This is a genomic window from Streptomyces sp. NPDC001617 (genome assembly GCF_053596855.1).
On the sequence record NZ_JBSFHA010000056.1, the window covers coordinates 1 to 55,377 of the forward strand.

General features: G+C 70.2%; 53 protein-coding genes, 2 pseudogenes and 2 riboswitches (1 of these 57 only partly in view). Of the genes and pseudogenes, 13 read left to right on the forward strand and 42 right to left on the reverse strand.

Annotated features, from left to right (window positions below):
* Positions 1–117 precede the first annotated feature (117 nt).
* The 3 genes from ACWC09_RS33840 to ACWC09_RS33850 all read right to left on the reverse strand — a co-directional run bounded on the left by ACWC09_RS33840 (position 118) and on the right by ACWC09_RS33850 (position 1,947).
* Positions 118–1,287: a cysteine desulfurase family protein gene (locus ACWC09_RS33840; protein WP_450854748.1), complete on the reverse strand. Its 1,170-nt coding sequence runs from the start codon at positions 1,285–1,287 to the stop codon at positions 118–120.
* Between the two features lie 178 nt (positions 1,288–1,465).
* Positions 1,466–1,747 carry a DUF4190 domain-containing protein gene (locus ACWC09_RS33845; RefSeq protein ID WP_450854749.1) on the reverse strand — a complete coding sequence of 94 codons (282 nt, stop codon included), beginning with the start codon at positions 1,745–1,747 and terminating at the stop codon, positions 1,466–1,468.
* 44 nt (positions 1,748–1,791) lie between these two features.
* Positions 1,792–1,947 carry a hypothetical protein gene (locus tag ACWC09_RS33850; RefSeq protein WP_450854750.1) on the reverse strand — a complete coding sequence of 52 codons (156 nt, stop codon included), beginning with the start codon at positions 1,945–1,947 and terminating at the stop codon, positions 1,792–1,794.
* Positions 1,948–2,092: 145 nt separating this feature from the next.
* Between ACWC09_RS33850 and ACWC09_RS33855 the strand changes: the two genes are divergently transcribed.
* Complete coding sequence (locus ACWC09_RS33855) at positions 2,093–2,719, forward strand: TetR family transcriptional regulator (protein ID WP_450854751.1); 627 nt, start codon at positions 2,093–2,095, stop codon at positions 2,717–2,719.
* Between the two features lie 69 nt (positions 2,720–2,788).
* Here the strand turns inward: ACWC09_RS33855 and ACWC09_RS33860 are convergent, their stop codons facing one another.
* Both ACWC09_RS33860 and ACWC09_RS33865 read right to left on the reverse strand, forming a co-directional pair.
* Positions 2,789–3,175, reverse strand: a complete 387-nt coding sequence (locus tag ACWC09_RS33860) for a hypothetical protein (RefSeq protein ID WP_450854752.1) — start codon at positions 3,173–3,175, stop codon at positions 2,789–2,791.
* Between the two features lie 139 nt (positions 3,176–3,314).
* Entirely contained in the window at positions 3,315–4,292 is a 978-nt protein-coding gene (locus tag ACWC09_RS33865) for a helix-turn-helix transcriptional regulator (protein WP_450854753.1), read from the reverse strand.
* A gap of 99 nt (positions 4,293–4,391) precedes the next feature.
* Here ACWC09_RS33865 and ACWC09_RS33870 point away from each other — a divergent pair, with 99 nt between their 5' ends.
* Positions 4,392–4,979: a TIGR03086 family metal-binding protein gene (locus tag ACWC09_RS33870; protein ID WP_450854754.1), complete on the forward strand. Its 588-nt coding sequence runs from the start codon at positions 4,392–4,394 to the stop codon at positions 4,977–4,979.
* Here the strand turns inward: ACWC09_RS33870 and ACWC09_RS33875 are convergent.
* Positions 4,966–5,829 carry a thioesterase family protein gene (locus ACWC09_RS33875; protein WP_450854755.1) on the reverse strand — a complete coding sequence of 288 codons (864 nt, stop codon included), beginning with the start codon at positions 5,827–5,829 and terminating at the stop codon, positions 4,966–4,968. The two genes, ACWC09_RS33870 and ACWC09_RS33875, sit on opposite strands and share 14 nt — an antisense overlap.
* Before the next feature lie 163 nt (positions 5,830–5,992).
* Here ACWC09_RS33875 and ACWC09_RS33880 point away from each other — a divergent pair, with 163 nt between their 5' ends.
* A complete protein-coding gene (locus tag ACWC09_RS33880; protein WP_450854756.1) occupies positions 5,993–7,216 on the forward strand; it encodes an alpha/beta hydrolase in 1,224 nt (407 codons plus the stop codon).
* Here ACWC09_RS33880 and ACWC09_RS33885 read toward each other — a convergent pair.
* The 10 genes from ACWC09_RS33885 to ACWC09_RS33930 form a co-directional block, all read right to left on the reverse strand.
* On the reverse strand, positions 7,125–7,781 hold the full coding sequence (locus ACWC09_RS33885) for a trimeric intracellular cation channel family protein (RefSeq protein WP_450854757.1): 657 nt from the start codon (positions 7,779–7,781) through the stop codon (positions 7,125–7,127). The genes ACWC09_RS33880 and ACWC09_RS33885 overlap by 92 nt on opposite strands.
* A 22-nt stretch (positions 7,782–7,803) precedes the next feature.
* Positions 7,804–9,195: a M1 family metallopeptidase gene (locus tag ACWC09_RS33890; protein ID WP_450854758.1), complete on the reverse strand. Its 1,392-nt coding sequence runs from the start codon at positions 9,193–9,195 to the stop codon at positions 7,804–7,806.
* Between the two features lie 97 nt (positions 9,196–9,292).
* Positions 9,293–10,513, reverse strand: a complete 1,221-nt coding sequence (locus ACWC09_RS33895; RefSeq protein WP_450854759.1) for an ABC transporter ATP-binding protein — start codon at positions 10,511–10,513, stop codon at positions 9,293–9,295.
* 20 nt (positions 10,514–10,533) lie between these two features.
* Positions 10,534–11,619 (reverse strand): ABC transporter ATP-binding protein, encoded by a 1,086-nt coding sequence (locus tag ACWC09_RS33900; protein ID WP_450854760.1) that lies wholly within the window; start codon positions 11,617–11,619, stop codon positions 10,534–10,536.
* Positions 11,616–12,626 carry an ABC transporter permease gene (locus ACWC09_RS33905; RefSeq protein ID WP_450854761.1) on the reverse strand — a complete coding sequence of 337 codons (1,011 nt, stop codon included), beginning with the start codon at positions 12,624–12,626 and terminating at the stop codon, positions 11,616–11,618. Before ACWC09_RS33905 ends, ACWC09_RS33900 begins: the two co-directional genes overlap by 4 nt.
* A gap of 89 nt (positions 12,627–12,715) precedes the next feature.
* On the reverse strand, positions 12,716–14,467 hold the full coding sequence (locus ACWC09_RS33910) for an ABC transporter substrate-binding protein (protein WP_450854762.1): 1,752 nt from the start codon (positions 14,465–14,467) through the stop codon (positions 12,716–12,718).
* 27 nt (positions 14,468–14,494) lie between these two features.
* On the reverse strand, positions 14,495–15,493 hold the full coding sequence (locus ACWC09_RS33915) for an ABC transporter permease (protein ID WP_450854763.1): 999 nt from the start codon (positions 15,491–15,493) through the stop codon (positions 14,495–14,497).
* A gap of 385 nt (positions 15,494–15,878) precedes the next feature.
* Positions 15,879–16,673, reverse strand: coding sequence for an enhanced serine sensitivity protein SseB C-terminal domain-containing protein (locus ACWC09_RS33920; protein ID WP_450854764.1), 795 nt, complete (start codon positions 16,671–16,673; stop codon positions 15,879–15,881).
* Between the two features lie 176 nt (positions 16,674–16,849).
* Positions 16,850–17,644: an enhanced serine sensitivity protein SseB gene (locus tag ACWC09_RS33925; protein WP_450854765.1), complete on the reverse strand. Its 795-nt coding sequence runs from the start codon at positions 17,642–17,644 to the stop codon at positions 16,850–16,852.
* 45 nt (positions 17,645–17,689) lie between these two features.
* Positions 17,690–18,382, reverse strand: coding sequence for an AAA family ATPase (locus tag ACWC09_RS33930; RefSeq protein ID WP_450854766.1), 693 nt, complete (start codon positions 18,380–18,382; stop codon positions 17,690–17,692).
* Between the two features lie 178 nt (positions 18,383–18,560).
* Positions 18,561–18,661, forward strand: a riboswitch (glycine riboswitch).
* Positions 18,662–18,771, forward strand: a riboswitch (glycine riboswitch). It abuts the riboswitch before it with no gap.
* 38 nt (positions 18,772–18,809) lie between these two features.
* On the opposite strand from ACWC09_RS33930, the gene gcvT reads away from it, so the two are divergent.
* The 6 genes and pseudogenes from gcvT to ACWC09_RS33960 all read left to right on the forward strand — a co-directional run bounded on the left by gcvT (position 18,810) and on the right by ACWC09_RS33960 (position 25,649).
* On the forward strand, positions 18,810–19,928 hold the full coding sequence (gcvT, locus tag ACWC09_RS33935; RefSeq protein ID WP_450854767.1) for a glycine cleavage system aminomethyltransferase GcvT: 1,119 nt from the start codon (positions 18,810–18,812) through the stop codon (positions 19,926–19,928).
* A 123-nt stretch (positions 19,929–20,051) separates the two neighbouring features.
* A complete protein-coding gene (gcvH, locus tag ACWC09_RS33940) occupies positions 20,052–20,429 on the forward strand; it encodes a glycine cleavage system protein GcvH (protein ID WP_450854768.1) in 378 nt (125 codons plus the stop codon).
* A 16-nt stretch (positions 20,430–20,445) separates the two neighbouring features.
* On the forward strand, positions 20,446–21,711 hold the full coding sequence (gene glyA / locus ACWC09_RS33945) for a serine hydroxymethyltransferase (protein WP_450854769.1): 1,266 nt from the start codon (positions 20,446–20,448) through the stop codon (positions 21,709–21,711).
* Positions 21,712–21,768: 57 nt separating this feature from the next.
* The gene (locus tag ACWC09_RS33950) at positions 21,769–23,151 is read left to right on the forward strand and encodes an L-serine ammonia-lyase (RefSeq protein ID WP_450854770.1); all 1,383 of its coding nucleotides are present in this window, start codon (positions 21,769–21,771) and stop codon (positions 23,149–23,151) included.
* A 320-nt stretch (positions 23,152–23,471) separates the two neighbouring features.
* Positions 23,472–23,708: pseudogene (locus ACWC09_RS33955) on the forward strand (helix-turn-helix domain-containing protein); the annotation flags it as partial.
* A gap of 18 nt (positions 23,709–23,726) precedes the next feature.
* Positions 23,727–25,649: a BTAD domain-containing putative transcriptional regulator gene (locus ACWC09_RS33960; protein ID WP_450854811.1), complete on the forward strand. Its 1,923-nt coding sequence runs from the start codon at positions 23,727–23,729 to the stop codon at positions 25,647–25,649.
* Between the two features lie 29 nt (positions 25,650–25,678).
* Here the strand turns inward: ACWC09_RS33960 and ACWC09_RS33965 are convergent, their stop codons facing one another.
* From ACWC09_RS33965 to ACWC09_RS34020, 12 genes are all read right to left on the reverse strand, one after another.
* Positions 25,679–26,311 carry a LysE family translocator gene (locus tag ACWC09_RS33965; protein ID WP_450854771.1) on the reverse strand — a complete coding sequence of 211 codons (633 nt, stop codon included), beginning with the start codon at positions 26,309–26,311 and terminating at the stop codon, positions 25,679–25,681.
* On the reverse strand, positions 26,308–27,582 hold the full coding sequence (locus ACWC09_RS33970; RefSeq protein WP_450854772.1) for an ATP-grasp domain-containing protein: 1,275 nt from the start codon (positions 27,580–27,582) through the stop codon (positions 26,308–26,310). The genes ACWC09_RS33965 and ACWC09_RS33970 overlap by 4 nt, the downstream gene beginning before the upstream one ends.
* Complete coding sequence (locus tag ACWC09_RS33975) at positions 27,569–28,525, reverse strand: alpha/beta hydrolase (protein ID WP_450854773.1); 957 nt, start codon at positions 28,523–28,525, stop codon at positions 27,569–27,571. The genes ACWC09_RS33970 and ACWC09_RS33975 overlap by 14 nt, the downstream gene beginning before the upstream one ends.
* Positions 28,526–28,593: 68 nt before the next feature.
* Positions 28,594–29,892 carry an MDR family MFS transporter gene (locus ACWC09_RS33980; RefSeq protein WP_450854774.1) on the reverse strand — a complete coding sequence of 433 codons (1,299 nt, stop codon included), beginning with the start codon at positions 29,890–29,892 and terminating at the stop codon, positions 28,594–28,596.
* Positions 29,889–31,139 (reverse strand): ATP-grasp domain-containing protein, encoded by a 1,251-nt coding sequence (locus ACWC09_RS33985; protein ID WP_450854775.1) that lies wholly within the window; start codon positions 31,137–31,139, stop codon positions 29,889–29,891. Before ACWC09_RS33985 ends, ACWC09_RS33980 begins: the two co-directional genes overlap by 4 nt.
* A gap of 132 nt (positions 31,140–31,271) precedes the next feature.
* Positions 31,272–31,646: a Rieske 2Fe-2S domain-containing protein gene (locus ACWC09_RS33990; RefSeq protein WP_450854776.1), complete on the reverse strand. Its 375-nt coding sequence runs from the start codon at positions 31,644–31,646 to the stop codon at positions 31,272–31,274.
* On the reverse strand, positions 31,634–33,052 hold the full coding sequence (locus tag ACWC09_RS33995; protein ID WP_450854777.1) for an iron-containing redox enzyme family protein: 1,419 nt from the start codon (positions 33,050–33,052) through the stop codon (positions 31,634–31,636). The genes ACWC09_RS33990 and ACWC09_RS33995 overlap by 13 nt, the downstream gene beginning before the upstream one ends.
* A 47-nt stretch (positions 33,053–33,099) precedes the next feature.
* A complete protein-coding gene (locus ACWC09_RS34000; RefSeq protein WP_450854778.1) occupies positions 33,100–34,185 on the reverse strand; it encodes a 50S ribosomal protein L11 methyltransferase in 1,086 nt (361 codons plus the stop codon).
* A gap of 432 nt (positions 34,186–34,617) precedes the next feature.
* Positions 34,618–35,394, reverse strand: coding sequence for a 2OG-Fe(II) oxygenase (locus ACWC09_RS34005; RefSeq protein ID WP_450854779.1), 777 nt, complete (start codon positions 35,392–35,394; stop codon positions 34,618–34,620).
* Between the two features lie 91 nt (positions 35,395–35,485).
* Entirely contained in the window at positions 35,486–36,043 is a 558-nt protein-coding gene (locus ACWC09_RS34010) for a methylated-DNA--[protein]-cysteine S-methyltransferase (RefSeq protein ID WP_450854780.1), read from the reverse strand.
* Between the two features lie 44 nt (positions 36,044–36,087).
* Positions 36,088–36,897 (reverse strand): MGMT family protein, encoded by an 810-nt coding sequence (locus ACWC09_RS34015; RefSeq protein ID WP_450854781.1) that lies wholly within the window; start codon positions 36,895–36,897, stop codon positions 36,088–36,090.
* Positions 36,894–37,487: an RNA polymerase sigma factor gene (locus ACWC09_RS34020; RefSeq protein ID WP_450854782.1), complete on the reverse strand. Its 594-nt coding sequence runs from the start codon at positions 37,485–37,487 to the stop codon at positions 36,894–36,896. Before ACWC09_RS34020 ends, ACWC09_RS34015 begins: the two co-directional genes overlap by 4 nt.
* A 216-nt stretch (positions 37,488–37,703) precedes the next feature.
* Between ACWC09_RS34020 and ACWC09_RS34025 the strand changes: the two genes are divergently transcribed.
* The gene (locus tag ACWC09_RS34025; RefSeq protein ID WP_450854783.1) at positions 37,704–38,261 is read left to right on the forward strand and encodes a GH25 family lysozyme; all 558 of its coding nucleotides are present in this window, start codon (positions 37,704–37,706) and stop codon (positions 38,259–38,261) included.
* 115 nt (positions 38,262–38,376) lie between these two features.
* Here the strand turns inward: ACWC09_RS34025 and ACWC09_RS34030 are convergent.
* Together ACWC09_RS34030 and ACWC09_RS34035 are read right to left on the reverse strand one after the other, a co-directional pair.
* Positions 38,377–39,038 (reverse strand): annotated as a pseudogene (locus tag ACWC09_RS34030) (NADPH-dependent F420 reductase).
* A gap of 165 nt (positions 39,039–39,203) precedes the next feature.
* Positions 39,204–40,205, reverse strand: coding sequence for a zinc-dependent alcohol dehydrogenase family protein (locus ACWC09_RS34035; RefSeq protein WP_450854784.1), 1,002 nt, complete (start codon positions 40,203–40,205; stop codon positions 39,204–39,206).
* A 101-nt stretch (positions 40,206–40,306) separates the two neighbouring features.
* Here ACWC09_RS34035 and ACWC09_RS34040 point away from each other — a divergent pair, with 101 nt between their 5' ends.
* A complete protein-coding gene (locus ACWC09_RS34040) occupies positions 40,307–41,215 on the forward strand; it encodes an AraC family transcriptional regulator (protein WP_450854785.1) in 909 nt (302 codons plus the stop codon).
* On the opposite strand, the gene ACWC09_RS34045 is transcribed toward ACWC09_RS34040, so the two are convergent.
* From ACWC09_RS34045 to ACWC09_RS34055, 3 genes are read right to left on the reverse strand one after another with little or no spacing between them, the layout of a single operon-like run.
* Positions 41,163–41,750, reverse strand: a complete 588-nt coding sequence (locus ACWC09_RS34045) for an FCD domain-containing protein (RefSeq protein WP_450854786.1) — start codon at positions 41,748–41,750, stop codon at positions 41,163–41,165. The genes ACWC09_RS34040 and ACWC09_RS34045 overlap by 53 nt on opposite strands.
* Positions 41,751–41,772: 22 nt before the next feature.
* Positions 41,773–41,985, reverse strand: coding sequence for an EF-hand domain-containing protein (locus ACWC09_RS34050; protein ID WP_450854787.1), 213 nt, complete (start codon positions 41,983–41,985; stop codon positions 41,773–41,775).
* Between the two features lie 57 nt (positions 41,986–42,042).
* On the reverse strand, positions 42,043–42,954 hold the full coding sequence (locus tag ACWC09_RS34055; RefSeq protein WP_450854788.1) for a helix-turn-helix domain-containing protein: 912 nt from the start codon (positions 42,952–42,954) through the stop codon (positions 42,043–42,045).
* A 49-nt stretch (positions 42,955–43,003) separates the two neighbouring features.
* Here ACWC09_RS34055 and ACWC09_RS34060 point away from each other — a divergent pair, with 49 nt between their 5' ends.
* Positions 43,004–43,666: a GNAT family N-acetyltransferase gene (locus ACWC09_RS34060; RefSeq protein WP_450854789.1), complete on the forward strand. Its 663-nt coding sequence runs from the start codon at positions 43,004–43,006 to the stop codon at positions 43,664–43,666.
* Here the strand turns inward: ACWC09_RS34060 and ACWC09_RS34065 are convergent.
* From ACWC09_RS34065 to ACWC09_RS34090, 6 genes are all read right to left on the reverse strand, one after another.
* A complete protein-coding gene (locus tag ACWC09_RS34065) occupies positions 43,633–44,811 on the reverse strand; it encodes a YncE family protein (RefSeq protein WP_450854790.1) in 1,179 nt (392 codons plus the stop codon). The genes ACWC09_RS34060 and ACWC09_RS34065 overlap by 34 nt on opposite strands.
* Positions 44,811–45,608 carry a polysaccharide deacetylase family protein gene (locus ACWC09_RS34070; RefSeq protein ID WP_450854791.1) on the reverse strand — a complete coding sequence of 266 codons (798 nt, stop codon included), beginning with the start codon at positions 45,606–45,608 and terminating at the stop codon, positions 44,811–44,813. Before ACWC09_RS34070 ends, ACWC09_RS34065 begins: the two co-directional genes overlap by 1 nt.
* A 68-nt stretch (positions 45,609–45,676) precedes the next feature.
* Complete coding sequence (locus ACWC09_RS34075; protein ID WP_450854792.1) at positions 45,677–46,180, reverse strand: ATP-binding protein; 504 nt, start codon at positions 46,178–46,180, stop codon at positions 45,677–45,679.
* Positions 46,181–46,442: 262 nt separating this feature from the next.
* Positions 46,443–47,210: an enoyl-CoA hydratase/isomerase family protein gene (locus ACWC09_RS34080; protein WP_450854793.1), complete on the reverse strand. Its 768-nt coding sequence runs from the start codon at positions 47,208–47,210 to the stop codon at positions 46,443–46,445.
* Between the two features lie 457 nt (positions 47,211–47,667).
* On the reverse strand, positions 47,668–48,915 hold the full coding sequence (locus ACWC09_RS34085; protein WP_450854794.1) for a L,D-transpeptidase: 1,248 nt from the start codon (positions 48,913–48,915) through the stop codon (positions 47,668–47,670).
* A 123-nt stretch (positions 48,916–49,038) separates the two neighbouring features.
* Positions 49,039–50,244 carry an Ig-like domain-containing protein gene (locus tag ACWC09_RS34090; RefSeq protein WP_450854795.1) on the reverse strand — a complete coding sequence of 402 codons (1,206 nt, stop codon included), beginning with the start codon at positions 50,242–50,244 and terminating at the stop codon, positions 49,039–49,041.
* Positions 50,245–50,497: 253 nt separating this feature from the next.
* Between ACWC09_RS34090 and glgX the strand changes: the two genes are divergently transcribed.
* Positions 50,498–52,753 carry a glycogen debranching protein GlgX gene (gene glgX, locus ACWC09_RS34095; RefSeq protein ID WP_450854796.1) on the forward strand — a complete coding sequence of 752 codons (2,256 nt, stop codon included), beginning with the start codon at positions 50,498–50,500 and terminating at the stop codon, positions 52,751–52,753.
* A 27-nt stretch (positions 52,754–52,780) separates the two neighbouring features.
* Here the strand turns inward: glgX and ACWC09_RS34100 are convergent, their stop codons facing one another.
* The 3 genes in view from ACWC09_RS34100 to ACWC09_RS34110 are tightly spaced (each overlapping or abutting the next) and all read right to left on the reverse strand, a layout consistent with a single transcriptional unit that may run on beyond the window.
* Positions 52,781–53,698, reverse strand: a complete 918-nt coding sequence (locus ACWC09_RS34100) for a dihydropteroate synthase (protein WP_450854797.1) — start codon at positions 53,696–53,698, stop codon at positions 52,781–52,783.
* On the reverse strand, positions 53,695–54,342 hold the full coding sequence (locus tag ACWC09_RS34105; protein WP_450854798.1) for a response regulator: 648 nt from the start codon (positions 54,340–54,342) through the stop codon (positions 53,695–53,697). Before ACWC09_RS34105 ends, ACWC09_RS34100 begins: the two co-directional genes overlap by 4 nt.
* Positions 54,335–55,377: the 3' portion of a sensor histidine kinase gene (locus ACWC09_RS34110; RefSeq protein WP_450854799.1), read on the reverse strand. 223 nt of this gene lie beyond the right edge of the window; 1,043 of the gene's 1,266 nt are visible here — the last part of the coding sequence; its start codon lies off the right edge, out of view — the gene reads right to left on this strand; the stop codon is at positions 54,335–54,337. Before ACWC09_RS34110 ends, ACWC09_RS34105 begins: the two co-directional genes overlap by 8 nt.

Sequence of the window (55,377 nt, forward strand, 5' to 3'; positions counted from 1 at the left end):
CAACGCGGCTGGGGGTCCCCCCACGCCATCAAGGCAGTGGGGGAGCGCGTGCCAGGCCCCCCGAGACGCCGAGCTGATCCGCCGGACACCCCCTAACGCCCGTCAGACCGGCACTTCTCAGGTCAGCCCGGCGGCTCGAGCACGCTCGACCGCCGGGCCGATCGCCTTCGCGACGGCCTCCACGTCGGTCTCCGTGGAGGTGTGGCCGAGGGAGAAGCGGAGGGTGCCGCGGGCCAGGTCCGGTTCGGTGCCGATCGCCAGCAGGACATGGCTGGGCTGGGCGACGCCCGCGGTGCAGGCGGAGCCCGTCGAGCACTCGATGCCCTGGGCGTCGAGAAGCAGGAGCAGGGAGTCGCCCTCGCAGCCGGGGAAGGTGAAGTGGGCGTTGGCCGGCAGACGCCCGCCCGGTGCCGGGTCGCCGCCGAGGATCGCGTCGGGGACGGCCGTACGCACCGACTCGACCAGGGCGTCGCGCAGGGTGCCGATCTCGCCCGCGAACCACTCGCGTTGTTCGGCCGCGAGCCGGCCGGCGACGGCGAAGGAGACGATCGCGGGGACGTCGAGGGTGCCGGAGCGGACATGGCGCTCCTGGCCGCCGCCGTGCAGGACCGGTACGGGGGTGTACTCGCGGCCGAGGAGCAGGGCGCCGATGCCGTACGGACCGCCGACCTTGTGGCCGGAGACCGTCATCGCGGCGAGGCCGGAGGCGGCGAAGTCGACGGGGACCTGGCCGAAGGCCTGCACCGCGTCGGCATGCAGCGGGACGCCGAACTCCTTCGCCACGTCGGCCAGTTCACGGACCGGCATGATGGTGCCGATCTCGTTGTTGGCCCACATCACGGTGGCCAGAGCGACGTCCTCGGGGTCGCGGGCGAGGGCCTCGCGCAGGGCGTCGGGGTGGACCCGGCCGTAGGAGTCGACGGGGAGGTACTCGACGGTCGCTCCCTCGTGTTCGCCCAGCCAGTGCACGGCGTCGAGGACGGCGTGGTGCTCGACGGGGCTGGCCAGGACGCGGGTGCGGCGGGGGTCGGCGTCGCGGCGGGACCAGTACAGGCCCTTCACCGCGAGGTTGTCGGCCTCGGTGCCGCCGGAGGTGAAGACGACCTCGCTGGGGCGGGCGCCGAGGGCTTCCGCGAGGGTCTCGCGGGATTCCTCGACCGTACGGCGGGCCTTGCGGCCGGATGCGTGGAGGGAGGAGGCGTTGCCCGTGATGCTCAGCTGGGCCGTCATCGCTTCGACTGCCTCGGGGAGCATCGGGGTGGTCGCGGCGTGGTCGAGGTATGCCATGGTGCGACGATTCTACGGGCCGACTCGAGAAGCCTCGCCGTGAGGTTGCCCGGAGCCGCGGCTCGGTTGCGCCTTGCCCGCGTTGCCGTTGGCGTCGGTGGCGCTGTGCCCGGCGGTCTCGGCCGCGCCCTGTCGTCCTCAGGGCCCACAGCCGTCGGTCACGGTGCGTTCCTCAGGGTCACAGGCTCCAGGAAACCGTGTTGGACATCTGCATCACGATCGCCAGGACCGCGAGGTCGGCCACGCCCAGGGTCAGGCCGAGGAACGCGCGGCCGCGGCGCTTGGTGCCGCGCCACAGGGCCACGCCGGCGAGGGCGATGGCGATCGGGCCGAGGAAGACGTTCAGGACGAGGAGGCCAAGGAGGCCGAGGATGAAGGACGCGACGGCCATGCCGTCGGCGTCACGGCGGGCGCGGGTGGGAGCGGTGGTGCCGGTGGCGGCAGGGGCGGTGAGTTGCATGGCGGGTCAGCTCCAGACTGACGGAGGGACGGTGGGGCGGCGGGTCAGTTGGTGCGGCGGCCGTGGCGCTCGCGGAGCGCGAAGATGCCGAGCCAGGCGGCGATGAAGGCGGCCGCGACGAGCGTGAAGGCGAACGGCGCGTGGGCCACGGTGCCCAGCACGGCGCCGAAGAGCAGAAGAGCGGCGACAAGGAACAGCATGGGATGGATCCCCCTCCGGGACGCCTCGTAGGACGACTCTCGTTACAGTTCGGTGAACAGTTGTAGTAACACTTGTTCACTGACTCCAGAGTCTAGCGCGCTTCCCGGCTTTCCAAATCCAGAGAACAGTTGTTAACTGGATGACATGAGTCACACCCTCGGCATCCGGCAGGCCCAGAAGCAGAAGACCAGGCAGGCGCTCCTCGACGCGGCGCTCGGTCTGCTGGAGGAGCAGAGCCTGAGCAGCCTGGGCCTGCGCGAGGTCACCCGAGCCGTCGGCGTCGCCCCGACCGCCTTCTACCGGCACTTCCGCTCCACCGCGGATCTCGGCGTGGCCCTGGTCGAGGAGGCGCTGGGCAGTCTGCATCCGATGATCCGTACGACGGTGACCGCGGCGGACAGCAGCGACGAACGCATAGCGCGCGCCATCCAGTTGATCGCCGGCCATGTGGACGCGTACCCCGCCCATGTCCGGTTCATCGCCCGTGAGCGACACGGCGGAGTCCAGCCGGTGCGCGAGGCCATCCGGGACCAACTCGTCCGGTTCGCCGAGGAGGTGAGCGCCGAACTCGCCAAGGACCCCGCGTCCGACGGCTGGAGCGAGGACGACCTGCTGATGCTGGCCCATCTGTATGTCGACCAGATGCTGATCACCGCTTCCCTGTTCCTGGAGACCCTGGAGGGCACCGAGGAGGACCGGGAGCACGTCACCCAGGTCGCGACCCGGCAGATGCGGCTGATCAGCATCGGACGGCATCACTGGCTGGGCTAGCCAGGACGTACGAGAGGGGCGGCACCCCCGTCCACCGGGAGTGCCGCCCCTCTCGTACGACGTACCAGGTCAGCTCTTCTTCGTGGCCGCCTGGCTCGGCGCACCGCTGGGCGCGCCACTGGGCGCCGCCCCGCCCTGGCCTCCACCGCCACCACAGCCGCCGCCCGGACCGCCCTGGCCGCCGCCCTGCCCGCCGCCGGGGCCACCACTGGGCGCACCGCTGGGCATGCCCGACGGCTTACCGGTCGGCTTGGTGCCCGCCTTGCCGGTCGGCGCTCCCGACGGGGCACCGCTCGGCATGCCCGAGGCGTTGCCGGAGGGCGCCGAACAGGCCTGCTGCTGGCCGGAGTTGCCGCTGTTCGAGGACGACGACGAGCCGCTTGAACCGCAGGCCGCCAGGACCAGGGGCGAGAGCGCCAGCAGGGCCACCGCGGGAACGAGACGCACACGCTTCATGAGAAACAACTCCAGGGAAGATGAGAGTTCTTGAGGCGGGCACTCAATCAACGGCGCTTAGGGCTTCCTTGAGCCCCCACTGTCCCCGGCCTGTGATTCAGGTAAAGCGCGACCCAAGAAACCCATCTGACCTGCTGCTTCACATCTCCGCGTCGCCTACCCGCTGGTACAAGTCCGTGACAGAAGCGGCCGCCGCCGCCAGCTCGGCGCGCACTTCGGGCGGCGAGAGCACCTCCACGTGGTCGACGAACTGAAGGAGTTGGCGGGCCTCGCGGACGACGGTGTACGACAGCCGTGCGGTCGCCCACTCGTCCTCGCCCTCGGCGTCGGGGAGTTCGGCGAGGTACGCGGCGTTCAGGCGCAGGAACATGTCGAGGCGGCTGCGCCGGACCCGCACCACCACGTCCAGCCCGCCGGGCCGTTCCTCGACCTGGCGGCGCAACAGCTCCCAGACGTCGGCGAGTTCGACCCCGGCGCGGCGGCGCACCGCGTCCTCCAGGACCGTGGCCGACCGCACCCGGTCGGCGCGGAAGAGCCGCGGTTTCGCACGGCGGTCGGCGACCAGATACCAGACACCGGCCTTCGAGACGAGCCCGTACGGGTCCACGGTGTACGTCCGCGCCTCCTGCTCCCCGCCGTGCCGGTACCGCAGCCGCAGCCTCCGGTCGGCGAACACGGCGTCCTGCAGCACCTCCAGGTCGACCGCCTTCTGCGGGCCGCCCTTCCAGCGTGTGGCGTCGACGAGGATGCGTCGGCTGGTCACCTCGGCGGCGGGGCGGTACGGCGCCGGCAGCGCGGCCATCACCTTGCGCAGCGCCGAGCCGAGGGCCGCGTCCAGGCCGAGCGCGGCGTGCGCCCCCTGTGCGGCCAGGATGAACAGCGCGCGGGACTCGTCGGCGGTCAGACCGGTCACGTCCGTACGGAACCCGGCGAGCAGCTCGATGCCGCCGTGCCGCCCGCGCTCCGCGTAGACGGGGACCCCGGAGGCCGACAGCGCCTCGACGTCCCGGTAGATGGTCCGCACCGACACCTCGAGCCGCTCGGCGAGTTCATGCGCGGGGACGCGCCCGCGGGTCTGCAGGAGCAGCAGGATCGAGAGCAGACGGTCGGACTTCACGGCACCAGAATCCCCGCTGCGGAAGCCCACGGCAAATGTTGACGGAAACTGTCAAGTTATGCGGCGATCCTCGGCGTACCGACTCACGAAGGAGCGACGATGAACGCCATCGACCCCCGCCCCCTGTACACCCGCGCCACCGAGCAGGCGGCCGCACTCATCGCGACGGTACGGCCCGAGCAGCTCGACGGCCCCACGCCCTGTACCGAGTTCGACGTCCGCACGCTCCTCGGTCACATGGTCGGCGGCACCCGGCGGATCGCGGTCGTCGGCGAGGGCGGCGACGGCATGGCCGTACACCCCTTCGCCGAGGGGGTGCGGGACGAGGAGTGGACGGCGGCCTACGACGAGGTCCGCATCCGCGTCCTCAAGGCCTGGGAGAGCGACGCGCGCATGGAGGCGCCGGTGCGGGTGCCGTGGGGCGAGGTGCCCGGGCGGGCGGCCCTGTCGGGGTATGTGATGGAGCTGGTGACCCACACCTGGGACCTGTCCGAGTCGCTGGGGCACCCGGTCCACCTCGACCCGGAACTCGCCGAGTTCGCGCTCGCCACGGCCCGCCGCGTGCTGCCCGACCGGCAGCGGGACGCCGACACCCCGTTCGCCGCCGCCCTGCCGGCCCCCGAAGGAGCCGACGGCTACGGGCAGTTGGCGGCCTGGCTGGGCCGGGAGTCGCTCAGCCGAGCCTGACCCGCGCGAGCTGGCGGGACTGGGCGACCAGGCGGTCTTCGCTGTCCCACACCTCGGCGTCCTCCTCCAGGAAGCCGCCGGCGAGGTTGCGGGTGGTGATGGAGACGCGCAGCGGGCCCGGGGCCGGGCGGCAGCGGATGTGGACCGTGAGTTCGACCGTCGGAACCCAGCCCTTCAGGCCGAGTTCGAAGGCGGTGGGCGGAAGGGCGTCCACGGCCAGGAGCAGGGAGAGCGGGTCCGCGTCACGGCCGTCGGCCAGACCGAACCAGGCCCGCATCTCGCCCTTGCCGGAGGGGGCGCCGAGCGCCCAGCCCAGGGTCGCCGGGTCCAGTTTGATCATCAGACGGTCGGCGATGGCCGAGCTGCCGGGCATGGGCGTGGGGCTGTCCTGTGGACCGAAGCAGTGGTCCGGCGGCGGGAACTCGGGCGGCGTGGCCGTCGTACGGATGTCGTCCGGGAGGGCGTCCAGGTCGCCGTAGGAGGCGAGGACGCGGATGCGTTCCACCTCGCGGCCCTGCTCGTCGTGCTGGAAGAGGGAGGCCTGGCCGGTGGAGAGGGTGCGGCCGGTGCGGACGACGTCGGTGCGGACGACCGCCGGGCCCGGCTGGGACGCGGTCAGGTAGTGCGCCGAGATGGTGAAGGGGTCCGTGTGCGGCAGCGCGTCCGCGAGGGCGCGGCCCAGGACGGCCAGGAGGTAGCCGCCATTGACGGCGTTGATGATGGTCCAGCCGGCGGACAGGTCGATGTCGTAGACGCCGGGGGCGCGCACGGTGAGCGCGGTGTCGCGGTCGAACTCGCTGTCGCCGATCGTGGCCCGCTCGGGGGCCGGCGCGGAGGCTGCTTCTGGCATGGATGAACGGTACAACAGGAAATTACTAAGCGGTAGCTTTGAACATGACGGCTGTGTGACACGTGTTCGCCGAAAGCCGCTCCTGGGTGAGATCCCGGCAATTTCTTGGTAAGTGTCCGCACTCGTCCTCAACCTGAAGCCGTGCCACCCCCTCTATGGGGACATGAGCCTCACCGGGACTCCGTTCCTCTACACACTGATCGTGCTGTTCGCGATCGCCCTGATACTGCCGCTCGTGCTGTGGTCGCGGGTGCGCGGGCCACAAGCCCTGCGCACGGCGGCCCGGATGCTGATGCTGTTCTTCGCCCAGGGGACCGCGGTCGCGCTGGTCTTCGTCATGGTCAACAACGCCAACAGCCTCTACGACAACTGGGCCGACCTCCTCGGCACGGGCAACCACGTCCAGCAGGCGGCCAACCTGGGTGCGGACGGCACCGGTGGAATCGCGCTGAAGCGGTTGCCCAGGGTGAAGCAGGCCTTCACCGCGGCCAGTGGGCCCGGGATGCACGGAGTGCGCGAGACACAGCTCAAGGGCCGGGTCTCCGGTGTGAACGCCGAGGTCTACGTCTGGCTGCCGCCGCAGTACGGCGAGCCCGCCTATCGCCACCACAAGTTCCCGGTGGTGGAGCTGCTGCCCGGCTATCCGGGCTCGGCGAAGGCATGGTTCGGGTCGATGCACACGACCCAGCAGCTGGCCCCGCTGATGAAGAACGGCGAGGTCGCCCCGTTCATCCTGGTCGCGCCGCGCACCAACCTGCTGGCCGGCGTGGACACCGGCTGCGCCAACATCCCGGGCACGGTCAACGCCGACAGCTGGCTGAGCATCGACGTACCGAAGATGGTGATGGACAACTTCCGCGCGCTGCCCGCGCCCCGGGGCTGGGCGGTGGCCGGGTACTCGGCCGGCGCGCACTGCGCGGTCAAGCTGGCCGTCGCGCACCCGAACCGCTACATGGCCGCGGTCAGCATGTCCGGCTACAACGACCCGATCGGCGAACGGAACTCGCTCGCCGCGCAGAACCTGACGCTGCGGGCCCAGAACAACCCCTACCTGCTGCTGCGGAAGGCGCTCACCCCGCCGCGGATCGCGCTGTACGTCTCCGGGCAGCCGCACGACGGCTACGAGGCCGGTATCGCCCTCGAACAGATCGCGAAGGCGCCGACGACCGTGCATGTGATCTTCATCCCGAAGAGCGCGGGCGGTCACACCATGGCGCTGTGGCGGCCGCAGGTGGTCCCGTCCTTCCGCTGGCTGTCGGTGGAGATGGGCCAGCACCGGGCCAGGTCCAGGGACACTACTCCTCTCGCACCGTCGACCGCCGGTTCCACGCACGCGGCGCTCGCCAGTGGTACTTCATCGCGAGCAGGCGCAGGACGAAGGCGGTGACGACCGCGAGGCCGCTGGTCAGCGGGGTGAGGGCTTCGTAGCGTATACAGAGGACGACCATGGTGGCTCCGACGATGGCGGGGACCGCGTAGAGGTCGCGGTCCCAACGCAGGAGCGAGGGCACCTCGTTGGCGAGGACGTCCCGCAGCACACCGCCACCGACCGCGGTCGCGAGGCCGAGGGTCGCCGACTGGGTGAGGCCCAGCCCGTACTCGTACGCCTTCGTCGTCCCGGCGACGCAGAACAGACCGAGGCCGGCCGCGTCGAACACGTTGACGGCGACCTGGATGCGCTCGACGTGCGGATGGAGGAAGACCACCATGAGCGCGGCGAGCAGCGGGGTGAGGAAGTAGCCCAGGTCCGTGAAGGCGGCGGGCGGGACGGCGCCGATGATCAGGTCCCTCAGCAGCCCTCCGCCCAGCGCGGTGACCTCGGCGAGCACGGCGATGCCGAAGACGTCGAAGTTCTTGCGGACCGCCAGCAGTGCGCCGGAGATGGCGAACACGAAGATGCCCACGAGGTCGAGCGTGTGCTGGACGGAGGGGCTGAACAGTTGCTGAAGCACCCCCCATTCTTACTCGGGGTCGCTACAGGGCCGGCTTGCCCGTCGTGTAGATCCACTTCTGGAAGAGGTCGTCGAGCTTCTGGCCGCTGACCTTCTCGGCGAGGTGGATGAAGTCGGCGGTGTCGGCGTTGCCGTAGCGGTGGAGCTTCGTCCAGGCGGGCAGCAGCTTGAAGAACGCCGTGTCGCCGATGCGTTCGCGCAGGGCCTGCAGGGTCATCGCACCGCGCTGGTAGACCGCGGAGGCGAACATGGTGTCGCGCTGCGGGTCGGCGACGGTGATCTGCCAGAAGGCGTTGTCGGCGGGGCGGGAGTTGTAGGCGGCCAGGAACGAGTCATGGGCGCTGCGCGTCCCCTGGTGCTCGGCCCACAGCCACTGGGCGTAGCTGGCGAAGCCCTCGTTGAGCCAGATGTCCTTCCAGCGCTCCACGGACACCGAGTCGCCGAACCACTGGTGGGCCAGCTCGTGCACGATCGTCGTCTCGTTGCGCACCGCCGAGTACGCCGGCTTGCTCTGCACCTCCAGCGAGAACCCGGCCTGAGGCATGTCGTCGACGATCGCGCCGGTCTCCTCGAAGGGGTACGGCCCGAAGACCTGCTGCCAGTAGTCGGTGGCGGCGGCCGTGACGGCGTACACGTCGACGCTGTTGCTGTTCGCGAGCACCGGGTCGATGGCGACGTAGATCGGGATGCCGGCCGGGGTCTTCCCGGTCTTCACGTCGAACTTCCCGATGGTGGCGGTCGCGAGGTAGGTCGCCATGGGCCTGCTCTCGCGCCAGTGGGTGTACGTCGAGTCGCCCTTGTCGTACGTCGAGACGAGACGGCCGTTGGAGACACCGGTCAGGCCCTTGGGGGCCTTGATGCGGATGTCGTACGTGGCCTTGTCGTCCGGGTGGTCGCTGGACGGGAACCAGGTGGAGGCGGCGTTGGGTTCACAGGCGACGAAGACGCCGTCGGCGGTCTTCATCCAGCCGTAGTCGGAGCCGAAGACGATGGGACCGTTGAGGGGTTCGGGAACCCCGCCGTAGGTGACGGTGACCTGGAAGTCGTGGCCCTTGCGCAGGAAGTCGCGCGGGGTGATGCGCAGTTCGTCGCCGTCCCGGGTGAACTGGGCGCGTCTGCCGTTCACTTCGATACTGGTGACCTCCAGCTTCTGCAGGTCGAGGTCGAAGGAGGAGAGGTTCTGGGTGGCGCGGGCGGTGAGGGTCGTACGGCCGTCGAGACGGTCGGTGTCCGGGTTGTACGCCACGTCGAGGGTGTAGTGGCGGGCGTCGAAGCCGCCGTTGCCGAGGTTCGGGAAGTAGGGGTCACCGATGCCGGGGGCGCCCGCGGTGGGGGCGGGCGAGGCGGCGATGACAAGGAAAGAGGCCGCCGCCGTAGCGAGGGCCCCTAAACGTGCCGAACGGGAGAGTCTCATCAGTCGTCCCTTTCGAGCGTGTGCCGATAAGTCGGACACGGACGACTCTGAACTCTCCCGTTCGGTCATGTGCATGACTTTGCCAACTTGTCATGCGTTACTTGTCGGTTGACTCCTGGCTCTCGGCCTCCGGGGTCTCGTCGGCCGTCCGGCGCGAGCCGCCGTTCTCGGCGACCTCCGCCGCCACCGCCACCGAGTTCTCCGCCGACTCCGCGAGCACCTCGTCGGCGATCAGTTCGGCCGCCTCCTTGGCCACGCTCAGCAGGACGGTGTCCTGCGGGGCCTGGTCCGCGAAGTTCTCCGGGTGGTGGCAGGCGACCCGCTGGCCGGGAAGCAGCTCCAGGAGCGGGGGCTCGGTCGTTTTGCAGATCTCCGTCGCCTTCCAGCACCGGGTGTGGAACCGGCAGCCGCTCGGCGGGGAGATCGGCGAGGGCACGTCGCCCTTGAGCAGGATGCGCTCGCTCTTGATGTTCTTCCGCTTCGGGTCCGGGATCGGCACGGCGGACATGAGCGCCTTGGTGTACGGGTGCATCGGCGCCCTGTACAGCGCGTCCCGGTCGGCCAGTTCGACGATCTTGCCGAGGTACATCACCGCGATACGGTCCGAGACGTGCCGCACCACCGAGAGGTCGTGCGCGATGATCACGTACGTCAGACCCAGCTCCTGCTGGAGGTCGTCCAGCAGATTGACGACCTGCGCCTGGATCGACACGTCGAGGGCCGACACCGGCTCGTCCGCCACGACCAGCTTCGGGTTCAGGGCGAGCGCACGGGCTATGCCGATGCGCTGGCGCTGACCGCCGGAGAACTCGTGCGGATAGCGGTTGTAGTGCTCGGGGTTGAGGCCCACGACCGACAGCAGCCGCTGGACCTCCTTCTTGACGCCGCCCTCGGGCTCGACACCCTGCAGCCGGAAGGGGGCGCCGACGATCGTGCCGATCGTGTGGCGCGGGTTCAGCGAGGAGTACGGGTCCTGGAAGATCATCTGCACATCGCGGCGCAGCGGACGCATGCCGCCGACGCCGAGGTGCGTGATGTCCTTGCCCTCGAACTCGACCGTGCCGCCCGTCGGTTCGAGCAGCCGGGTGATCAGCCGGCCCATGGTCGACTTGCCGCAGCCCGACTCGCCCACGACGCCGAGCGTCTCGCCCTTGCGGACCTCGAAGTCGATTCCGTCGACGGCGCGCACCGCACCGGTCTGCCGCTGGAGCAGACCCTTGCGGATCGGGAAGTGCTTCTGGAGTCCCGACACCTTCAGCAGGACCTCGTGCTCGGCGGCGTCCTGGGCGAGGGTGGCACCGTCGCCCTGCGCGGGCATGGTCGCTTCTTTTTCGTCGCTCACAGCTTCGGCGCAATCTCTTCGGTCCAGATACGCTCCCGCTGCTCCTGCGTCATGTGGCAGGCGGCCCAGTGCTGGCTGCCGACCTCGGTCAGCTCGGGGCGGACCGTGCGGGTGACGTTGTCCTTGGGGATGTCGGCGTACGGGCAGCGCGGGTTGAACGGGCAGCCGGACGGGACGTTGATCAGGGACGGCGGGGAGCCGTCGATCGGGACGAGCCGCTCCGTGTCCTCGCGGTCGAGACGCGGCATCGAGCCGAGCAGACCCCAGGTGTAGGGGTGGCGGGGCTCGGAGAACACCGACTCGGCCGGACCGCGCTCCACGGGCCGGCCCGCGTACATGACCAGCAGCTCGTCGGCCATCTCGGCGACGACACCGAGGTCGTGCGTGATCATGATGACTGCGGAGCCGAACTCCTTCTGCAGATCCCGGATCAGGTCGAGGATCTGCGCCTGGACGGTCACGTCCAGGGCGGTCGTCGGCTCGTCCGCGATCAGCAGCTCGGGGTTGTTGACCAGCGACATCGCGATCATCGCGCGCTGACGCATACCGCCGGAGAACTCGTGCGGGTAGCCGTCCACGCGCTTGTCCGGCTCCGGGATGCCCACGCGGTCCAGCATCTCGATGGCCCGCTGCTTGGCCACCTTCTTGTTCACGTTGTGGTGGACCCGGTAGGCCTCGATGATCTGCTGGCCGACGCTGTAGAACGGGTGCATCGCCGACAGCGGGTCCTGGAAGATCATCGCCATCTTGCGTCCGCGCAGCCGGCGCACGTCGTCGGGGTCGGCCCCGATCAGCTCCTCGCCGTCCAGCCAGACCTCGCCGGAGACCTTGGCGTTGGTGGACGAGCGGTGCAGCCCCATGATGCCCAGCGAGGTCACCGACTTGCCGGAGCCCGACTCACCGACTATGCCCAGGGTCTGGCCGCGGCGCAGGTCGAAACTGACGCCGTCGACCGACTTGACGAGACCGTCGAAGGTGTCGAAGTGGATACGCAGATCGCGGACGGAGAGGAACGCGTCGTCGGCGTCGGACGGGGCGACGGGGGCCGGTTCGCCCAGCGCCGCCTTTTCGAGCTTGCTCACGAGTACCTCACGCGGGGGTCGATGGCTGCGTAGACCAGGTCGACGATGAGATTGCAGAAGACGATGAAGAACGCGGCGACCAGGGTCACGCCCATCACGATGGGCAGATCGTTGTCCTTGATCGCCTGGATCGAGTAGGCACCGATGCCCTGCAGGGAGAACACCGTCTCCGTCAGCACCGCCGTGCCGATCAGAGTGCCGAAGTCCATGCCGAAGATGGTGACGATGGGCGTCAGCGCGGCCCGCAGGCCGTGCTTGGTGACCACCGTGCGCTCCTTGAGGCCCTTGGCCCGCGCCGTGCGGATGTAGTCCTCTCCCATGGTCTCCAGCATGCCCGCCCGGGTGAGCCGGGCGTAGAGGGCGGAGAAGAGGAACGCGAGGCTGATCCACGGCAGCAGCAGATGCCAGGCCCAGTCGGCCGGGTTCTGGGTGAACGGCACATAGTCCGTGCTGTCCCAGATGGGCCACTGGTAGACGAAGAGCGCGTTGATCACCTGGCCGGTGAAGAAGATCGGGAGCGAGACGCCGGCGAGCGCGATGAACATCGAGATGCGGTCCACCGGCTTGCCCTTGCGCAGCGCCGAGATGACACCGGTCGTCACACCGAAGATCACCCAGATCACCGCCGCACCGACGGCCAGCGAGAAGGAGACCGGGATGCGCTGGGTGAGCTGGGGCCAGACCTCGACGTGGCTCTTGAAGGAGTAGCCGAAGCAGGGGGCGCTGCAATGCGACGCATCGGGACCGAACTTGTAGTCGGCGCCCACGAACAGGCCCTTGATGTAGTCCCAGTACTGGATGACGATGGGCTGGTCGAAGCCCAGGTTCTTCTTGATCGCGGCGACGGACTCGGGATTGGCGTCCTTGCCGACGTACTGGGTGGCCAGCTGGGTGGCCGTCTGGCCGCCGAGACGAGGGACCAGGAAGAAGATGGCGAACGTGACTGCGCTGACCACCAGCAGCAGTACAAATGCGCCCAAGACGCGTCGGATGATGTACGCAGCCACAGCTGTCCGGCTCCGGGCGGCCGGGACGGGGTTTTCCGTCCCGGCCGCCCGGTGCCTTCACCTGCCTTTCAGGGGGATCCGGCCTGTGCTTACTTCGACGAACTCAGCAGCAGGTAGTCGTACATACCGAGGTACGCCTGCGTGACCGTGACGTTGGTCGCGGACGTCGGCCGGAGCAAGAGGTTCTTGCGGTAGACCAGCGGGACGACCGAGGCGTTGTCGAGCACCATCTTGTCGATGTCGCCCCACGCCTTGGTGCGGGCCGCCGAGTCGGTGTTGGCGATCGCGGCCTTCAGAGCGGCGTTGATCTTCGGGTCGTTCAGCTCCATCAGGTTGTTGCCACCCGACGGCTTGATGGCCGCACCGTCGACGATCTGGTCCAGGAAGCCGTAGCCGGTCGGCCAGTCGGCACCCCACGCCATGGAGAGCATGCCCAGCTTGTGCTGGTGGACGTAGCTCGGGACACCGGCGAAGTTGGCGAAGTACTTGCCGGAGGGGAACTGCTTGATGTCGACGTTGATGCCGACGCTCTTGAGCGAGTTCTGGATGGCCGTGGCCTGCGCGATCTCGGCAGGACGGTCGGAGCGGGCGGTCAGCGTGGTGGAGAAGCCGTTCGGCTTGCCGCAGAGCTTGAGCTCCGCCTTGGCCTTGGCCGCGTCACCCTTGTGCCCGGCGGACGGGTAGGTGTCGAACTTGGTGTAGCCGTTGACCGACGGCGGCAGCAGCGTGGTGGCCACGTCGCCCTTCGGCGAACCGCCGATGGCGTCGAGGATCGACTGCTTGTCGACCGCCCACTGAACGGCCTTGCGGCAGTGGACGTTGTCGAACGGTGCCACGTGGACGTTCAGCGCGATGTACGACGTCGCACCCGCGTAGGAGTTGTCCGTCTGCTTGGCGTACTTGCCGCTCAGCACCTTCGGCTGGGTCTGCGGCTGGACGCCGGTACCCGCGATGTCACCGGTGATCTTGTCGGCCAGCAGGTCGTTGTCGATGGTGACCGGGTTGACCTTGAACTTGACCGTGATCTTGTCCGGCAGCGCCTTGCGGACGGTGTCGGTCTTCTGGTCCCAGTTCGTGTTGCGGACGAGGGTGGCGCTGCGGCCCTCCTCGTACGACTGGAACTTGTAGGGGCCCGAGGACACGATGTGCTGCACGTACTTCGCACCGTCGTCCTTCGCAGCCGGCACGGGGGCCGTCTGCGAGAAGGTCGCCAGGTAGTCGAAGTCGGCGAACGGCTGGTTCAGCTTGAAGACGATCGTCCGGTCGTCCGGGGTCTCGATCGACTTCAGGCCGTCGGCGGACTTGTCCTTGTAGGGACCCTTGTACTTGTCGCCGCCCTGCAGGTAGGCCTTGAAGTACGTGGGGCCGTTGGACAGGGCCTCGGGCGCGAAGTTGGAGCGCTCGATGGCGTACTTCACGTCCTTGGACGTGATCGGCGTGCCGTCGTCGAACTTCAGGCCCGAACGCAGGGTGTACGTCCACGTCTTGGCGTCGGCGCTGGGCTTGCCCAGGGACTCCGCCAGGTCGGGGACGACCTGGAGGCCGGCCTTGCCCGCCGCCGGCTTGAACGTGACGAGCGTACGCGCGTAGAGGCGCGAGAAGTTCTGCACGAACCCGTAGTACGTGTTGCCCGGGTCCAGGGAGTCCGGCACGTCGGAGTCCTCCAGCGTGACCGTACCCCCCTTCTTGTTCGACACGTTGACGATGGCGTCGAGCGCCGCGTCCTTCTTGCCGGTGCCGCCACCGCCGCTGCTGTCCTTGCTGCCGCCGCCGCATGCGGCAGCGCCCAGCGAGAGTGCCAGCACCGACGCCACGGCGGCGGTAACCCTTCTCGTCTTCACGTGAGGAAAGCCCCCTCTATCGATGGATCACTTGCTGCGAGGGTCGAGTGCGTCACGCAGCCCGTCACCCAGCAGGTTGAAGGCCAGGACGGTGACGAAGATCGCCAGTCCGGGCACGAACATGTACTGCGGATCCGCTGTGTAGAGATCCACGGCGTTGCTGAGCATCCCGCCCCAGGAGGCCTGCGGCGGAGCGATGCCGACTCCGAGGAAGCTCAGCGCGGCCTCGAAGAGGATGTTCGTCGGAATGATCAGCGTCGAGTAGACGAGGATCGGTGCGACGAGATTGGGGAGCAGTTCCCGGAACAGCACGTAGGGACCACGTGCCCCGAGACTCTGGGCCGCCTCGATGAACTCCCGCCTCCGCAGGCTCATCGTCTGGGCGCGCACGATACGGCCGATGTACGGCCAGCTGAAGAAGCCGATCACGAAGATCAGCACGCAGATGCGCAGCGACAGACCGTTGAGCCCGAAGAAGCCGTCCTGCACGGAGGCGGAGATGGCGATGGCGAACAGGAGCAGCGGGAAGGCGAGGAAGGTGTCCATCAGCTTGCTGATGAAGCTGTCCACCCAGCCGCCGTAGTACCCCGCGACGACACCCAGCACGGTGCCGATGACCACCGACACCACAGTGGCGCCACCGGCGACGAGGAGCGAGACCCAGGAACCGTCGATGATCCGGGCGAGCATGTCGCGGCCGTACTGCGGCTCGACACCGAGCGGGTGCGACCAACTCATGCCGCCCCAGCCACCCTTGGGCGCGAGGAGCGCCGGGTCGATGAGGTTCTGGTGGAACTTGTCGGGGTCGAGCCCGAAGACCCACTCGATCGGCTTGGCCAGGATGGCCATCAGCGTGAGGCAGATGACGACGATGCCGCCCGCCACGGCCACCTTGTCGCGCTTGAACCGTGTCCAGGCGATCTGGGTGAGCGAACGACCTTCGATCTGGCTCTTCTTGGCCCCGGCGAGCACGGCCTCGGGCCGCGCTCCGGCTTCCGCCCCCGTGGTCTCGATCGGTGCGGTCACAATGACCTGACCCCTCCCGCCGGTGGTAACCGGCCTTTGTCCGCCGCTGTGGGCGGCTTGGTTCGCTTGCCTGCTGCGCGGTGGCCGCGGTTGAGTGCGGCCGGATGTGTGAGGCGATCCTCCGATTGGTACCGATCGGTACCTGCATGCAGGACTGGCGGCCTCGCGCCTTCAGGGGAGTCTTCAATGCCCTAGCGATCACGCGCCAGGTCTGATGGAGAAAGTATGCGCAACCGTGATGACGATTGAGGGGTTCCGTTATCCGGACGGCCGGTCGCGGCGGCCGGACACGAGCAATGGGGTACGAAGAGGGTGAATATCACCCTATCCGGCTTCATCTACGCGCGAAGATCCACGCGGGGCGCTGACGCCGCCGGGCCGTTTCTCAGTAGGTCCCGGGACCGGGATAGCCGTACCCGCCCGCCGGCGCCTGGGCCGGTGCGGGGGCGTGGGCCTCGCGGTCGTAGAAGGGGCGGGCGCTCGCCCGCATCCACAGGGCGACCGGGTCGTACTCGTCGGACATCGCGACGGTCGAGACCGGGAGGCCGTCGGGGACCGCGCCGATGGACTGCTGCATCATCGCGCGCACCGAGTCGACGGCGGTGGGGCTGGTGTCGTACACGTCGAGGCCGACGGCGAGATACGGCGCGCCGAGCGCCGGCTGCACCCAGGCGCGGCGCAGTGAGCGGACGGCCGGGGTGCGGTGGGCGTTGTGCGCGAGCAGGGCGTAGAACTGCGGGATCTCGATGGCCGGTTCGGTGAGGCGGAGGGGGCCGGCGGGCTGGCGGTCCAGGCCGGTGGCGATGCGGCGGAGGTCGAGCCAGGGGACGCCGACGCCGCCGCCGGGGGCGTGCGGGTTGAGCCAGAGGCCGTAGTGGTCGGGGTAGAGAGTGCGGGCCACGTCGATGCCCTCGACCACTTCGTACGAGCGGTTCCAGCCGCTGGCGCTCAGTTCCTGGGCGGAGGTGACACAGGGGGCGTAGCCGTAGCCCTCGACGTCCATGTTTCCGTACTGGGCGTCCGGGGAGCCGGACTGGCCGTGCCACAGGAGCATCCAGATCTGGCCGGAACCGGGGGTCGCGAGGGCGCGGAGGAGTGCCTCGTAAGCGTCGTAGCGCCCGGGGGTCACCTGGCGCAGCATGTGCTCGACCGTGCCGGTCGTGGTGCCGCTGGCGCTCACGCGTACCGCCCCTTCTGGAAGTTTCCCCATGTATGGAATGAGTCTAAGCGCCCATTGGCTCGGGGCTTGTTGTGCGACGGCGAGTGCGGGTCGTGTGTGGTTGATCGCGCCCCACGCGGCGGAGCCGCACATCGATACAGCCCCGCACCCCTCAAGGGGTTGATCCCCAGCCCGTCCTAGAAGTGGTCCCTCGTATAGAAAGGGCGTACCCGGTCGCGCATCCATGTCGCCACCGGGTCGTCCGTGACGTCCAGGAGGACCAGGTTGACCGGCCACTGGGTGGGGATCTTGGTGACGGCTCGTTCCAGGGCCTGGAGGGGGAGGGCTCGTAGATCGCCTTCCCACTGGGAGAGTTCCACGCCGACGAACATGACCGGGGCCGCCGTTTCGATGGCCGCGAGGCAGCGGCGGGCCGTGACGACCACGCCTGTCCCGGCGAACTCGGCGGAGGCGACGGCCAGGAAGTCGATCGGGTCCTCCTGCCAGTCCGGCTCGTACAGCTTCACGCGGCCGCCGGAGGTGGGGCCGTCGAGGGCGGTGCGGCCGATGCGGCAGAGTTCGGCGACGGCGGCGGGCGGAAGGGGGACGCCGACCACGCCGTCGGGGTTGATCGCGAGGCCCACGTGCGGGGGCAGGCCGCGGGCGAACTCCACGGCCGGGGCGATCGTGAACGACATATGGCTGCCGACGACCTGGCGGAACTGCTCCTCGGAGCTGAAGACCGGTACATAGGCCTGGCCCTCGATCTCCATCGTGGGCAGGTCGAGGGGGCCACTGTGCGGGCCGCCGCCATTGGGCAGCGGGATCCAGAGGAAGCTGCGGCCCAGGACCTCGATGATCCTGCCGCCCGCGGCGGGAATGCCGAGGGAGGCCGACAGCACCTCCTCCAGCTCGTTGCCGGGCCATCCGCCGTGCGGATGGGGGTGCGCCTGCGTGGGAAAGTCCGCGGGAAGATCCGCCGGGAAGTCCATCTGTCTACGACCGCCTGCTGTAATCCACTGCTGTGGCAGGAAAGGCTAGCGGGTACCGGCGTCGGTGGGTCGGTTCGTGAAGGTGATCCTGCGGAGTACGTCCGCTGCCGGACGGTCCAGCAGGACCGCCGAGCCCACCCCTGCCGGCAGGTCGCCGCGCTCGACGGAGCGGATGAGCCGGGCCGCGGCCGTGCGGTGACGCAGGAAGGCGTAGCGGGAGACGCCCCGGCCGCGCTCGCGCTGGCCCTCCAGGGCCATGCCCGGAGTGACGTCCAGGAGCAACAGGTGCAGGGTGCCGCCGCGGCGGCGGGCCTCGCGGGCCAGCCAGTCGCGGACCCAGGCCTGCGTACCGCAGTCGTGGACCACGACGCCCTCGCCGGAGCGCAGGGCGCGGCGCAGGCCGGCGAAGTGGGCGACGCGGACCAGGGGGCGGTAGAGGGCGTACGGGAGGAGGCCCGGGGCTCGGGCGTCCCAGCGGTCCCGGGTGTCCTGGGAGTCGATACGCAGACCCTTCACCGCGCGGGTCATCAGCGTCGACTTGCCGCTGCCGGGCAGGCCCGTGACGACGACGAGGTCCCGGGGGCCGAAGAGGAGGGCGTGCGGGCTGCGGCCCGAGCGGTCGCGGAGGTCGCGGACGACCGGTGCCGGGCGCTCGTCGCACCGCTCGCGGGCCGGGGCCGTGGGCTGCTTGGGCAGCGCGAGGGCCGAGGTCGTGGCGTACGCCGTGGTCCTTGTCACCGTGATCGTCCTCCCTGTCGGGTCAGGAAAGGTTCTCCCCAACTAATGTAAAGAGAAGGTAATGCACGGCGTCTCGCGGTTCCGTTCGGTTCCGGCCACAGGCCCGTCACAAAAGAGCGGTCTCCCCCGAGCCGACGAGGCGTGCAATGATGTGCGCGCCAACTGCATACCGGCCGTTTGAATCCGCGCGGGAGAGTCCTCAGGAGCAGCGTCTGCTGGGGCGCCGAAGGAGCAAGTCCCTCCCTTGAATCTCTCAGGCCCCGTTACCGCGCGGGCGAGGCACATCTGAAAAGCGGGCCGCTGCGCGCAGTGGCTCCACCCAAGGTGCAAGCCATGACCACGTTCTGGTCATGGCGAACCTCTCAGGTTCCGATGACAGATGGGGAGGAACGACCTCGCCCGTCATGCCTTGGGAGACATCCGTCCGATGAGCAGCACCGAAATCCGTCGTACCGCGCTCGATGCCCTGCATCGTTCGCTCGGCGCGACGATGACCGACTTCGCCGGCTGGGACATGCCGCTGCGTTACGGCTCCGAGCGCGACGAGCACCTCGCCGTGCGCACGAAGGCCGGCCTCTTCGACCTCTCCCACATGGGCGAGATCACCGTGACCGGCCCGGAGGCGGCCCCCCTTCTCAACCACGCGCTGGTCGGCAACATCGCCTCCGTCGGCGTGGGCCGGGCCCGGTACACCATGATCTGCCGGGCCGACGGCGGGATCCTGGACGACCTGATCGTCTACCGGCTCGCCGAGACCGAGTACCTGGTCGTCGCCAACGCCTCCAACGCCCAGGTCGTGCTGGACGCGTTGGCCGAGCGCGCCGCCGGCTTCGACGCCGAGGTGCGCGACGACCGGGACGCCTACGCGCTGATCGCCGTCCAGGGCCCCGAGTCGCCCGGCATCCTCAAGTCGCTCACCGACGCCGACCTCGACGGCCTGAAGTACTACGCCGGTCTGCCGGGGACGGTCGCCGGGGTGCCGGCGCTCATCGCGCGCACCGGCTACACCGGCGAGGACGGCTTCGAGCTGTTCGTCGAGCCCGGGCACGCCGTCGAGTTGTGGCAGGCGCTGACCAAGGCCGGCGAGGGCGTCGGGCTCGTCCCCTGCGGTCTGTCCTGCCGGGACACGCTCCGCCTGGAGGCGGGCATGCCGCTGTACGGGCATGAGTTGTCGACGGCCCTCACCCCCTTCGACGCCGGGCTCGGCCGGGTGGTGAAGTTCGAGAAGGAGGGCGACTTCGTGGGGCGCGAGGCGCTCCAGGAGGCCGCCGAGCGGGCCGCTTCGAGCCCTCCGCGCGTCCTGGTCGGCCTGGTCGCCGAGGGGCGACGGGTGCCGCGTGCCGGGTACGCGGTCGTCGCCGGGGGCGAGGTGATCGGCGAGGTGACGTCCGGTGCGCCCTCCCCCACACTCGGGAAGCCGATCGCGATGGCCTACGTCGATGCCGCGCATGCGGCGCCGGGCACGCCGGGCGTGGGCGTGGACATCCGGGGCAGTCACGAGCCGTACGAGGTCGTGGCGCTGCCCTTCTACAAGCGGCAGAAGTGACACCGCCGTAGCCGACGTTCCGTGACCTCGGGCAGTGACCTCGAGCACATCGTCCCTGCTCACACGCATTGTCAGCAGTCTCCCATTCATCAGCACTCCCCCGCGTACAGGAGAATTCAGGCCATGAGCAACCCCCAGCAGCTGCGCTACAGCAAGGAGCACGAGTGGCTGTCGGGCGCCGAGGACGGCGTCTCGACGGTCGGCATCACCGAGTTCGCGGCCAACGCGCTCGGCGACGTCGTCTACGCCCAGCTTCCCGAGGTGGGCTCCGCCGTGACCGCGGGCGAGACCTGCGGCGAGCTGGAGTCGACGAAGTCGGTCAGCGACCTGTACTCCCCCGTCACCGGTGAGGTCACCGAGATCAACGAGGACGTCGTCAACGACCCGTCCCTGGTCAACTCGGCGCCCTTCGAAGGCGGTTGGCTGTTCAAGGTCCGGGCCACGGAGGAGCCGTCCGACCTGCTCTCCGCCGACGAGTACACCGCCCAGAACGCCGGCTGAGGAGTCGTACCGCCTGATGTCCGTCCTGAACACCCACCTTCACGAGCTCGATCCGGAGATCGCCGCCGCGGTCGACGCCGAGCTGGACCGCCAGCAGTCCACCCTCGAGATGATCGCGTCCGAGAACTTCGCGCCGCTCGCGGTGATGGAGGCCCAGGGCTCGGTCCTGACCAACAAGTACGCCGAGGGCTATCCCGGCCGGCGCTACTACGGCGGCTGCGAGCACGTCGACGTCGCCGAGCAGATCGCCATCGACCGGCTCAAGGAGCTGTTCGGCGCCGAGTACGCCAACGTCCAGCCGCACTCGGGCGCCTCCGCCAACCAGGCCGCGCTGTTCGCCCTGGCCCAGCCCGGCGACACCATCCTGGGCCTGGACCTCGCCCACGGCGGCCACCTCACCCACGGGATGCGGCTGAACTTCTCCGGCAAGCAGTTCAACGTGGTCGCCTACCACGTGGACGATGCCACCGGGCTGGTCGACATGGCCGAGCTGGAGAAGCTGGCCACCGAGCACCGGCCGAAGGTGATCATCGCCGGGTGGTCGGCCTACCCGCGGCAGCTGGACTTCGCCGAGTTCCGGCGGATCGCGGACGCGGTCGGCGCCCACCTGTGGGTCGACATGGCCCACTTCGCGGGTCTGGTGGCGGCCGGGCTGCACCCCAACCCGGTCGAGTACGCCGATGTCGTCACGTCCACCACGCACAAGACGCTGGGCGGCCCGCGCGGCGGCATCATCCTCGCCAAGAAGGACTTCGCGAAGAAGCTCAACTCGTCCGTCTTCCCCGGGTTCCAGGGCGGTCCGCTGGAGCACGTGATCGCGGCGAAGGCGGTGTCCTTCAAGGTCGCCGCGTCGGAGGACTTCAAGGAGCGCCAGCGGCGTACGCTGGACGGCGCGCGCATCCTCGCCGAGCGGCTGACGGCCGCCGACGCGCGCGAGGCCGGCGTGAACGTCCTGTCCGGCGGCACGGACGTGCACCTCATCCTCGTGGACCTGCGTGAGTCCGCACTGGACGGGCAGCAGGCCGAGGACCGGCTGCACGAGGTCGGCATCACCGTCAACCGCAACGCCGTCCCCAACGACCCGCGTCCCCCGATGGTGACCTCGGGTCTGCGGATCGGCACCCCGGCGCTGGCCACCCGCGGCTTCACCGCCGAGGACTTCGCCGAGGTCGCCGACGTGATCGCGGAGGCCCTGAAGCCGTCGTACGACGCGGAGGCGCTCAGGACCCGGGTCAGGGCCCTGGCCGACAAGCACCCGCTGTACCCCGGCCTCAACAAGTAGTCCCCTGGTGGGGGCACCCGGGAACGTGTGCCCCCACCCTCCGTAGGAGGAGTTCCCGTGGCCATCTCGGTCTTCGACCTGTTCTCGATCGGCATCGGCCCGTCGAGCTCCCACACGGTCGGCCCGATGCGGGCGGCGCGCATGTTCGTCCGCCGTCTGCGCAACGAAGGGCTGCTGTCCTCCGTCGCCTCGGTGCGGTGCGAGCTGTACGGCTCGCTCGGCGCGACCGGTCACGGGCACGGCACGCCCAAGGCGGTGCTGCTCGGCCTGGAGGGCGCCTCGCCGCGGACGGTGGACGTCGAGAGTGCCGACGAACGGGTGGAGCGGATCAAGGCCGCGCGGCTCCTGAATCTGCTCGGCGAACACGAGATCACGTTCTCCTTCGACGACGACCTGGTGCTGCACCGCCGCAAGGCACTCCCGTACCACGCGAACGGCATGACGGTCTGGGCATACGACGCCTCGGGCACGGAGCTGTTCTCGAAGACGTACTACTCGGTGGGCGGCGGTTTCGTCGTCGACGAGGACGCGGTGGGCGCGGACCGGATCAAGCTGGACGACACGGTCCTCAAGTACCCGTTCCGCACGGGCGACGAGCTGCTGCGCCTGACGCGGGAGACGGGCCTGTCCATCTCCTCACTCATGCTGGAGAACGAGCGCGCCTGGCGGACCGAGGAGGAGATCCGGACCGGTCTGCTGGACATCTGGCGGGTCATGCAGGCGTGCGTGTCACGGGGCATGTCGCGGGAGGGCATCCTGCCGGGCGGTCTTCGTGTACGGCGCCGGGCCGCGGTGTCGGCCCGCCAACTCCGGGCGGAGGGCGACCCGTTGGCGCACGCGATGGAGTGGATCACGCTCTACGCGATGGCGGTGAACGAGGAGAACGCGGCGGGTGGTCGTGTGGTCACCGCCCCGACCAACGGCGCGGCCGGCATCATCCCGGCGGTCCTCCACTACTACATCAACTTCGCCTCGGGCGCTGCCTCCGAAGGAGAGAAGGAGGACGGGGTCGTCAGGTTCCTGCTGGCGGCCGGCGCCATCGGCATGCTGTTCAAGGAGAACGCCTCCATCTCCGGCGCCGAGGTCGGCTGCCAGGGCGAGGTCGGCTCCGCCTGCTCGATGGCCGCGGGCGCCCTCGCAGAGGTCCTCGGCGGCTCCCCCGAACAGGTCGAGAACGCGGCCGAGATCGGCATGGAACACAACCTCGGCCTCACCTGCGACCCCGTCGGCGGCCTCGTCCAGATCCCGTGCATCGAACGCAACGGCATGGCCGCGGTCAAGGCGGTCACGGCGGCCCGGATGGCACTGCGCGGCGACGGCTCGCACAAGGTGTCCCTGGACAAGGTCATCAAGACGATGAAGGACACCGGGGCGGACATGAGCGTGAAGTACAAGGAGACGGCTCGGGGCGGGCTTGCGGTGAACATCATCGAGTGCTGAGGCCCGTACCGCGGTCGCGTTCAGAGAACGTTTACCGCGATCGGATTACCTTGTGGGACATCCCACGAGTCCACGCCTCCGAACCCCGTCAACTTCCTTTTCGGACAATAACGCCGACCGAATGGTTCCCGCCACGTGGAATATTCGTCACGTGCCCGGAGTTGTTCGGCGTGTAAATTAAAGAAAAGAATCAGTAGACCTGTGATCAGCAACGATCGATTAGCGCCAGGGGATAGGGGACACTAGGGGCCACAAGCCTCCAAGTCACCCCGGAGGACACTTAGATCAGAAGCCGAGCCATCACTCGGCGCGGGGGGACCATGCTGCATGTCCGCGGTACCGAATCGGCCATTACCGCTCGTCTCCAGCTGAGGCAATCGCTTCCCTTCCGTACTCTGGTTCGCACGTTCCGGGAGCGTGCGGGCCTGACCCAGAGCGAGTTCGCCGAGCTGTCCGGTGTCAGCGTGCGGGCTCTGCGCAACATCGAGAGCGGCCGGGTGGACCAGCCCCAGGCCCGAACCCTGCGGGCTCTGGCGGGTGTACTCGGGCTCGATGTCGACGACATAAGGCGTTCCATGACAAAGAGCCGAAAAACCGCTGACGGGGGCGGACCACGCCTGCGTATCGGCATTCTCGGCCCGCTGACCGTCGGCCGCGGCGGCACCGAGATCGATGTAAGCGCTTTCAAGCTGCGGCGATTATTGTCCCTGCTGGTGCTCTGCCATCCCGAATCGGCCGGCCTGGATGAAATAGGCCGCACCCTGTGGCCGAAGGAACCGCCGCGTTCCTACCCGAATCTGATCCACACCTATGTGAGTCAGGCACGCGGTCTGCTCCGCTCCGCCGGGTCCGGGCCGGTCGACCCGGCCAACTCGTACCTGATCCGCACTCCGGTCGGCTACGCGCTCTCCCTCGACCGCGACGAGGTCGATCTGACCCGCTTCCAGGACCTTGCGGACAGGGCCCGGCAGGCCCACGCCGGTGGGGCCTCGGCCGCCGCCTACGAGCTCGCGACCCTCGCCCATCACTGCTGGCGCGGCCCGATTCTCGCCGACGAGCCCCAGCTGGCGCTGCACCCGGCGGCCACGGCGGCCGGCCGGCAGCGGATCGAGAACCTGCTGCTGTACGCGGATCTCGCGCTGCGGTTCCAGCAGCCGGAGCAGGTGGTGCCCGCGCTGCGGGCCGCCACCGAGGACGAGCCGATGAACGAGAGGCTGCAGGCGCGGCTCATGCTGGCGCTGGCCAGCTGCGGGGAGCAGTCGGCGGCACTGAGGGTGTTCACCGAGGTCAGCGGGCGGCTCGACGCCGAGCTCGGCCTCCAGCCCGGCCAGGAGCTGCGCCAGGCGCATCTGCAGGTCCTGCAGCAGGAGCTGGTCTGGGCCAGGCGCGAACCGCTGAGGCCGCAGCCGGTGCCCGACTCCTGGGACGGCGGGACGCCGGCCCCTCCTCCGCCGCCTCTGCGGCCGTCCCAGCTTCCGGGCCGGACCCGCCACTTCGTGGGGCGCACCGCGCACATCAGGGAGCTGGACCAGTTGCTCCTGGCCCCCGGCGAGCCGGACGGCCAGGTCCCGGCCGCGCTGATCACCGGGCCGCCCGGCGTGGGCAAGACGGCGATCGCCCTGCGGTGGGCGCACCGGGTGCTCGACCGGTTCCCCGACGGGCAGCTCTACATCGACCTGCACGGTCATGCCCGCCGACGCCCCCTCGACGCCCAGGAGGCCCTGGCCGCGTTCCTGCGCGCACTCGGTGTTCCGCAGCACCGCATCCCCGACACCCTGGACGAGGCGACGGCCCTCTACCGCACCCAACTGTCCGGCCTGCGGGTCCTGGTGGTCGTCGACAACGCGCGGGACGAGGACCAGATACGGCCCCTGATCCCCGGTGACGCAGGGTGCGCCGTGCTCATCACCAGCCGCAACGCGCTGCCCGACCTGACGGCCAGGGAGGGGATCCAGCGGATCGTCGTGGACGCGCTCGACGACGCGGAGACCCGGGTCCTCCTCGGCCGGCTACTGGGGCCGGAACGGGTCGGGCGGGAACCGCTCGCCGCCATGGCGCTGGGCAGATACTGCGGCGGTCTGCCCTTGGCGCTCCGCGTCCTCACGGCGCGGCTGGCGCAGCATTCCTGCCTCAGCATCGCCCAGTACTACGCAGAGTTGGAGGACTCCGGACCGTTCCGGGCGCCCGGCGACCCGGGAGAGCGACCGCTGTCCTCGGTCCAGACGGCCTTCGAGCTGTCCTACACGACGCTGCCGGAGCCGACGCGCCGGGTGTTCCGGCTGCTCGGCCGGACCAGGGGTGCGGACGTCACCGCGCACACCGTGGCCGAGGAGGCGGGCATGACGCCGTCCGAGGCCAGGGGGAACCTGTACCGCCTGGCCAACGCCGGTCTGCTGCGGGAGCATGCGCACGGCCGGTTCACCGTGCCCGTTCTGCTGCTGCGGTATGCGAAGTCGCTGCTCGACCAGGAGGAGGCGGAGCGGCTCCGGACGTCCTGAGGAGGCCTGCGCCCGGGTGCCCGGGGTGTTCATCCGCCGAGTGCCAGGCGCACCGCGAAGACGGTGAAGACCGCGGCGGTGAGCCCGTTGGTGAGGCGCAGGGTGGACGCCGAGTGCAGATACCCGGCCAGGCGGTGCACCAATCTGATCCACACGAGCAGCCAGACCAGGCCCAGGGCCAGGTAACAGCAGGCCAGGACGGTGACGCCGAGGACCGGGGGCACGCCGGCGGGCACGAACTGCGGCAGGAACGCCATCAGGAAGATGCCCACCTTGGGATTGGAGCCGGTGCACAGCAGCCCCTGGGCGAAGGCGCGTCGCCTGTCGTGCGGCGGGGCGTCCGCCTGGGCCTGGGGTCCGGGCGCCACGTCGGCCGCCGGACGCAGTGCCGAGCGCAGGGCACGGTACGCCCAGACCACCAGGACGGCGGCCCCGGCCCAGCGGAATGCGGTGAACAGGTCCGGGCGCGCGGCGAGCAGCGCGGCCAGGCCCAGGGCGCCCAAGGTCGCCTGGACGGCCCCCGCCGTGATCATTCCGAACGCGGCGGGGGTCGCCGTACCCGGGGAGCCGGTCAGCACCAGGCGGGTGGTCAGGGCCAGGTCGGGGCCCGGTGTCATGATCACCACCAGGGAGCTCGTCAGGAACGCGATCGCGTCGATCACGGTTCCTCGATGACCAGCCGCTGTTCCAGGGCGCGGACGGCCAGGTAGTCCGACCTGATCTGTGCCTCGTCCGGGTGGGAGAGGATCACGAACCCGAAGTTGAGGCTGTCGACGAGGTCCCTGGTGACCGGGACATGGTCTCCGTCGGACAGGTTCTGCACCGAGAAGTGGTGACTCGGCAGCGTCCGGATCTCCTCCAGGACCGCTGTGCCGCGCACGGTCCCGGAGCGGGAGGCCATGTGGAAGACGCACATCTGGTGCGTCAACAGGTCGTAGCTGTAAGGCAGTTCGCCCCCGGTCAGCCAGCGCACCGTCCGGTCGATCTGGCTGTCGCCGGTGGCGTTGCGGTTGAACCGCGGCTGGCCGCCGCCGTGCGGACGGGCACCCAGCTCGATCAGGACCGGCCCCTCCGCGGTGCCCATCACCTCGACATGTGCGGAGCCGAAGCGGACGCCCACCGCGTCCAGGACGCCGAGGACGTACTCCGCCAGGGCGGGGACGGCGGCATCGTCCGGAGGAAGCCAGCGCATGGTGTCGTAGACGGCCATGTGGGGTCCGTTGTCGACCTTGCCGTAGGCGCACACGTCCACCAGGGAGTGCTTGCCGTCGTGGCTGAAGGTATCCACCACGTACTCGGTGCCGGTGACGAACTTCTGCACGATGAGGCGGTCGTCGACCTCCCCGAACTGGTTGACCCGGCCGATCTGCCGCTCGAACACGGCCCGCCAGTCCGTGCCGCCCGGCACCTTGATCACGCCGTCCGTGCTGGCACTCTTCGGCGGCTTGATGACGAGGTCGGCCCCGGCCAGGCCCTCGCGCTCCAGCCAGGCGGCCGCCTCGTCGGCGTCGGCGGTGCAGAGCTGCGGGATGACCGGCAGCCCGGCCGCCCGTACGGCGTCGGCCATCCGACTCTTGTCCCGGCGGGCCGCGGCCAGCTCCGGCACGTTGCTCAGCTCGGGCAGCACCTGGGGGGCGAGCCGCTCGGCCAGTTCCACACCGGACTCGCAGCCGGCGATGACACAGCGCGGGTCGAGGGCTCGCACCCGCCGTACGACGTCGTCCAGGTCGCCGTCGTGGACGATGACGTCGGGGAAGTCCTGCGGCCGGTAGGAGGAGGCGTACGCCTCGGGCGGGCGCGGGCTGCTCAGCACCGCCACCACCGGGACGCCCTGGCCGCGCAGGGCCTCGGTGAACAGGGCCCCCGAGGAGTAGGGGTCGACGACGACGCAGGGTCCCTGCCGCTGCTCCGTGCGCACCTCAGCGTCCGCCATCGGCGTCCTCCTTCCGGGCCAGGGCGGAGACGGCGGCGCAGTAGCGGGCGAAGAACTCCGCGGCGGGCTCGCTGACACGGCGCGCGCGCACCGGGGCGTGCACCATCCCCTCCTCCCGCACATAGGTCACCGGCGTGCCGTGCTCCTTGAGGAGGGCGGTGTACTTCTCCGCGTCCACGCACAGGGAGTCCATCGCGCAGCCGACGACATAGGCCGGCGGCAGGCCGTGGAACGCCCCTTTCAGCAGCGGTGAGACGTACGGGTCGGCGGCCTGTTCGGGCTGCGGGCAGTAGCAGGCCGTGTAGAACTCCATCTCGCCGCCGGAGAGCAGGGGCGCGTCCTCGCCACCGTGCCGCCAGCGGGTGAAGTCCAGGACCGGACTGATCACCGCCTGGCCGCGCGGCCGGGGGCCGCCGCGGTCGCGCGTCATCATCGACAGCACCACGGCCATGTTGGCGCCGGAGCTCTCCCCGCAGATCACCGCGCCGGTCGGGTCGAGGTCGCCGAGCCCGAGCCCGGGCAGGTCCGCGAGGGTGCCGCACAGACCCGCGTAGCAGTCCTCGAGCGGACCGGGGAACGGGTTCTCCGGCGCCATGTCGAAGTCCAGGGCTATCGCCACCAGCCCGGTGCGGGCGGCCAGTTCGGCGACCAGGCTGTGATGGCTGTGCAGCGAGCCGATGACGAAGCCGCCGCCGCGGATGTAGAACAGCACGGCGTGGTCGGCGCGTTCGGCCGGCTCGTAGATGCGGATGCGGGCCGTGCGGCCCTCGTGGACCACGGTCGCGTCCCGGTGCGAGACACCGTCGGGCACCGGGATGGGGAGTACCTCGGTCAGCGAGTCGTACAGGACGCGCTGCCGTTCGACGGGATAGGTGTAGAAGTCCGGCGGCAGCGCGCCGTTCACCGTCTCCACGAACTTCTCGATGCCATCTGCGTAGGCCATGCGCGGCTCGCTCACTTCCGGAATCCAGGGTGCCGGATCGTTCGGCACGGGCTGAGGGGTGGGACGGGTCAGGGGGTGTCGGCGGCGACCGGTCCGCTGCGTCCGGCCGTCTCGTCGGGCGGGACGGTGACGGTCTCCGTGTCCGCGCGGGGCCGCTCGCTCATGCCGACGAGGGTGGCGGCCACAGCGCCCACGGTCAGCAGTCCGGACAGCCACCACACAGCTGCCGACGACGCCTGCCAGACGGCGACGCCGAGTACGGGACCGATCGCGTAGCCGATCTGCATGGGGAAGGCGGCGGCCGCGATGTAGCGACCCCGCAGGTGCTCGGGGGCGACCCGGCCCGGCCAGGCCGAGGCGGTGGGTGTGCCGATCATCTCGCCGGACGTCCACACGACCGTCGCCACCACGTACATGGCCATGCTGGGCCCGGCGACGTACAGGTTCATCCCGACGCCGACCAGGCCGATGCCGAGTGCCACGGCGACCTTGCCGGGAAGGTGCTGCACGTACTTCGTGAACAGCAGCTCCAGGGAGATGACCATGATCGCGTTGAGCGACAGCAGGCTGGAGTAGAAGGCCACGCCGTGTCCGTCGGACTTGATCTGGAGCGGCAGGGCGGAGGTGTGCTGGATGTAGACGACGGCGTTGAGGAACAGCGCCAGCAGGAACAGCGTGTACCGGCGGTCCCGCAGCACGGCGGCGTATGACCGGCTCTGCCCGTCCGCGTGCTGCGTGGTCGGCCTCGCCTCGTTCCCGGAGCGGGCCAGGATCAGGGCGAAGGCGGCGAAGCCGAGCTGTGCGCCCGCCTCGATAGAGAAGATCAGGTCGTACGAATGACTGATCAGCAGTGCGCCGAGCAGCGGGCCGACCGTGGTGCCGAGGTTGAACGCCATGCGGTACACGGCGAACACCATCACGTGGTGGTCCTCGGGGGTGCGCTCCACCAGCAGGGCGGAGGAGGCGGGCCGGTACATCTGCGCCAGCAGACCGATGACCGCCGCCACCGCGACCACCAGGGGCAGGCTGCCCAGATGGGGCAGGCTCAGCGTGCCCAGTCCGGCGAGCGCCATGGAGGCGACGATCGTCCACGCGTAGCCGATGCGGTCGGACGCCGAACCGCCCACCAGCACGCCGACCACCGAGCCCACACCGTAGGCGCCGAGGGCGAGGCCCGCCTCGGTCGCCGAGAAGCCCTTGGCGGTCAGGTAGAGGACCAGGTAGATCTGGAGGAAGTTGCCGAGCCGGTTGACCAGCATGCCGACGAGCACGAGCCAGATGGGGCCCGGAATGCCCCGCATGGCCTGCAGGATCGACGGGCGGCCGGTCTTCCCGGGATCGGAGGACGTCTGTCCGGTCTCGCTCATCGGGGCGATTCCTCCACCGGGCGGCCCGCGAGTTCGACGATCTCCGGTGTCCTGAGCAGTGCGTCCCGGGCCTGTGCCATCGAGTCCGCGAGCGAGATGACCCTGGCGTAGCGCGAGATGTACCCGCGCGGCGGCAGCCGCAGCACGGCCCCCGGGTCGGCCATCGGGTCGGCGCTGTGGATCTCCGGCGAGAACCGGTCCTCGTGCACGGTCACCGACTCGATCTCGGTGTCCCGTTCGGGGTACAGGAAGGTGATCGCCGCGGCCCGGTGCCGGCTCGGTGTCGTCTCGGGGCGCCGTCCCGCCGCGACGTCGGCGGCCGCCAGCGCCACGTCGACGCCGGTGGCCAGCTCACCCAGGTAGGGGATCATGTCGCCGCCGAGGCGGGCGTTGACCTCCATCAGGTACGGGCCGTTCGGAGTGAGCCGGAATTCGGTGTGGCTGACGCCGGTGTGGAAGCCCAGCGCGGCATGGCTGGCCCGCAGCGCCTCGGCCAGCTGCGGGTCGGTCAGCAGTGGGTCGGCCCCGTCGACCTCGTGGCCGATCTCCTCGAAGAAGGGCGCGAGTCCCACCTTCTTGCGGGCCACCGCCAGGGCCGTGCCCTCGCCCGCGAAGAAGACGGCGTCGACGCTGATCTCGGGGCCGTCGACGTACTCCTCGACCAGCACGGACACCTCGAAGACGGGGACGCCCGGGTAGGAGACACCGGTCGCCGCCCGGTAGGCGGTCTCCACCTGGTCGGGAGAGTCGGCCCGGCGCACGCCCATGCCGCCGGCGAGTCCGCGGGGCTTGAGGACGACCGGGAAGCCCAGCTTCTCGGCCGCGTCCCGGGCCTCGTCCAGGGACCGCACACCGATGGAGGCCGGCTGGGCGACCCCGGCCCGCTCCAGCGCGACCCGGGTGGCGTTCTTGTCCCGGCAGGCGGTCACGGTCTCGGGGCTGTTGCCCGGCAGCCCGAGCGCCTGCGCCACATGGGCGGCCGGGGTGACCAGACCCTCGTCGTAGCAGAACACCCCGGCCACCTCGTGGTCGGCGGCCACCTGACCGGCGGCCTCGACGAGGAGGTCCGGGCGGGTGTTGTCGACCTGAGTGGCACCGACGACGTAGGGCTCCTCCCAGGTCACCGGGGCCGGCTGGAGCAGCCACAGCGCATAGCGCCGACTCACCGACCGAAGAATGAACTCCCGACTGCGCCGGGCGCTGCTGCCGATCAGCAGCAGTAACGGCTTGCCAGCGTCCGTGCCCATGTTCCGCTCTCCTCGCATGTGGTCACTCGTGATCCGGTGGGCGCGCGCCGGGGGCCGTGCCGGACCCCCGGCGCGCGTACCGGCCGTCTGTAGAACACCGGCCGGTGCCGGGGCGTTGCAGTCGTCGACGGGTCAGCCTGCCGGCGCCGGGCGGGCCAGCGCGGCTGCCAGCGGGCGATGCTCCAGGGCCACACCGCCGCAGGCCGCCCGCGGCGTGGGCCAGCCGCGGTCCGGCGGGCGGTCCGGGAAGACCGCGGTGACCCGGTCGCCCACCCGGACAGCCGGGATCTCCGCGCGCAGCCGGGCCACGGAGGTCCTGCGCTCGTGCCACGGACACGTCAGCCGGCCGTCCTCGGCCACGTCGGCCAGGTGCAGGGGGCCGCCGCGGTGCGGGCACCGGGCCCGCATGACGAAGCCCCGGCCGCCGACCGTCGCGTAGACATACGGTGTCCCGGCGACCACCACACAGTTGTCCCGCCCCGCGGCGGGGAAGGTCACGACAGGCACTTGCGGTAGTCCCCCACCGAGTGGATCTCGTAGACGCACTCGTCCGACTCGATGTTCGCGCCGTGCAGCCGGTTGCGCTTGATCACCACACCCTCGCCCGCCTGGAGGGTGAGCGAGGAGCCGAGGCCGCTCTCGAAGCGCATGGTGCCGGAGACGATGTGGCACAGTTCGTCGCCGTCGTGGCAGTGGGTGTTGGACAACTCGCCGCGGGGCTCCACGATGTGGGCCACGGGCGCGTCGACCTTGCCCTGCCTCAGCCCCTCGAAGACCGGGTCGTGCAGCTTCTTCAGCTCGGGCTGGGCGTCCATCCACGCGATCTGCTCGGTGAAGTCGAAGTCGGCGACCTCCAGGAGCACCCGGTACTCCTCGACGCCCCGCACGATCTCCGGGATGACGCCCTCGCCGTGGGCCTCCACAAGCGGCTTGATGATCTTGTCTCGGGCCATCCGGCCGTGGTGCTGGTCGATGTGCACGTGCTCGGTGAAGTAGGTGGTGTCCACCGTGTCGCCGAAGACCTCGCGCAGCAGTCGGTCGGCGCGGCGGCAGAAGTCGACCAGGGAGCTCTCCGTGTAGTAGAGCGCACCCACGTAGCGGAAGAACAGCTCGTGGTTCTTGCCCAGGTAGTGGAAGTAGTTGTTCATCAGCAGGCTGCTGTTGAGGTAGTACTGCCAGTACCGGTGGAGGTCGGACTCCAGGCCGACGGACTCCAGGGTCCGCTCGAACAGGGTGCTGTGCTTGGTGTCGTGGACGCCGTAGCCGTACTCGTCGATGACGACCTTGAACCACTCCGACTGCGCCGGGCCGTAGTACCCGAGCACGTTGCGGATCATCGGGGAGGCCTCGGAGAGGAAGTCCGGCGCGAACTGCACCAGCCACATCCGGGCCGCGCGCTCGGGGTCCGAAGAGCCCCGGACGGCCTTCTCCACCGGCGACTGCTCCTCGTCGCCGCCGGTGTCGAGGGAGTCCAGATAGGCGTCCAGGCCCTGAGCCGTCCAGTTCCCGGACGTCTCCACCTCGTCGTCGAGGAAGCCGAAGGCGTAGCGTTCGAGGGCTGGGCGGATCCGCTCGCCGAGTGCCCGGTTGGCGGGGCTGTAGAAGGTCCGGAAGTCCTCTTCCTGGCCCTTGAGGCCGCCCTTCGGGAAGAACACGAGGTCGGCCTCGTAGATGCTGGTCAGCAGGCGCTGCACGGCCAGGCTCGGGTAGTTGAGTATGTTCTCCCGGCCCGGTATCCGGTCGTAGTCCAGGTGGGGCAGGACCTGCGGCCTGAGCTGCCGGCGGTACGGCCTGTCATGGTTCAGCCAGTCCATGTTGTCGTGGTAGATCGGGGCGGTGGCGTACTGCACCACCGCGTCGCGCAGTTCCGCGCCACTCAGCTCGAACGGGACGTGCGGCGGGACATGACTCATCGCTTGCTCCCTGGGTGCTGGGTCGTGAGGGGTGGGGCGGCGCCGGGTCAGAGGCCCACGCCGAGGACGAAGTCGCTCCAGGTGAACCGGAGGGAGACGGCCTCGCCCGCCTTCGTCGGCAGGGGCTTCTCCAGCCCGACCCAGCCCTGCATCCAGTGCGAGCCGGGGTTGTCGGGCGAGTTGGTCAGGACGATGCCGTTGCCCATGTCCAGCTCGAACCAGACCACCAGGGCCTGTGCCTCGCCGTCGTCGATGGTGGGCAGTACGAGAGTGCGCTCACCGGGCTCCAGCGGGTCGCGCGCCAGGTCGAACTCCAGCAGCGGCACCTCCTCGGAGAGGTACCGGTGCGGCCAGGTGTCGAGCCGCATGGGGAAGTGGCTGCGGGTCGCGAGGGTGTTCATGAGAGAGACGTCGAAGCCGCCTGCCGTGGTGACCTGGTTGAGCCTGGTCGCCGCCTCGCTGCTCACCAGCCTGCCGTACAGCCGGGCCGCCGACGGCATCATGACGCCGTCCCGCGCCAGGAGGTGCTCGCGTGCGTGGCGCACGGAGGGCAGCAGGCCCTCACCGATGAGGCCGCAGTCGACGATCTCGGACACCAGGACATCCACCGGTCCGCCGAGGTCCCGCACCGGGTCCAGCTCGGTGGACGGCCGACCGATCACGGTGATGACGTCGGACAGGCCGTGCGCGTCCACGACGTTGCGGGCGACCTCGGCCAGCAGCGGGTTCATCTCGCAGGTGAAGACCCGGCCCGCCCCCGCCCGGGCCGCGGCCATGGCGAGCAGCCCGCTGCCGGATCCGATGTCCAGTACGGTCGCCCCGGCCGGAATGCCCCGCTCCAGGGCGGTGACCAGGGCGTCGTTGCGCTCGGCGTCGTTGAGCATCGCGAAATGCCAGCGCGGAACATTCCTGCGGGCGATCCTGGCGAAGATGTCCGCGTCGAGGGAGAGACTCTCCGGTGGCATCCTCAGCAGCGTGGACGCCTGTTCGGCGAGCACGCTCATCTCCTGCGCGAGCGACTCCAGCATGGCCGCGCCCAGCCGGTACGGCGCATGGCCGGCCGGTAGGGTCGCCGGGTTCCGCGATGCCTCCGGCCCGGCCGACGCACCCTGCACCCGTTGTAAGTGACGCATATTGCAATTGCTCCTTACGCTGACTCGCCGGGTTGACAGTGGGCGCGAGGCAGTTCGCGACACCGCCCCGCCACCACACAGCGACCGTACGTAACGGAGTTGTTGCGGAACTTCAGCCGCCCTCCAGCCGAATCGGCACGTTCAGGAGCCCAGGAGACACATCTGACCAGCATCGTTGGGACGACTGCCGGTCCACTGGAGCGGGGCGGCAGAACCCGGCCGAGGCACCGGCTCGTAGACGGATCCGCCGGGTCGGAAACGTGGGCACCCAGTGCTGTGACCGGAAAGGTTTGCCGGAAAGCTCGCGGCGTCCGGTGCGGTGCATCGCAAGGCGGAGCATCGCCCGCGTACTGGATGTACTCGGGTGATGCGACAACGCGGCGAGGCGCCGTGCCGGGCGTCGCGAGCCGGTGAACCTGTCCGGTCACAGCACTAGCGGGCGTCGTGGAAGATCACGCCGAGTACGTGCCGGCGGCCGCCGTGCACGGCGCTCACTCCGTGACGCAGCATCACCCGGCTCCAGCCCCGTGGCGAGCGCACCGGGCGGTGGTGGACGGCGAAGATCAGACCCTGGCCCTGCTCCGGGCGGCGGACGAGAGGGCGGGACTGGGCGCGCGGCCGCTGTTCCACGAAGACGCTCTCGCCGCCGGTGAAGTCCCGGTCCGGCCGGTCCAGGAGGATCGCCACCTGGAGCGGGAAGGTGAGATCGCCGTACACGTCCTGGTGCAGGCAGTTGTAGCCGCCCTGCTCGTAGCGCAGCAGAAGGGGGGTCGGCCGGTGCTGCCCCTGGGCGGCGCAGGCCGCGACCAGGTCCTCGTGCCGACCGGGGAACCCCGGCTCACCGAGCCGCGCGGCCCAGGTGTTGGCGATCCGCGCCAGGGACGGGTACAGCTGCCGGCGCAGGGCCAGGACCGGCTCGGGCAGCGGATAGGAGAAATAGCGGTACGACCCCTCGCCGAACCGGTGTCGGGCCATCGTCACGGTGCTGCGGAACAGTCCCGGCGCGTCGTACGACTCCCGCAGCCGCGCGCACTGTTCGGGCGTCAGCAGGGGCGGGGTGAGCGCGACGCCCTCCGCGTCCAGCTCGGCCGCCAGGGCCGGCCAGTCGAGGTGCCGCAGCGCGGGCAGCCCGTCATCGGCGGCGGTCGGCCAGTCGGCGGGCACCGGCTCGGCGAGCCCGGGCAGGGGCGGGGTGTCGTAGGCGTTCACGCGCTCAGCTCTCGGTGGTGGAAGGGCGTACGGAAGAACGGAAGAAGGGGAGGTGGGCGCCGAGGACGGGGGATCACCCGGCGCCCACCGCTCAGGGGGCCGGCGGGCCGCTGTGGGCCTCCAGACCGAGCAGGAAGCGCTTGGCCTCCAGGCCACCCGCGTAGCCGTTCATGCTGCCTCCCGAGCCGAGGATCCGGTGGCACGGCAGCACGACGCAGACCGGGTTGTTGCCGAGGGCTGTGCCGACCGCACGGGCGGCCCGCGGCCGGTCGAGCGCCGCGGCCAGCTCTCCGTAGGTGGCGGTGTGCCCGTAGGGGACGAACGCGTCCAGCGCCATGACCGTGCGGCGGCTGAACGGGGTGGCGAGCCGCAGGTCGACCGGTACGGTGAAGTCCCGGCAGTCGCCGGTGAGATACGCGTCGAGCTGGGCCCGCGCCTCCCGCAGCACCTTCTGCCCGGCCGCCTCCGCGTCCTCCTCCGCTACGGGGCGCAGCCCCGCCTTGGCGATGCGAGCGACGGCGTCCTCGCGGCTGCCGTAGCAGCACAGCACGAGCGCGTCGGCGGTGGCCGCCAGCACGAGCGGCCCCACCGGTGTGTGGTGGACCGCGACCGCCGCCGTGGTGTCGCGGGGGGTGTTACTGGTTCGCAAGGCACAACTCCATGTTCGTCCTGGCCGCCGGGTTCCGACGGCCGTCATGCGGTGACGGGCCTACAGCTCTTGCAGGCGCGGTACCCGGCCCGTCCGGCTTCGCGCGCGGTACGGAACGGCACCTGGTGGGGCGGGGTGATACGGCGGGCGTGGGCACAGGTGGGATGGCAGTAGATCCGGGTCGTGTCGCTGCCGAGGTAGACCACTCCGCTGCTCTGCAGCTCCGCCACCCGCCGCGGATCGATGCCCTCCGCGGCGCGCAGCGCGTCCCCGACCTCGGGAAGCTGGTCGGCATCGCAGGGAGTGCCGATGTCGTACGTCACGCGGTGGCACGGGATCAGCACGGCGGCCGGGTTCCCGGCCAGCGCGCCGACCACGGCCTCGGGGGCCACCGCGGCCTCCTTGGCGATCCAGCCGACCGGGCGCAGCTGTCCGGCGGGGATGGCACGGACCGCCTCCAGCACCGCCCTTTCGACCGGGCCGAGCGGGGACAGGTCGATGGGCAGGCGCCGGGCGCGGCCGGTGCGCAGCGCGGTCGCGACCCCTGGGAACGGCTTGGCCGACCATACGGCCGAACGGTGGGTCCGGGACCGGTGCAGTTCCTCGAAGGCCGCCGCGGTCAACCCGCCCGCGTCCAGGGCCGCACCGGTCACCGCCTCCGGGCTCGCCGCGACGAAGAGACCGCCGACGGCGGTGTCGAGACGGACATAGGCGTCGTAGGTCTCGCGCGGGATGCCGACGCGCCGCAGCACGCGCAGGGCGAAGTCGGCCGGTGGTTCCGCGGCCAGCCCGGCCAGCCCGGTCAACCCGGCCGGGGCCGCACCGGGGCGCGGTGTCTCGTGATCACCCCTCATGTCGTCACCTCCTCCAGCACAGCGGTCTCCGGCTCCAGCTGCCGGCGCAGCCCCTTCAGACCCCGGGACACCTGTGCCTTGGCCGTCCCGACCGCGCACCGCTGCACCTCGGCCACTTCCGTGTAACTCAGTCCCAGCACATGCCGCAGCACCACGGGTGTGCGGTGGTGTTCCGGCAGCTCAAGCAGCGCCATGACCAGGCGCCGCCGGTCCTCGGCGAGCGCCGCCCGCTCCTCCGGTCCCGGGCTGTGATCGGTCCAGACGTCGGCGGTGTCCTCCACGGGCACCCCGGCCAGGGCGGGCCGGCGCGAGCAGGTGCGCAGGTGGTTGCGCCACACATTGGCGGCGATGGTGAGCAGCCAGGCGCGGGGTTTGAGCTGCCGCCTCCGCTCGGAGTCGTAGTCCTGTAAGGCCGTGTAGGCGCGCAGCAGGGCGTCCTGCCCCAGGTCGTCCGCCTCGGTGGCGGAGCCGCAGACCCGGAGCAGGAACGTGTACACCGCCCTGCCGTGCACCCTTACCAGCTCCGTGAAGCCGTCGTCGAGGTCCACCGCCAGGAGTTCGGTCAACTGCTGCTCGGCCTTCTCGTCCATCACCGAATGAAACACCGCTGCCGGGCAAAGCGTTGCACCGCGCCCAGGCGATCTCGGCCACGGACCCGACGGACGCCGAAGTGGCCACGCGGAGCTGAGGTTTCCACGGCGCCTCCACGTCGCGCCCACATGTTTCCCCGTGGGCTCCGAATACCCCGTGCCAAGGTGGAGATTCGTCAACCACGGTCGCACCACCGGCACTTCAGGGAGATCCCCATGCTGCACGGCATCGACGTGAGCGCCTTTCAGTCCGCCACCTACAACACGGACGGCTCCTCCTTCGTCTTCATCAAGGCGACGGAGGGCCGTTCGTACGTCAACCCGAGACTGACCGCCCAGACGAAGACGGGCCGTGACGCCGGCCTGGTCGTCGGTTTCTACCACTTCCTCTGGCCCGGCCACATCGAGGCCCAGGCGGAGTACTTCGTCGAGCACGCTCCCGAGAAGGCGGGCGACCTCCTCGCCGTGGACTGGGAGACGACGAGCTCGGGCACGCACGCCAGCAACGGGGAGAAGGACCTGTTCATCCGCACCCTCAAGGAACTGCGCCCGAACAACCAGGTGGTGCTCTACTGCAACCGCGACTTCTGGCTGAACATCGACCGCACCTCGTACGCCGGCGACGGCCTGTGGATCGCCGACTACGTGACGGCGGGCAAGCCCCGCATCAAGGCCAAGTGGCGCTTCCACCAGTACACCAGCGACCCTCACGACAAGGACGTCGTGGACTTCGCCGACGAGGCGGCCTTCAAGGAGTGGGCCAAGGGGGCGTGAGAGCCGTTTCACCACAGGCGGGGGTCAGTGAGGCCGGGTCCGAGGTGGTGGTCGAGTGTGCCGGACGGGCCTGGGGCCTGTTGCGTCACGGGGCAGGCGGGACTTCGCAACAGCCCTAGGCGCGCCACTCCGCGGTGCGCTCCGGGTCGGCCGCCGCCAGCGCCTTCGTCACGCCGGCCACGCCGTCCCGCAGGCCGTACACCGGCGTCCCCGGCTGCTGACGCCAGGACTCGTCGAGGCCGCCCGCGTCGACCGTGTCGAAGCCGAGTTCGTCGATGAGGGCGCGGACCTTGCGCTTCGCCGCCTCGTCGTCGCCGGCCACCGGGAGGGCCTGGCGGTCGGGGGTGCCGGCCGGGAGCGGGCGTTCCAGGATGTCGATGGCGTACGTGCCGTTGAAGGCCTTGATCACCGTGTGGCCGAGGTGCTGCGGGTCCAGCGGCTCTCGGTGAGGCCCTCGTCCTCGATCCCGGCGATCCGGCCGTCCCGCTGCTGCGGGTAGTAGTTGCCGGTGTCGATCACGGCCACCCCCTCGGCGGCCCCGTCCAGCAGGCCGGAGGGGAGGTTCGGGATCGCCTTCAGGGGGACGGTGACGACGACGATCTCCGCGTCCTTCGCCGCCTCCTCCACCGGGACCGGTGTCGCGCCGGTCTCCTCGGCCAGCTCGGTGAGGGTCTGCGGGCCACGGGAGTTGGCGATGGAGACGTCGTGGCCGAGGGCGGTCAGCCGCCGGGTGAGGTTGCCGCCGATGTTGCCCGCGCCGATGATGCCGATCTTCATGACAGGCCTTTCCCGAGTCCAGCGTCGATGCACACGCATACGTCTGGGTGGCGTCAACCAGGGGGGTCGCAGGAGTATTCCGGCGGTCCCCCGGGAGTGTTTCCGGCGGGCCTCGGCAGTAGTTCCGGGGGCTGGACCTAGCGGGTGACGGGCCCCGGGTCCCGCTCAGAGCCGTACGACGATCTTGCCCGTGTGCGTGTTGGACTCCATCAGGCGGTGGGCGTCCCGGATGCGGTCGAGGCCCTCGAAGACCTCGCCGACGACCGGGCGGAAGCCACCGTCCGTGAGGCCCGCGTTGAGGAAGGCGACGGAGCGGCGGTGGTCGGCGGGGGTGGTGAAGTGCCTCATGTTGGCGTACGTGTGGAGGGTGAAGGGCCAGTTCCGGGGGATCTCGGCGGGGCGTCGGTCCAGCCAGCCGTAGGCCACCATCGAGCCGCCCGTCGCGAGGGCCTCCGCCAGCGGGCGGAAGCCGGGGCCGCCGATCGCGTCGAAGATCACTTCGACCCCGTTGCCCCCGGTGAGCCGCCTGACCTCCTTCGCCACCGCCTCCGGTGCCGACTCCCCGGTGACGATCACCTCCGCCGCGCCCAGCTCCAGCAGGTGCCCGCGCTTGGCCTCCGTCCGGGTCGTGGCCAGCGGGATCGCGCCGATGCGGCGGGCGACCTGGATCGCCGCGGTGCCCACGCCGCTGGAGGCGCCGGTGATGAGGACATGGTCGCCGGGCCGGAGACCCGCCGTCTCCAGCAGGGCGCCGTACGCGGTCGTGTACGTCAGCCAGGCCGCGGCGCCGGCGACGGGGTCCACGGAGTCGGGGACACGGAAGACGGAGGTCTCGGGGAGGACGATCCGCTCGGCGTACACGCCCTGTGCGCTCATCTCGATTCCGGGACCGGTCAACACCCGGTCCCCGATGGCGAGTTCGGTGACGCCTTCGCCGACCGCCGCCACCACGCCGGAGGCCTCGTAGCCGAGACGGGAGGCGGGCAGGGTCGGCTGGTAGTAGTAAGTGCCGGAGCGGAAAAGGGCTTCGGCGCGGTTGAGGCCCAACGCCTCCACGCGGACGAGGACTTGGCCGGGGGCGGGGTCCGGGACGGTCGTCTCCTCGATCCGGAGGACTTCGGGGCCGCCGATCTCATGAAAAAGCACGGTACGTGCGGTGGTTGGCATGCGGAAAACACTAAGAGGCGGACGCGAGACGATCCATGTCCGCAGATCTTGGTTTCCTGTCCGATCGTCTCGCCGACCCAACTCCCGGATACCGTAAGGACATGGACGTACTCAGCGACGCCGTCGCCGCCATGCGCACCGGGCGGCCGCACTCCGCGCGCCGGGACAAGTACGCGCCCTGGGGCACACGGTTCGCGGCCTCGGAGGGTGCCGGGTTCCATGTGCTGCTGCGGGGGTCGGCGTGGCTGATCCCGGCCGAGGGCGAGCCGGTGGCGCTCGGGCCTGGGGACGTGGTGTTCCTGGCGCACGGGCGCGGACACGCGCTGGCCAGCGGTCTCGACGTACCGCTGGAGGACGCACAGCCGTCCAAGGACGGCAGTTGGCCCGAACCCCCGTCCCCGCCAAGGGAGTCGGAACCGGACACGGTCATGCTGTGCGGTGCCTACCAGCTCGACCGCGGCCGCACCCACCGGCTCCTGTCCGAGCTGCCGGAGGTCGTGCACCTGCCCGCCTGCGTGGGCGCCCACCGGTCGCTGCGGGCAGCGGTGGAGCTGCTGGGCATGGAGCTGGAGGAGCGCGCGCCGGGGTCGGACGCCATCGTCACCTCGCTCCTCGACACCCTGCTGCTCTATGTCCTGCGTGCCTGGTGGCAGCGCGACCGCAAGGGCACCGGCTGGTCGGCCGCGCTCGCCGACCCCGCCGTGGCGGCGGCCCTGCGCGCCATCCACGGCGACCCGGCGCACCCGTGGACGGTCGGGGAACTCGGCGCGGCGGGCGGCCTGTCCCGCGCGGCCTTCGCCCGCCGCTTCACGGCGCTGGTGGGCGAGCCGCCGCTCGTCTATCTCACCTGGTGGCGCATGACGACGGCGGGCCGCCTCCTGCGCGACGAGGGTCTCCCCCTCCGCCAGGTGGCCGAACGCGCGGGCTACACCTCGGAGTTCGCGTTCGCCAAAGCGTTCAAGCGGGAGTACGGGGTGGCGCCGGGGCGGTACCGAAGGGGAGCGTCCTAGCTGCCGAAGGGGTCTTCCGGCTCCCCCGCAGCACCTCCGCCGCCCCCTCCGCGACCGCCCGGACCAGCGCCTCATGTGCCTCGTCCCCGGTGTTCGGGTCGTGGGCGCGCACTCCGGTCAGGGCCGGCAGGTCGATGAGACCCTCGCGAAGCACCAGCGTGAACTCGGTGAACAGGTCGGTGAGTACGGGGTTGTGCGCGGCGGCGACCAGGGCCGCGTGGAAGGCGATGTCGGCGTCGACGAAGGCCGCGTCGCCGCCGGCCGAGGCGGTACGGCGGCCCCGCAGTGCCCGCTCCATCGCCGTGACGTCCTGCGCCGTACGGCGCCTCGCGGCGAGGCGGGCCGCGTGGACCTCGACGGCCATGCGGACCTCGTAGACGTCGGTGACCGCGGCCCGGCGCAGCCGGGTCGGCCAGTCCTCGGCGGGCTCGGTGGCGGTGACGAAGACGCCGGCGCCCTGCCGGGGTCGGACCTGCCTGAGGGGCGCTGGAACGTGCGCGTCCGGCGCCGGGCATGAGAAAGGGGCCGGTCCCACGAGGGAGCGGCCCCTGCTCGGGTCACTTGTTCAGGTACGCCCAGAACTCGTCGAACGACAGGACCTTGTCGCCGTTGAGGTCGCGGGCCTTGATGATGACCTCGGCGACCGACTCGGTGACGTTCCAGTCGCCCTCCTGGGCGAGGGCGGTCTTGAACTCGGCGGCGGTGATGAAGCCGTCACCGTCGGTGTCGATCCGCTGGAACTCCTTGCGCGCTGCCTCGATGTCGGCCACCGATCCGCCCCTTTTCTCCGTAATACAGGTCTTGCCGTGCTGCTGTCGCAGGTCAGATTAGCTGGCCGCGCGCGCCTCCAGCGCGGCGGCCACCCACGCGAACTCCTCCTCGTAGGCCTTCACGGATGTTCCCTTCAGAATGCCGAGCAGTTCGCGGTAGCGGGCGAGCCGGACGTTGTGGGTCGCCTTGACGCGTTCGAGGATGTCGGCGCGGTCGGCGTTCCCGAACAGCTTCCGCAGCACCTTCTCGGCCTCCGGCGACTCGGGCGCGATCCCGCGCTCGCGCGCCTGCCCCGCCAGCTCGATGAGCTGCTTGACGAACCACATCGACGCCCCGGCGGGCGTGTCCTGCCCCCGGCCGTCGTGGTTGAACTCGGCCGCCCTGCGCATCTGCGCCCGGAACTCGGGGTCCTGCACCATCTCGGCCAGCTCGACCCAGGCGTCGACCTGCTCGGGTGTCGGGTCGTCCGGCAGGTTCACGGCGGTGTTGCGCATCCTGTCGCGGATGTCCGGATCCACATGGTCGAGCCCGTGGAACATCTCCTCCACGAACTCCTCCATGATCCGCCTGCGCTCGGCCGCCGACAGCCGTGCCAGTTTGTTCATCAGGGTCATCTCCTCTGCGGTCGAACCGCGTCGCGCCACGGTCGACAGCACCGCCCGGGTCGTCCGCAGCGAGCGGATCTGCGCGTCCAGTGCCACCACGTGCGCCGCCGCGACCTCCGCCACGGTCCGCTCCCCGTCCAGCACCTTGCGCACGTCGTCCAGGCCGAGGCCCAGCTCCCGCAGGGTGCGGATCAGTTCCAGGCGGGCGGCCGACTCGGCGTCGTAGAGCCGGTAGCCGCCCGTGGAGCGGGTGACGGGGGCCAGGACGCCCTCGTCGGACCAGTAGCGGATGGTGCGCACGGTCAGTCCGGTGGACCGCGCCAGCTCTCCGATGGTGAGAAGTCCGGTGCCGTCGTCGATCATGTCTGCGAGTCTGGGCCTTCCAGTGGGTGGAGACTCAAGGAGCGCGGTGGTGGAGACTCTTCGGGACATTCTCGACGCGGCCGCCCGGGGTGTCTTCCCGCCCGACGACGGCGGTACGACCGTGGTACCGCAGGCCTCGCAGCGGGACGCCGGGGTCATCGCCTTCACCGCGCACTCGGTCGTCTTCACGGACGAGGACCCGGCCTGGGTGTACGAGACGCTGCGCGCCGTCGACTGCGACGAGCTGGCCGCGAGCATGAACGCGCGGTTCCTCACGGCCTTGTTGGAACGGACAGGTCGTACGACCGACACGATCGACGCGCTGCTGGTCGGCGATCCGCTCCCCGGCGGGCCGCCGCTCCCGCTCACGGAGATCACCGACACCGGCCACCCTCGGGCCGTCCGGGCCCGTACGCACCGCGACGAGGTGCGGCTGTGGGCGGCCGAGGACGGTGTGGTGGTGCTGGGGCGCGGGGTCGCCGGGCGGCTGGAGGTCGCGGTCGAGGTGGACGAGGGGGTACGGCACCGGGGGCTGGGGCGGCTACTGGTGACGGCGGCGCGGCACCTGGCCGAGGAACCGGTGTGGGCCCAGGTCTCCCCGGGGAACGCCCGCAGCATGCGGGCGTTCCAGGCGGCGGGCTACCGTCCGGTGGGCGCGGAGGCGCTGCTGCTCAGAGCTCAGCGGAAGATGCCGGTGTGGCCCAGCGAGTAGCGCCCCGGCTGCGGGTACACGGCGAGGCCGTGCGGGCCGCTGCCGACCTTGATGCGGGCCAGCTGGGTGCCGGTGCGGGTGTCGATGGCGTACACCTCGGAGTTGTAGCGGCCGGAGAGCCACAGGACCTTGCCGTCGGCCGAGACGCCGCCCATGTCGGGGCTGCCGCCGTCCGGGAGGTGCCACTTCCTGGTGACCCTGTTCTGCGCGAAGTCGAAGACGGAGATGCTGCCTTCGCCGCGGTTGGAGATGTACATCTCCCGGGAGTCGCGGCTGATGTAGAGACCGTGGCAGCCCTTCCCGGTGGGCAGGAAGGACGGCTTGGAGAACCTGTCGCCGTCCAGCACCCACACACCGTCGGCCATCATGTCGGCGATGTAGAACCTCTTGCCGTCGGGCGAGATCTTGACGTCCTGCGGCATCGAGCCGTGGAACGGCAGCTTCTGCTGACCGATCACCTTCATCTGCTCGGTGTCGACCTTGAGCAGTTCGCCGCTGAACTCGCAGGAGACGATGAAGTAGCGGCCGTCCAGGGAGAAGTCGGCGTGGTTGACGCCGTAACAGCTGACCGGGACGGTCTTCTCGCGCTTCATGGTGTGCGCGTCGCGGAAGACGAGTTCACGGTCGAGGGAGGCCATCACGATCGCGTACTTGCCGTTGGGCGTGAAGTAGAGGTTGTACGGGTCGTGGACGTCGACCGGCTTGCCGGCCCTGCCGGTTCTCGGGTCGATGGGGGTGAGGGTGTTGCCGCGGTCGTTGTTGACCCAGAGCGTCTTCATGTCCCAGGAGGGCACGACGTGTTGGGGCTGGACCCCGACCGGGATCGTCTCGATCACCCGGTACGTCTTCGGGTCGATGACCGAGACGGTGTTGGAGTTGGTGTTGGGGACGTAGACCCGGGACGGGAAGTCCGCGACGACCGGGGAGAGTCGGTTCGGGCGGTCGGCCGCGTAGACGTCGGCCGGGTTGAGGACGGGCGGCATGCCGGGCAGCCCCTGCACGACCGCCTTCTTCTTGGCCGGGGCGACGGCCGCCTTGCTGCCGAGGGCCTCGTCCTTGTGCCCACTGGAGCCGGAGCTGCAGGCGGCCAGGGCGGCGAGGGCGACGCTCGCGACGAGGGCGTGGGCGATTCGGGTGCGCTGCATCAGCTGAACAACTCCGTGGTGGTCACGGCGCTCAGGCCGCGGCGGGTGAGTTCTTCCAGTACGGCGGGGAGGGCCTGGACGGTCTCCGGGTACCCGAAGTGCAGGCTCACGACGGACCCGTCGCGCACCTCGGCGGCGACCTTGCGGGTGATGGCGGCGGCGCCGGGCCGGGTGTAGTCGAGGGAGTCGACGTCGTACGACAGGACGTGCGGGTATCCGGCGGCGCGGGCCAGCCGGGCGACGAGCGGGGAGGCCTGCGGGGCGCGGGAGGGGCGGAACCAGGTGCCGATCGAGCCGGTGAGGCGCTTCAGCCGGTCGGCACAGGCGGTGATCTCGGCGCGGGCGTCGGCCTCCGACATCGTGTTGATCGCCAGGTGCCGCTGGGTGTGGTTGCCGAGGTCGTGGCCGCCGTCGAGGATGCGGCGGGCGACGTCCGGGTGCTCGTCGAGCCAGGTGCCGACGGCCAGGACGGTGATGTGCGCACCGTGCTTCTCGGCCTGGGTCAGCAGGGAGTGGGCGATCGCGGGGGCGCCCTGGCCGTGGAAGGTGAGGGCGACCCGGGGGTGGGTCCGGGGGCCGTGGGTGAGCTGGGCGGGCTGTCCGGGGTAACGGCGTGGTGCGGGCGCGGTCTTGGGGGCGGTGGACTCGGGCGGCTCGGTGGACGCGGGGTGCGCGGAGGGCGCGGGATGTGCCACGGCACCGTGCGTGGCACATCCGGCGGAGAGGGCGCCTGCGGCGAGGAGGCCGGCGCCCGTACGAAGGGCTGTGCGGCGGTCGGTCGGGGTCACCCGCACCATTTAAGGGGCGCTTGGTAAGAAAACGGGCGATTGACCCGGATGAGGCACCTACCGGGTCGCACGTTCGGTCATCGGTCGGCGACCCGCATCTCGAACCACGTCGTCTTGCCCCGCGGCAGCAGATCCACGCCCCACCGGTCGGACAGCGTGTCGACGAGGAACAGCCCGCGACCGCTGATGTCCGTCTCCTGAACCGGCATCAGACACGGCAGCCCGCGGGACGGGTCACGCACCTCGATGCGGATCCAGCCCCGGCGGCGGCGCATACGGAGGCCGAAGACCCGGGCTCCGGTGTGACGGACGGCGTTGCCGACCAGCTCCGAGACCAGCAGGACCGCGTCCTCGGTCATCTTCGGGGTCAGCCCCCACTGGCGGAGGACCACGACCTGGGCGAGGCGTCGGGCGGTGGCCGCGGATTCGGGGCGGGAGGGAAGGGGAACCTCCGCCTCCGTCGGATTACCGAACAACTCCAGTGCCTTGAGCGCCCGTTCGTCCTCCACCGCAGGCGACCAGCGCGCCGCGGTCGCACGGCCGTGTCCCCGCGGCTGTTCCATGCCCTCCAGCCCCGCCATGCCCCCATCATGGCCGCCCAGGACGCGCTCCGGGGCCGTTCCGGAGGAATACGCCCCCCGGAATCCACCGTTCCGAATGGGCCGTTTGGCATATGCGCACGGCAATTCAGAGACGCCCGCACCCCGTCCGAGCTGCGCTGTCGGCTCCCCTGGAGGCAAGCGACGGTCTCCCTCGACAAGGCAGACTTAAGGTTCCCTTAAGGCTCCCATAAACCGCCCCATCGAGGGACGCGCATCAGACACGGCGTCAATTGCAAGTGGTTCAGAGGAATTTCGCCTTGCCGGGTCCCTCCTCCACGAAGCTGCGCATCCCCCGCTCCCGGTCCTCGGTGGCGAACAGGCCCGCGAACCAGCTCCGTTCGACCGCGAGCCCGGTCTCCAGGTCCGTCTCCAGCCCGGTGTCGATCGACTCCTTCGCCGCCCGCAGCGCGATCGCCGGCCCCTGCGCCAGCTTCGCCGCCCACTCGTGCGCGGCGGCGTACACCTCGTCGGCCGGCACGACCCGGTCCACCAGACCGAGCGTCAACGCCTCGTCCGCCTTGACCATACGGCCCGTGAAGATCAGGTCCTTGGCCTTGGACGGGCCGATGAGACGAGCCAGCCGCTGGGTGCCGCCGGCGCCCGGGATCAGGCCGAGCAGGATCTCCGGCTGGCCCAGCCTGGCGTTCTCGGCGGCGATGCGGAAGTCCGCGCACAGCGCCAGCTCGCAGCCGCCGCCCAGCGCATAGCCGGTGACCGCCGCGACGACCGGCTTGGGGATGCGGGCCACAGCGGTGAAGGACTCCTGCAGGGCGCGGGAGCGCAGGACCATCGCCGCGTGGTCCATGTTCTGCATCTCCTTGATGTCCGCGCCGGCCGCGAACACCTTCTCCCCGCCGTAGACGATCACGGCCCGCACGTCCTCGCGCCGGGTCGCCTCCTCGGCGAGTTCCTTGAGCCGGTCCTGAGTGGCGACGTCCAGCGCGTTCATGGGCGGCCGGTCGAGACGGATCGTGCCGACGCCTTCGGAGACTTCGAGATTCACGGTCATGCAGGCAGGTTAACGGCGACTAACGGGAACGGGCCGGTGCCGTCGCTCACACTCGACCGGGGGTCTGCGGGTTGTCCCCCAGGCAGACACAGCACGGCGACCAACGGGAACGGGCCGGTGCCGTCGCTCACACTCGGCCGGGGGTCTGCGGGTTGTCCCCCAGGCAGACACAGCACGGCGACCAACGGGAACGGGCCGGTGCCGTCGCTCACACTCGGCCGGGGGTCTGGGGGTTGCCCCCCAGGCAGACACAGCACGGCGACCAACAGGAACGGGCCGGTGCCGTCGCTCACACTCGGCCGGGGGTCTGGGGGTTGCCCCCCAGGCAGACACAGCACGGCGACCAACGGGAACGGGCCGGTGCCGTCGCTCACACTCGGCCGGGGGTCTGGGGGTTGTCGTCACGGGAACGGCCCCGGTGCGACAGCTCGCACCGGGGCCGTGGATCAAACGATGCCTACGCCTTCCACTTCTCCCACGACATGTTCCAGCCGTTGAGGCCGTTGGCCGGATCGACCGTCGCGTCGTTGGAGTGCTTCACGACCACCACGTCGCCGATGATCGAGTGGCTGAAGAACCAGGCCGCCGGCGTGCTGCCGTCGTAGCCGCCGCGCACGTCGCGCAGGCCTATGCAGCCGTGGCTGGCGTTGTAGTTGCCGAAGGCGCCGCCGCCCCAGTAGTTGCCGTGGGCGAAGGTGCCCGAGTCGGTCAGGCGGATGGCGTGGGGCACGTCCTTGATGTCGTACTCGCTGCCGTAGCCCACGGTCTCGCTGTTCATACGCGTCTCGGTGAGCTTCTGGCTCATGACCATCTGGCCGTTCCAGGTGTCGTAGCCGGGCTTGCCGGTGGTGACCGGGATGGTCTTGATGACCTTGCCGTCCTGGGTGACCTTCATCGTGTGCTTCTTGGCGTCCACGTAGGAGACCTGGTTGCGGCCGATGGTGAACTTCACCGTCTTGGCCTGCGAGCCGTAGACGCCGGAGCGGCCCTCGACGCCGTTCAGGTCGAGCTTCACGGTGACCTTGGTGCCGGACTTCCAGTACTGCTCGGGACGGAAGTCGAGGCGGTCGTTGCCAAACCAGTGGCCCTCGACGTCGACGGCCGGCTCGGTCGTGATGCTGATGGCCTTCTCGACGTCCTGGGGGTGGGTGATGCCCCGGGTGAAGCGGATCGAGAACGGCATGCCGACGCCGACCGTGGAGCCGTCCTCGGGGGTGAAGGTGCCGATGAAGGTGTTCTTCGGGGTGAGCGTGGTGAAGCTGGAGTCCTCCGCCGCCTGGCGGCCCGCGGAGTCCTTCGCGACCGCGTGCACGGTGTACCTGGTGGACGCCGTCAGGTGCGTGTCCGGCGTCCAGGAGGCACCGTCGGCGGCGATCTTCCCGGCGACCGCCTCGCCCTTGGTGTCCTTGACCTCGACGGTCGTCAACTTGCCCTTGGCGGCGCTGACCTTGAGGGCGCCGCTGGTGTCGACCGACTTCGCGCCGTCCTTGGGCGCGATGGAGACGACGGCCACGGACTGCTTGCTCTGCGCCGTGTCCGAATCCTTGCCCTTGCCGTCCCCGGAGCCGGACCCGGAGTCCGAGCCGCCGCCCCCTCCACACGCGGTGACGGTCAACAGCAGCACGCCCAGAATCAGCGCCAACAGTCCGCGCCCGCCACGCGCGCGTGCGTCAACCGACGCCCCCGATATCGGCCGCACGTTCAAGTTGTTCTCCCCTCCCGGGCCTGGTCAGGCCTCTCCCCGGCGCGGCAGCTGCGCGCATTGGCGCATATTAACTGCCAGGTTTTGAGTTTGATGTCAGGCGAATGTCACCGTTCGGTCGCAACATCAACTGCCCGCTTTCCACTCCTTCCACCCCATGTTCCATCCTCCGAGGCCGTTGTCAGGAGCGACCTTTTTGTCATTGCTGTGGACGACCTCGACGACGTCCCCGATGAGACTCCGGTCGAAGAACCACCCCGCGGGGGTGTCGGAGCCGCCCCCCTTGACGTCCCTGAGCCCCACGCACCCGTGGCTGACGTTCTCGTGTCCGGGGGCGTCCGGCGCCCAGTAGTTGCCGTGGACGAAGGTGCCGGAGTCGGTCAGACGCATGGCGTGCGGGACGTCGGGGATGTCGTACTCGCCGCCGAAGCCGACCGTGCGGCTGTTCATGCGGGTGACCTCGAGCATCTCCATCACCACCATCTTCCCGTTGTAGGTGGTGTGTTTCGGCGAGCCGGCGGTGATCGGCACGGTCGACAGCAGCTGCCCGTCCCGGCGCACCTCCATGGTGTGCTTGGCGGCGTCGACGAGGGAGACCTGGCTGCGGCCGACGGTGAAGGAGAACGTCTTGTACTGCAACCCGTAGACGCCGGGCACCCCCTCGACGTCCCGGAAGCGCAGTGCGACCGTCACCTGGGTGCCGGGCTTCCAGTAGTGCTCGGGGCGGAAGTCCAGGCGGTCCTTGCCGAACCAGTGCGGGCGGATCTCGACGGCCGGCCTGGCGGTGACGTGGACGGCGCGTTCGACTGCGGCGCGGTTCTCGATCTCCCGGTTGAACCCCAGGGAGATGATCATTCCGGTGCCGACGACGGAGCGGTTCTCCGGGGTGACGTATCCGATGAAGCGCTCGTCGGGGACGAAGGTGGTGAAAGTCGTGTGCCGGGCCGACCTCCGTCCCTGTCCGTCGAGCGCCACGACGTCGACGGTGTACTTGGCGGCGAGCGCGAGCCGCCTGTCGTCCGGCTCCCATCTCAACCCGTCGTCCGAGACACGCCCCGGTACCTCGGACTCCTGTGCGTCCTGCGACTTGACGACCTTCACGGACTCCAGGCGCCCGCTGGGCACCCGTACCAGAAGTCGCCGGTCGGGCTTGACGCTCTTGCTGCCGTCGTCCGGCGAGACGCGGATCACGTCCTCGGGTGCGGGCGCCTTGCCGAGCACCTCGTCGATACCGCCGCCGTTCTGCGAAGTGCAGCCGGCCAGCAGTGCTGCCCATGTCAATACGGCGGCCAGAGCGGCCCCCGCGCGCCGCGCGCGTCCTTGTGCATACATCACGGCGTACCCAACGACGCGGCCCGCCCTGGGGAAACGTGAGTGCGACGCGCTCCGCGGGCTGTGCCGTCGATCGGCTGCGGCGCCGTCGTGGCTGGTCGCGCAGTTCCCCGCGCCCCTTGGGGCGTGTCGGCCCGGGTCGTTTGGCCATGCGCTGGGCAGAACAGTGGGGAGGACGACGCGACGGGGAGCCGCGGCCGGGACGCCGTGCGCTCTTTTCTGGGTCGTTCCAGGAGCCGTGGGAGGACGACAGGTGTCCAGCGCAGCCGAGCAGGAGGCGGTGGCCGGGGAGCGCGCCGAAGAAGGGGTGCGCCCTTCCGCCGTGGTCAACGGCGCGCGCCGGAAAGCGCCGGGCGTGCCGGTGCGGCCGGGTGCGCCGACGCCGCTCGGCGCCCGGTTCCGGGTCGGACCGGACGGGGTGGCGGGCACCAACTTCGCCCTGTGGGCGGGCGGGGCGGAGGCGGTGGAGCTGTGCCTGTTCGACGAGCGTGGCAAGGAGACCCGGGCCCGGCTCACCGAGCTGACGCACGAGATCTGGCACGGCTTCGTGCCGGGGGTCATGCCCGGGCAGCGGTACGGCTACCGGGTGCACGGCCGCTGGGACCCGTGGACCGGCGGCCGCTGGAACCCGGCGAAGCTGCTCCTCGACCCGTACGCGCGCGCGGTGGACGGCGACTTCAGCCTGCCGCCGGAGGTGTACGGGCACGTCCGCGACTGGCCCCAGCAGCAGGTGGCGGACACCGTCCGCGACGACCGGGACTCGGCGCCGTACGTCCCCAAGGGCGTCGTCGTCCACGATGACGACGACTGGTCCGACGACCACCGCCCGAAGACGCCGTGGGCGGACTCGGTCATCTACGAACTCCATGTCCGTGGCTTCACCGAGCTCCACCCCGGCATCCCGGAGGAACTCCGCGGTACGTACGCCGGGCTGGCGCACCCGGCGGCGGTCGAGCACCTGGTGAAGCTGGGCGTCACGGCCGTCGAGCTGCTGCCGGTGCACCAGTTCGCGCACGAGGACCATCTGCTGCGACGCGGGCTCAGGAACTACTGGGGCTACAACTCCATCGGCTACTTCGCCCCGCACGCCGGCTACGCGGCCTCCGGTACGACGGGACAGCAGGTCGGCGAGTTCAAGCGCATGGTGCGGGCGCTGCACGCGGCCGGCATCGAGGTCATCCTCGACGTGGTCTACAACCACACGGCGGAAGCGGGCGAGTTGGGCCCCACGCTGTCGTTGAAAGGGATCGACAACCGCGGGTACTACCGGTTGCAGTCGGACGCCCGCCGCTACGCCGACTACACGGGCTGCGGCAACACCCTGCACGTGGTCCAGCCCCATGTGCTGAGGCTCATCACCGACTCCCTGCGCTACTGGGTGACCGAGATGGGCGTGGACGGCTTCCGCTTCGACCTGGCGGCGGCGCTGGCCCGCTCCATGCACGACGTCGACATGCTGTCGCCGTTCCTCGCGGTGATCGCGCAGGACCCGGTACTGCGGCGCGTGAAGCTGATCGCCGAGCCGTGGGACGTCGGCTCGGGGGGCTATCAGGTGGGTGCCTTCCCACCGCTGTGGACGGAGTGGAACGACCGCTACCGCAACGCCGTACGCGACTTCTGGCGGGGCGCGCTGCCCGACGTGAGGGACCTTGGGTACCGGCTGTCGGGGTCGAGCGACCTGTACGCCTGGGGCGGCCGCCGCCCCTACGCCTCCGTCAACTTCATCACCGCGCACGACGGTTTCACCCTCCGCGACCTGGTGTCGTACGAGCGCAAGCACAACGAGGCCAACGGCGAGGGCAATCGGGACGGCTCGGACGACAACCGCTCCTGGAACTGCGGGGCGGAGGGGGACACGACGGACGAGCGGGTACGGGGGCTGCGGCGACGGCAGTTGAGGAACCTGTTGACGACGCTGCTGCTGTCCACGGGCGTGCCGATGCTGGTCGCCGGCGACGAACTCGGCCGCACACAGCGCGGCAACAACAACGCGTACTGCCAGGACAACGAGATCAGCTGGCTGGACTGGTCGCTGTTGGAGGAGCCGGGCTGGAAGGCCCTGTTCGACCTGACCGCCCGGCTCATCGAGCTACGGCACCGACACCCCGTACTCCGCCGCCGGGCCTTCTTCTCGGGCCGCGCCCACTCGGCCGACGGCCTGCGCGACCTGGCCTGGTTCACCGCGCGGGGCGCGGAGATGACGGAACGGGACTGGTACGCGCCCGCCGCCACGCTCGGCATGTACCTCTCCGGCCGCGACATACCGGGCCGGGACGAGCAGGGCGCACCGATCCTCGACGACAGCTTCCTCACCCTGCTGCACGCCGGCGACCGCCCGGTGAGCTTCGTCCTGCCGGGGCCGCCGTGGGCGGAGCGGTACGAGGTGGTCGTGGACACGTCGCGGGAGACGCAGGGGGAGGAGCCGGGGGTGGTACACCGGGCGGGGACGGCGATCACGGTGCCGGCGCGGGCGGTGGTGTTGTTGCGGGTCCAGGAACTCCCGGCCTGAGCCCTGTACCAGGACTCCGCCTTTGAGCTAGGTTTCCGGGCCGGAGGGGTGAGGGCCGAGCGCCCGGAGAGCAGCCAGTATCGCCCTGACCCGAGGCACTTCGTGCGTGCGGTGGATCCCTGTTCCGCCGAGATGCGCCAGGACCGTGAAGAAGCCTTCGGCGGTGCGGAACTCGTCTTCGAAGAGACTGAAGGCGTGCGGCAGGGCGTGGCAGATCGGAAGACCGATCCGTCGAAGCCGGAATGTGTTCAGAAGGGCCCGGCCCTGATAGTGGGTGCGCACCTCGGGGGCCACGGATCTCGCGTGGGAGAAGCCGATTCCGGGGTCGATGACGATTCGATCGACCCCGGCCGAGCGAGCGTGATCCACGCGCCTCTCGAAGTAGTCGAGCATCCTGGGGATGGGGTCGTGATCGACACCCTTGGCGCTCACGTCCCGGGAGTTCTCCCCTTCGACGTAGCAGAGAACGACTGTCGCCCGGTGGTCGGCCAGCACAGGGAATATCTCACTGTCGGACGCCAACCCGCCGGAGTGGTTCAGCACGAGCGCCCCCGCTTCCAGGCAGGACCGGACAACGGCGGGCTCGTAGGTCTCGACCGAAACGGCGATGCCTTCCGAAGCGAGCCCCTTCACGACCGGCACCAAGGCGGAGATCTGTTCCTGTGCGGTCACCCGCGCGGTACGGGGGTTGCTCGACTCGGCGCCGATATCGACGATGTCGGCTCCTTGTGCCGCGAGAACACGCCCTTTCCGGATGGCGGATTCGGTCGAGGTCGCGATGCTCTCTCGATAGGTGGAGTCCTGAGAAAGGTTGACGCAGCCCATGATGGCGGGGGTGGTGTCGACATCGATTTCTCGGTCCCCCACCCGAAGGGGGTCGACCGGTAAGGAGAGATCGCTCTCGAATCGCCGCGCCAGATCAACCAGATCGGTGAGGGAGATCATCCGAGGATCCCCCGCTGATACGCCGTAGCCACCGCCGCCGCGCGGTCGTTGACGCCCAGCTTGGTGTACAGGTGGGTGAGATGGGTCTTCACGGTCGCCTCGCTGATGAAGAGTTCGCGGGCGATCTCGCGGTTGGAGGTGCCCTTGGCGACCAGGGCCAGGACCTCGCGTTCGCGGGTGGAGAGGGATTCGTTGCCGGGTGAGGAGCCGGGGGTGCGGACCGCTGAGACCAGGCGGGAGGCTACCGCCGGGGAGAGGACCGTGCGGCCGTCCGCCGCCGCGCGGACCGCGGTGAAGAGTTCGTCGCGTGGGGCGTCCTTCAGGAGATAGCCCGTCGCGCCCGCCTCGATCGCGGGGAGCGTGTCGGAGTCGGTGTCGTACGTCGTCAGGACCAGGACCTTGGCGCGGGCGCCTCGGCTCACCAGCTCGCGGATGGCGTCCACTCCCCCGCCGCCCGGCATGCGCAGGTCCATCAGGATCACGTCCGGGTCGAGCTCGTGCGCCCTGGCGACGGCCTCTGCGCCGTTCGCCGCCTCGCCGAGGACCCGGAAGCCCGGCGAGGACTCGAACATGCCGCGCAGACCGTCCCGTACGACGGGATGGTCGTCGACGATCAGCAGGGAGATCAACGGCTCGTCATTCATGGCGGACCAACGGTACGCGAGCCGACAGGGCGGTGCCGTGCCCCGGTTCGGACTCGACGGTGAGCGAGCCCGCGATGCGTTCGGCGCGGGCGCGCATGCCGTCGAGGCCGAAGCCGCCCGTGTGGGTGCGGGCGGGGAGGGCCAACGGGTCGAAGCCGGTGCCGTCGTCGCGGATGTCGAGGATGACCTCGTCGCCGAGGAAGGAGAGGGTGACGCCGACTCGGGTCGCGCGGGCGTGGCGGGCCGCGTTGGACAGGGCCTCCTGGACGATGCGGAGGAGGGTGGCCGCCACCTCCTCGTGAAGCTGTTCCGCCGTGCCGGTGACCGTGAACTCGGCGCGTACGCCCGTCCGTTCGCCCCATTCGGCGACCGTCTTCTTCAGGGCTTCCGGCAGTCCGTCGTTCTCCAGCGCGACCGGCGCCAGGTTGTGCACGGAGCGACGGGCCTCGCCGAGGCTGTGCCGGGCCAGCTCCATGGCGCGGCCGGTGTGCTCGCGGGCCTGGTCCCGGTCGGGCGTGTTGGCGACGACCTGGAGCTGGGCGATGATGCCGGTCAGCCCTTGGGCGATGGTGTCGTGGATCTCGGCGGCGAGGCGCCGGCGTTCGTCGGCGACCCCGGCTTCCCTCGCCTGGACGAGGAGTTGGGCGTGCAGGGCGGCGTTCTCGTCGAGGGCCTGCTGCAACGCCGCGTTGGTGCGTTCGAGTTCGGCGATGGTCTCGCCGCGCTTCAGGGACCGCTGCTCCTCCTCCGCGGTGAGATGGGCGACCACCATCTGCAGGCCGGAGTTGGCGACCAGGAGCGCGGCGAAGACCGCCCACTGGACCGCGCTCTCGAACGGCATCCCGCCGGCCTGCGCGCCGGCCACGGTGATCGCGCTCGCGAGCAGCCCGAGCCGCTGCCACCGTCGGCCCGTGATCGTCTCGTCGGCGTCCATGTAACCGGCGGCGGCGTAGAACGCGAAGAACGGGTTGATCCAGGTGAGGGCGAAGGCGATGGCCCAGCGGACGATGTAGTACGCCGTCCCGGTCCGGGACG

Coding starts and splice junctions, on each gene's coding strand:
- ACWC09_RS34090 (WP_450854795.1), bottom strand. CDS start 50,244: ATGTATGCACAAGGACGCGCGCGGCGCGCGGGGGCCGCTCTGGCCGCC.
- ACWC09_RS34070 (WP_450854791.1), bottom strand. CDS start 45,608: ATGGTGCGGGTGACCCCGACCGACCGCCGCACAGCCCTTCGTACGGGC.
- ACWC09_RS33985 (WP_450854775.1), bottom strand. CDS start 31,139: ATGGGCACGGACGCTGGCAAGCCGTTACTGCTGCTGATCGGCAGCAGC.
- ACWC09_RS34065 (WP_450854790.1), bottom strand. CDS start 44,811: ATGCAGCGCACCCGAATCGCCCACGCCCTCGTCGCGAGCGTCGCCCTC.
- ACWC09_RS33880 (WP_450854756.1), top strand. CDS start 5,993: ATGAGCCTCACCGGGACTCCGTTCCTCTACACACTGATCGTGCTGTTC.
- ACWC09_RS33925 (WP_450854765.1), bottom strand. CDS start 17,644: ATGGACTTCCCGGCGGATCTTCCCGCGGACTTTCCCACGCAGGCGCAC.
- ACWC09_RS33845 (WP_450854749.1), bottom strand. CDS start 1,747: ATGCAACTCACCGCCCCTGCCGCCACCGGCACCACCGCTCCCACCCGC.
- ACWC09_RS33995 (WP_450854777.1), bottom strand. CDS start 33,052: ATGAGTCATGTCCCGCCGCACGTCCCGTTCGAGCTGAGTGGCGCGGAA.
- ACWC09_RS33895 (WP_450854759.1), bottom strand. CDS start 10,513: ATGCCCGCGCAGGGCGACGGTGCCACCCTCGCCCAGGACGCCGCCGAG.
- ACWC09_RS33980 (WP_450854774.1), bottom strand. CDS start 29,892: ATGAGCGAGACCGGACAGACGTCCTCCGATCCCGGGAAGACCGGCCGC.
- ACWC09_RS33870 (WP_450854754.1), top strand. CDS start 4,392: ATGAACGCCATCGACCCCCGCCCCCTGTACACCCGCGCCACCGAGCAG.
- ACWC09_RS34075 (WP_450854792.1), bottom strand. CDS start 46,180: ATGGCGGGGCTGGAGGGCATGGAACAGCCGCGGGGACACGGCCGTGCG.
- ACWC09_RS34000 (WP_450854778.1), bottom strand. CDS start 34,185: ATGCGTCACTTACAACGGGTGCAGGGTGCGTCGGCCGGGCCGGAGGCA.
- ACWC09_RS33960 (WP_450854811.1), top strand. CDS start 23,727: ATGACAAAGAGCCGAAAAACCGCTGACGGGGGCGGACCACGCCTGCGT.
- ACWC09_RS34055 (WP_450854788.1), bottom strand. CDS start 42,954: ATGATCGACGACGGCACCGGACTTCTCACCATCGGAGAGCTGGCGCGG.
- ACWC09_RS33840 (WP_450854748.1), bottom strand. CDS start 1,287: ATGGCATACCTCGACCACGCCGCGACCACCCCGATGCTCCCCGAGGCA.
- ACWC09_RS33970 (WP_450854772.1), bottom strand. CDS start 27,582: ATGGCGGACGCTGAGGTGCGCACGGAGCAGCGGCAGGGACCCTGCGTC.
- gcvH (WP_450854768.1), top strand. CDS start 20,052: ATGAGCAACCCCCAGCAGCTGCGCTACAGCAAGGAGCACGAGTGGCTG.
- ACWC09_RS34015 (WP_450854781.1), bottom strand. CDS start 36,897: ATGAGGGGTGATCACGAGACACCGCGCCCCGGTGCGGCCCCGGCCGGG.
- ACWC09_RS33875 (WP_450854755.1), bottom strand. CDS start 5,829: ATGCCAGAAGCAGCCTCCGCGCCGGCCCCCGAGCGGGCCACGATCGGC.
- ACWC09_RS33975 (WP_450854773.1), bottom strand. CDS start 28,525: ATGGCCTACGCAGATGGCATCGAGAAGTTCGTGGAGACGGTGAACGGC.
- ACWC09_RS34025 (WP_450854783.1), top strand. CDS start 37,704: ATGCTGCACGGCATCGACGTGAGCGCCTTTCAGTCCGCCACCTACAAC.
- glyA (WP_450854769.1), top strand. CDS start 20,446: ATGTCCGTCCTGAACACCCACCTTCACGAGCTCGATCCGGAGATCGCC.
- ACWC09_RS34020 (WP_450854782.1), bottom strand. CDS start 37,487: ATGGACGAGAAGGCCGAGCAGCAGTTGACCGAACTCCTGGCGGTGGAC.
- gcvT (WP_450854767.1), top strand. CDS start 18,810: ATGAGCAGCACCGAAATCCGTCGTACCGCGCTCGATGCCCTGCATCGT.
- ACWC09_RS34105 (WP_450854798.1), bottom strand. CDS start 54,342: ATGAATGACGAGCCGTTGATCTCCCTGCTGATCGTCGACGACCATCCC.
- ACWC09_RS34100 (WP_450854797.1), bottom strand. CDS start 53,698: ATGATCTCCCTCACCGATCTGGTTGATCTGGCGCGGCGATTCGAGAGC.
- ACWC09_RS34040 (WP_450854785.1), top strand. CDS start 40,307: ATGGACGTACTCAGCGACGCCGTCGCCGCCATGCGCACCGGGCGGCCG.
- ACWC09_RS34080 (WP_450854793.1), bottom strand. CDS start 47,210: ATGACCGTGAATCTCGAAGTCTCCGAAGGCGTCGGCACGATCCGTCTC.
- ACWC09_RS33850 (WP_450854750.1), bottom strand. CDS start 1,947: ATGCTGTTCCTTGTCGCCGCTCTTCTGCTCTTCGGCGCCGTGCTGGGC.
- ACWC09_RS33855 (WP_450854751.1), top strand. CDS start 2,093: ATGAGTCACACCCTCGGCATCCGGCAGGCCCAGAAGCAGAAGACCAGG.
- ACWC09_RS33860 (WP_450854752.1), bottom strand. CDS start 3,175: ATGAAGCGTGTGCGTCTCGTTCCCGCGGTGGCCCTGCTGGCGCTCTCG.
- ACWC09_RS33890 (WP_450854758.1), bottom strand. CDS start 9,195: ATGAGACTCTCCCGTTCGGCACGTTTAGGGGCCCTCGCTACGGCGGCG.
- ACWC09_RS34035 (WP_450854784.1), bottom strand. CDS start 40,205: ATGCCAACCACCGCACGTACCGTGCTTTTTCATGAGATCGGCGGCCCC.